The following is a 56,179-nucleotide window of genomic DNA, read 5'->3' on the forward strand; positions in this document are numbered from 1 at the left end:
CCTCTCGGCGGCGCGGATGTTTCTGTTCGGCGCCCGTGATGTCTGGTTTGTGGTGGCCTTGCCGGTGTACCTGAGTAGTGTCTTCGGCTGGAGTTTCTGGAAGGTTGGCGGGTTCCTGGCAGCCTGGGTGATTGGCTACGGCATCGTGCAGTCCTTCGCGCCGAACATCACTGGAAAGAAACGTGGGCACGTACCGGATGGTCGTACGGCATTTCTGTGGGCACTTGCACTGGCAGGCCTCCCGGCGGCAATCGCTCTCGGGCTGAACACTGGTTTGTCGCAGCAGGCGGTGCTGCTCGGCGGATTAATGCTCTTTGGGGCGCTGTTCGCGGTGAATTCGTCGTTGCACAGCTACCTGATCGTGGCCTACGCCAAGGAAGACGGTGTGTCGCTGGACGTGGGGTTTTATTACATGTCGAACGCCATGGGGCGACTGATGGGCACGGTGCTCTCGGGCTGGGTTTATCAGATGTACGGGTTGGGCGCGTGCTTGTGGATATCGAGCGCATTCGTGTCGCTGGCCGCTCTGGTTTCTATCGCCTTGCCTCGGCATGCAGAGGCGATATGAAACCGTCAGACAGGACGGACTGAACCCTTTGAGACTTTGGCACAGAATCTGTGCCCCTGACTTACCGCCTCCTACCACCACGGACGAACCTTGGATCGGTGCAAGATGATCGAGTATAGCGATTCAATTCAGCTCGCAACCCGCGTTACTCGGACAGGCGGATTCGAATCTGTTTTTCAATCTCGATGATTGCAAAGAGCGCAACGCCCACCCCGATGATCAGCAGGCCATCAACGAAGGGGATCGCTTCGGTTGCAAAAACCTTTTGCAGCGGTGGCGCATACGTGATGGCGAACTGCGCGAAGGTGACCACGGCGACTGTCATCCACACGACTTTGGTGCCACGAATGCCCTTCCAGGTAAGCGATGTGCTGTAGAGGTTGCGAATGAAGAACAGGTGGAAAATTTCCATCACGACTAACGTGTTAACCGCGATGGTTCGGGCCAACTCCACTGAGTAGCCCCGGTCGAGCGCATACGAAAAAATACCGTAAACGCCGCAGAGGAACAGAATAGAAACAAGCACCATATGCCAGACTAAAGCACCGCCTATGAGTGGCGCTTTGCGTGAACGGGGCGGTCTGAGCATAGTGTTTTCTTCGGTGGGCTCGAACGCCAGTGCGATGCCGAGCGTCACTGCGGTTATCAGATTGATCCACAGAATCTGTATCGGCGTCACCGGCAGCGTAATACCGAGCAGCAGGGCGACGATGATGGTCATTGTCTCGCCCGCGTTGGTAGGTAGCGTCCAGCTCAGCACTTTCTTGATGTTGTCGTAGACCGTCCGGCCTTCGCGCACAGCGGCCACGATGGATGCGAAGTTGTCATCGGCCAGCACCAGATCGGCGGCTTCCTTGGCGGCTTCACTGCCTTTTCCACCCATGGCGATACCGGCATCGGCACGCTTTAGCGCTGGTGCGTCGTTCACCCCATCACCGGTCATGGCCACTGTCATACCGTTCGATTGCAGCAGCATCACAAGCCTGAGCTTATGCTCAGGGCTGGTGCGAGCAAAGATATTGACGACCTTTACTGCCTCCTTGAGGGCGGCATCGCTCATGGCGTCCAGGTCAGCGCCAGACAGCACCTTGTCGGCATTTTGCAGGCCAATGTGGCGACCGATGGCGGCGGCGGTGCCTCCGTGATCGCCAGTGATCATCTTGACGACAATGCCTGCTGCCTGGCATTGCTGAATGGCCTTTTTTGTCTCGGGCCTGGGCGGGTCAATCAATCCGACCATGCCAAGCAAAGTTAAACTTCCTTGCACGTCCTCGAATTCCAACACGGTATGCTCGGGTGGAACTTGTCTAACTGCTAACGCCAATACACGCTGCCCCTTGGCGGCAATGGCGTTTGCCTGTGCGTGCCAGTAGTCCGCATTGAGCGGTTCAGTCTCGCGAGCGTTTACAAGCTGCTGCGTGCTCATGGCCAGTATTTGTTCTGGCGCGCCTTTTACGTAGATAGAGGCATGTCGATCATGGTTGTGGTGCAGTGTCGCCATGAAGCGGTGTTTGGCGTCGAACGGTATGGCGTCGGTGCGGGGCCAGGCCTGATGATCTTCATCACGATCGATTCCGGTTTTTCCGGAAAATGCCAGCAAGGCACCTTCCATCGGATCACCCTCAACCTTCCATGAATCTTCATGCAGGCGCAGCACGGCATCGTTGCACAAACCGGCTGCGCGCCCCAGCTCTTCCAGCGCAGGGTGAGACGACTTGTCGACTGGCTGATCTGCAAGGCTGATGCTGCCCATTGGCTGATAACCTGCACCATCGACCGTGAAGACGAGATCGTTCGTCACGACCGATGCCACCATCATTTCGTTGCGGGTAAGTGTGCCGGTTTTGTCAGTGCAGATGACGGATACCGAGCCGAGTGTTTCGATGGCAGGCAGGCGACGAACAATGGCGTTGCGACGAGCCATCGCCCTGACTCCGACAGCCAGCGTGATGGTCAGGACGGCGGGCAGCCCTTCAGGTATTGCAGCCACCGATATCCCGACCACGACCATGAAGATCTCGGTGAACTCGTAGTGCCCGACATAATGGCCATATACGAGTAACAACCCGCCAACCAACAAGATCAGGATCGTCAGCCTGCGTGCAAATACGTTCGTTTGTTGCACCAGCGGAGTCGTCAGCGTTTCTACTTCCGCAAGCAGCGTACTGATGCGTCCGATTTCAGCCGCTGCTGCGGTAGCAACTACAACCCCTGTCGCTTGCCCGCACGTCACAAGCGTGCCGCTGAACGCCATGCAGGTACGATCACCCAGGGCAGCGTCAAGCTCTACTGGTCTGGTATGTTTTTCTACGGGTAGGGATTCACCGGTAAGAATGGCTTCTTGAATCTGTAGTCTGTTCGCGTGCAGCAGGCGTAAATCAGCAGGGACTTTGTCGCCGGCCTCCAACAATACGATATCGCCCGGGACCAGCTTCTCGCCTGCAACGCTCAAGCGTTCGCCTGCGCGAATCACGGCGGCGTGCGGTGCCAGCATCTGCCGGATAGCGTCCATGGCTTTTTCCGCTTTGCCTTCCTGAACGTAGCCAATGATTGCATTGGTAATGACCACCGCCAGAATCACCACCGTATCCCACAGGTGTTGCAACATCGCGGTAATCGCGGCGGATCCTAGAAGCACGTAAATCAGAATGTTGTGAAATTGCAGGAGGAATCGCAGCCAGGCAGGTCGCCGTACTGCTTCTGGCAAGCGATTGAAACCCGTTCGGTCAAGCCGGGCTTGAACTTCATCGGCCGCCAGCCCGACATGCTCATTGACTTCAAGCAGGTTCGTCACCTGCTCTGCAGGCAGGGTATGCCAGGCCATGGAATGTGACGGAATGGGTATGGGCTCTTTTGCAGCTTCACCGACCGGCTTCTTCAATGAGTTTCTCCTGTGCACGCTCAACGGGAACGGGCTGAGGGGGCATGAGCGGGCGTGGATCGTTCAGGTCGGACATTCAAATTTCCTTGTTCAAACAAGTTTTGAAACTGCTCCGCTCAGAATAGTTTTAAACAATAGCAATCCACTTGTACGTTTATAGATTCAGCAGCCGGGGTTTGCAGTGCATGGCCTTGGCAGGCAGTTGAATCACGAACGGAAGCGTTCAGCTACCCTTGGGAGGCTGCGATGACATTGGTAGACGCTGAAGGTTTAAGTGAGTCAATTAACGTCAGCCACTCAGAGCACATTAAGAGGAATTTTCAGGTAGCAAGTGCCATTGCCTTCAGCTGGAGGCAAATTACCTGCTCGCATGTTCACTTGCACGGATGGCAGGATAAGTGTCGGCATGCCCAACGTAGCGTCCCGCGCTTGGCGCATAGCAACGAAATCTGCTTCGCCAGTGCCCTCATGCACATGAACGTTATGGGCTCTTTGCTCGGCAATGGTGGTTTCATTGCGGTAGTCATCTCGACCCGGGGCCTTGTAGTCGTGGCACATAAACAAACGGGTATCGTCGGGCAACTCGAACAACTTTTGAATGGACTGGAAGAGTTTTCGCGCATCGCCACCGGGAAAATCGCATCGGGCAGTGCCGTAATCAGGCATGAACAGCGTATCGCCGACAAAACCGGCATCACCGATTAAATAGGTCATGCAGGCCGGCGTATGACCTGGTGTGTGGATGGCGTGCGCTTCGATCCCTCCGACCAAAAAGCGCTCACCGTCTTTCAGCAGCCGGTCGAATTGACGACCATCAGTGGCAAACTCGCTGCCAACGTTGAACAACTTACCAAAAGTATTCTGAACCACGGTGATCTGCTCGCCGATGGCCAGTTGGCCGCCCAACTCGCGCTTTAGATACTGCGCTGCGGAAAGATGATCGGCATGTACATGGGTTTCCAGTAACCACTCCACCGTAAGGGCTTGCTCCCGCACGTAGGCAATTAGACGTTCCGCGCTTTTGCAAGACGTGCGACCCGATGCGGGATCGTAATCGAGCACTGAGTCGATAACGGCGCAGTGCCCTGTATTCGGGTCGCTGACAACATAGCTGTAGGTATACGTAGCGGAGTCAAAAAAAGCTTCTACATGGGGTTTCATGATGGAATTCTCTTTTCGATATACGAAGTGGAGTGCTGATCTACCAATGGGCTTTTGGTCAGGAGCCGTGATCAGCGCTGCAGACCTGAACCACCACGGGCGCCTTCAGGCGCCCGCCAGTGTGCAACGGCCGTCGTTCAGCGACGGTTACAGGTCTTGATGCCCAGCAAGGTGTAGACAGGGCAGAAACGGAAAATGCCAGTGGCCAGCGGCACCAAACCGATCCAACCCCATGCGCCGATCACACCGGACAAACTGAGCCCAATGAGAAGCAGGCCGGCGACAATGCGCAGGCTACGGTCTATGGTTCCAATGTTTGCTTTCATGGCGATCTCCCGATCAATGGCTGCGCCGGCTCTCCAGCGCAGTAAACAACAACATGCCGGCCAGCATGGCCAACATGAACACGATCACTTGCCAGTGTCCTGTCAGCAGAATGGCCACTGCGGGGCCAGGACAGATGCCCGCTATTCCCCAGCCGATGCCGAACAACAGGCTCCCGCCAATCAAGCGCGGGTCCAACTCACGTTTGACCGGTAGCTGCATTGGCCTCCCCAGCAGCGAGCTGGATTGTCGGCGGGCCCAGGTCAGCGGGCCAAAAGCCACGCCAATGGCTCCCACCATGACCAACCCCAAGGAAGGGTCCCAGGCACCGGTTAAATCCAGGAAAGCGAGTACTTTGCTGGGGTTGGCCATGCCTGCCAGAAGCAGGCCCAGGCCGAACAGCAGGCCAGCAATGAATGCGGTCAGTTTGATCATGTCCAGCCCTCCAGCAGATGACGCAAGACAAACACTGTGGCGAAACCACTGAACATGAAACACCCAGTGGCGACCATCGATCGCGGCGAAAGGCGCGACAGGCCGCATACCCCATGACCACTGGTGCAGCCTGATCCGTATCGTGTGCCGATGCCCACCAATACACCGGCGGCGATCAGTCCGAGCCAGCCACTTTGGAACTCAATCTGCGGCAGCGCAGCGAACAAGCCCCATAGAAGTGGCGCGATGAGCAGACCCAGGAGAAAAAGTGCTTTCTCACTTACCCCCTCGCTCCCGCGCTGTAAAAGACTGCCGATCAGGCCGCTGATGCCTGCGATACGCCCGTTGGCGACGACGAATAGACTGGCCGCCAGGCCAATCAATGCGCCACCGGCAAGGGATGACCAGGGAGTGAAGTTGAGCCAGTCGACATTCATGACATTTCTCCGGCGCAAAAATGTTGATACAAGGTTTGGATGACTGCCAATGCTGCGGGACTGCTGATGCGATAGAACACCTGCTTTCCGTCGCGGCGGGTCTCCACCAGCCCTTCGCGACGAAGCACTGCCAGCTGTTGAGAGAGAGTCGGTTGCTGTATCCCCAGCAGTGACTCGAGATCACTGACATTGCGCTCGCCTTGGGATAGCTGGCACAGGAGGATCAAGCGATCCGGATTGGCCAGGGCTTTAAGGAATTGGCTGGCAGCATCGGCATTGGCGTGTAGCTGCTGGATATCTGATTCGGGCATACGATTGGTCACTAATTAATCAGTTTGCTAAATTATAGTATATAAAAAAATAAAGTGTTTGGTGGCATTGATTTGCGCTGGTCACTGGCAGGCGAGATCGGGGAGGGCAAGTCACGGGCTCTGGGCGAGGCTTGGGTGTTGGCGCCGACGTCGCATTGACCTGATTCCTCGCACCAACGCCTGTTTGTTCGAATCGCGCCGTCCCGAGCATATTTTTCAATGACTAAGGCCAATGTTCACAGCATTGGTCTTTTCCATGTACGTGACATGTGCGGAGAAGGCTGACGGCGGGTATCAGGGAAAAGCTGATATACGGGAAAGCCGCACTCGAATAAGGTGCAGCAGTTCGCCCTGCCAGCTGTTTCAGAGAAATGCTGAGTGGCCGCAACTGGTCAGGGTGGGCTTACTTTCTTGACTGCCCGGCCACTGTGCCGGGTTGTTGGTTTTCGCCATTCGTCCAATGCCGGGCACTTGAGCGCGGTGTGGCTCTCTCACGTTTAAGCACGGATTCACCCGGGCGTGAGAGCGGAGAGTCACCATGGAAATTGACGAGAATGCACCTGGCAACAGATCCCAACAGAACGTGACGCGCACGGCGGACAACGAAACCGGCCATGACCCTGAAAGGGATGAGCCAGGGATTCCGTTGCAGCCGGACGACGGAGCCCCTGTTGATGAAGATATGACCGACGTGGAGGCCAACAACTCGGTATCGAGTGAGCATCCCGACGCTGGAACGAGCGGTCGCGTCGATAATCCGGATCAGGATGAAGATCATAAGGAGGCTCGCGGCATGCCGGCGAGCGATCCGGAATCTGGCGCCTGACCATGTTCGGCTCATTTCAATAGCCCGCACAGCGCGGGCTTTTTTACGCCTCGAATTCACCTGTGGCCAGGGCAGCCCTCGGGAAGGCCTGGACGTCGATAACCGGACAGTGCGAGACAGGGCGTCGTCGCAGCCCTCTGTCATGAAATGAAAAGCCATTGTCGTCTGATGAGAAGCGACTCGCCAGACGGCGTCCTACAGTCCAATCAGCGCAATTCGACGCAGCACGCCCCAACTTGAGACTGGAGAATAAGAAAAAATGGCCAACGCCGTACGCTTCTACGAAACCGGTGGTCCCGAAGTCCTTCGTTATGAAGAGGTCGAGGTCGGCGACCGGGCCAAAGGGATTCAGGTGCACAGCGGGTGCGGCATGTCGGAAACCTGCCCGGCCTTGCCAAGTCGTTGCACATAAACCTTCGGTGAACACCCGGTCCTCTGCTTGAAGCACCGATAAAAAGTCGACAGCGAGTTAAACCCCGCAGCACCGGCAATATCGTCAACCCGCGACGCATGCCGTTGCGCATTCAAGCGTTCAAGCGCCTCATCAAGCCGCAACTGATTGAGCAACGCATAAAACGTTTGCCCCCGAACCTGATTGAGAAAAAACGAAATCTGGTTACGCGTGTAACCCGTCGATGCCGCTACATGAGACAGGTCCAGCCGAGGATCCAGATAGGGCTTCGACTGCTCAAAGTACTGCTGCAAATCATTGGACAGCGCCCCGACCTGACGGGCAGACAATCCCAGCCGACTCACGGCATCGGCACTGTATGCCGGACGAATCACAGTGGTCGCCTGGCTGACCAATACCGCATGTTCGTTGACTTTAACAATCAATCCATCCTTCACCGAGAGCGCCTCGACAGTGCGAAATGAAACCAGGCCGTCGCTGCCATTGAGTGTCACCCGGTACTGCAGGAACGCGGTGTCGCCGTCGATGCGCAAGCGATCGGTGTAAGTCTGCAACTCTTCTGATCCTACCGGCATGCTCGCCGCGAGATAGTCGCGCAGCTGCGAGTGCTCGATGGTCCGGTTCTGGAAAAAATCGTTGTACTCGATAGCCGGATGATAGAGCGCCATCACGCTGTCCAGGTCGCGTCTTTTCCAGGCCTGGTGGTAACGCACGGCAACTTCATGAGTCTGCGCGCTCGAAGGGTCCGCCAGGAAGGTGGGGGTGGTGTGTAAATCGAGTGCTTCCACAACGAGCTCCATGGCACAGATCAGGGCGAAGCCACGAGTATTCCAGATGCTGTGGTTTTCCGCCCGTGTCCGCTGCGAGGTTTACCGCATCGTTGTGCCTGTGAAAGCGCCGGCGATTGCTTTAGCGTCAGCCCATGATTTTTTCGGAGCATGAGTGCATGACGCTTCACACCGCGAACCGATCCCTGGCAGATGCCAGGCCTTATCCTGTCTGGCAGGAGACGCGAGTTTCTGCGTCTGCTGCACCGAGGCTCACCGGCGAAGTGCTGTGTGATATTGCGATAGTGGGCGGCGGATTCGTCGGGTTGTGGACGGCGCTGATGGCGCGTCAGCGTTGGCCAGATGCAACGATCGTTGTGCTTGAGGCCGGGCAATGCGGCGGTGAAGCCAGTGGGCGCAATGGCGGGTTCTGCGCGCCGAGCATCTCTCACGGCGTTTCCAATGCGCTGAAACGTTGGCCCGGGGAAGCGGAGCAACTGGTTCGACTGGGCAGGGAAAACCTCGTGGCGTTTGAAGAGGATCTTCAGCGCTATGGCATGGATGTAGCGTTCGAGCGCTCCGGAAAGTTGAACGTCGCGAGCCAGCCGTGGCAGGTTGAAGGGCTGAAGTCGATGCAGCGCAACTACCAGCGCTTTGGTATCGCCTGCGATTATCTGGAAGGCGACGCGCTGAAGTCCCACCTGGATTCACCGGCCTATGTCGCGGGTGTTTTCGAGCCCAATTATGCGTTGCTGAACCCGGTCAAGATGGTCGCTGAATTGCGCCGTGTGTGTCTTGCGCAAGGTGTGCAGCTGTTTGAGCATTCTCCGGTAACCAGCCTGCGCCAGGACGGAATCCATCAAGTGCTGGAGACCGGGTTGGGCTCCGTCAAAGCGGCGAAAGTCGCCCTCGGCACCAACATCGCGCCGCCGTTGCTGGGGGCGCTGAAGTCCAAGGTCATTCCCATATATGACTATGCCCTGGCGACCCGGCCCCTCGACGATTCGCAGCTGCGCGCCATCGGGTGGGTCGGTCGCTACGGTATCGCCGACAGTGGCAACCAGTTTCATTACCTGCGCAAGACCGAGGACAACCGCATTCTCTGGGGTGGTTATGACGCTATCTATCATTTTGGCAGCCGACGCGATGAGGCGTTGACCCAGCGTCCCGACAGCTTCGTGACGCTGGCCCGGCAATTTCAATCAACCTTCCCGGCATTGGCGGACGTCACGTTCAGCCATGCCTGGGGCGGCATCATCGATACCTCTGCGCGCACCACCATGTTCTGTGGCACTTCGTCTGATGGTCGCGTTGCCTATGCCCAGGGGTTCACGGGGCAGGGCGTGTCTGCCAGTCGTTTCGCGGCGTTGACCATGCTCGATTTGCTCGAAGGTCAATCGACCGAGCGCACGCAGTTGGCGATGACCTCGACGGCGCCTTTCCCGTTTCCACCCGAGCCCTTGCGATACGCGGGCGTCTCCCTGGCGCAGCGCTCGCTGGCCCGCGAAGACCTTACCGGGCGCCGCGACTGGTTGCTCAAGGGGTTTGATGCGTTAGGGATTGGCTTTGATTCTTGAACTGAAGTGAGCATGACCATGAACAACCCCGATCACATCATCGATTTCGCCAACCCCAAGTTGCCCGTCGTCGAGCTGGAAACCAGCGATCCTGCGCTGGTCGACGCCCCGTATCGCAGTCGCAGTTGGCGGCACTTTATGGCGCCGGAGAAAAATGCTGTCGCAGGCATCTGGGAGGCCCCCGAGCACCTTGAGCGCTGTGAATGTGATTACGACGAGCTTTGTCATTTGCTCGAAGGGCATGTCCGGTTGACCGACAGCAAGGGCGTCAGCCAGGAGTTCAAGACGGGCGCCACGTTCGTGGTCGCCGCCGGATTCAAAGGGACCTGGGAGAACCTGACGCCGGTGCGCAAGGTGTTCATGATTCTCAGGGGGTGATGCCTGTAGGCGCGAAGCTTAAGTGTTGGGCAGCGCCATGATCGCCTTTGCGGCAATGTCAGTGCCGCGAGTCGCCTGCATGTTTTTGCTTAACGATTCGAGACGTTGCTTCATCGCCTGGTCCGCCAGCAGTTGTTCGAGAGCCGCAGGTAACGCGGACAGCGGATCGGCAAACCGTGGCAAGTAGCGGCCGACGCCGACTTCCTCGGCGCGTGCGGCGTTGTCGTGACCGTCCCAGCAGTAAGGAATGATCAATGACGGCAAGCCGAAGTACAGCGCTTCGCAGAAGCTGTTGTTGCCGCCGTGGTGGATGAACAGCTGGCATTCCTTGAGTACGGCCGGCTGTGGAAACCAGCTGTCCAGGTACACGTTGTCCGGGACGGTGGTGTACATGTCCCGATAGGCGCCAACGTTGATGAGGAAGCGATAGGGCAGATGTTCGATGGTGCCGATCAGGCGCTTCATCATGTCGGTGTCGGCAGCCCCGAGACTGCCGAAGCTGATGTAAATCAGCGGCGCGTCGTTGTGCCTTGGGAAGTCGGGAACGATGTAGGGCGCTTCGCGACGTACGCAGCCGTCGAGGTACACATAGCGTTTCGGGTCCAGCGGCGGTTGGCGTTCATAACGCACCGGCGTGGGCGACAGCAACAGGTTGAGCCACGGTGAATCGACAAGAAACTGGCCGGGCGGGCAGGGCGCGGTGCCGTTGTTCGCGAGAAACTGCGAAAAGCGTTCATGGGCCGGTGCGACGGCTTTGCGGTAATGCTCGGCAAAACGTTCGCGGGCCTCTTTGTCGCCAGCCAGGCAGCCTGACAAGTACGGCGGTACGGCGGCATCCGGCAATTCGGTTTCGGCACATGAAACCATCCGCACCCACGGGCATCCGGCGTTGGCGATGGCGGGGAACATCACCACGTTGTCGAGGACGATGACGTCCGGTTTAAGGCGGCCGAGCAACTGTTGCAGTGGCTTTTCCGCTTCGATCGCGGTGTCGATGATCGCTTCCCAGGCCGGCGCCACATAGCTGTCGATCTGTGCCAGCGGGGTCTGGTCGAAGTAGGGGATGTTGCGCTCGATAAAGCGCTCCCAGTAATGCTGGTGCTCCGCTGCCGACAAAGGACTGGCTTGCGGAATCGGATACTCGTCAAAGCCGTATTCGGCGAAGAGTCCCTGGAAATGTTCGTGGCAGATAAAGACCGGTTTTGCTCCCAGCTCACGCAGTGACTGGGCGATACCAATGCAGTTCAAGGCCGCGCCGAAACTGGCTTCCGGAAACAAGGCGATCAGTTTGTGTGGGTGCATGGCGAAGAAAGTCCGTGGCGGGTAAAGCCCACCGTGCCTGAGATGATTGGATGCTGTCTTATTTTATAAAAAAAATCATCCTGTTTTTTAAAGTGTTCAGCGACGCCCGAACAAATGGCCCTGCGGAATCCCGCGATTGGCGGTTTGCGGACGCTGGGCAGCGCTCAGGCGCAGGTGCAGGCGCAGCAGGTCGGCAGCGATCTCCAGTTGTCCGCGCTCGATGTGCGCAATGATTTGCAGGTGCTCGCGCAGGGCTTCCTGCAGGCGGTGCACGCTGACGGTCGGCAACAGATTCGGCAGGCGTCGCAGGCTCTGATGCTGGAGCAGGGCGTCGCCGATAAAGCGGTTGCCGCAGCTCTGGCCGATCAGTTCATGGAAGCTGATGTCCAGCTCGCGAAATTGCTGGATGTCGAAGTGTTCAACCGGGCTTGAAAGCAGGGTTTGCATTGCGTTGCGCAGCAGTGCCAGGCGTTGCGGATCGGCGTTGAAGTGGGGGCTGAGCAGCGCTTCCGGCTCCAGGATCAGGCGGAATTTGAGGCTTTCTTCGAGGGCCGCGAGGCTGTTCAGCGACGGGCGAAACAGCCAGGACTGGCCGGGGCCGCGTTCTATCGCCTGGCTTTCGCTGAGTTGCTGCAGGGCCTTCTGCGCTGCCGGCCGGCCGATGTCGTAACGACGCATCAGCTCGCTGATGCTGATGCTGTCCCCGAGGCGCCCGGCCATGCGGTCGCGCAACACCGAGGTCGCCAGTTCTTCTTCCTCGGCTTGAGGCAAGGCCGAGTTGAAGGCTTGGCCACCTAGTGCGGCGAGCAGTCGATAGCCTTTGCCGGCTTCATGGCTCACCAGGTTTTCTTCCAGCAGTACTTTCAGTGCGCCACGAATCAGGGTGCGAGACACCTGGAAGGTACGCGACAGCGCTTGCTCGGCAACCGGGTCGCCGGCCACCAGCCCGGTTTCCTGGGTGTGTTCCAGAATCCGTCGGGCGAGTTCCAGGTGATTGGTGCGGGGTTTTTTCTCGGGTGTTGTGCTCAAGCGTCTTATCTCTTTTGGTCGCTTTGGACTCAGGTGCTCATCTTATGCCATGCACCGTTGAGCCGTCAGGCACGAAAAAAGCGTTGACATCTTTTCTCGCTGGTCCTAATTTCTAAAAAAAAACACGTCAAACCGTTTATCTTTTCGCCGTACTGCCTTCGAACACAACAATAATCAATCGTCGGGTGAGTATTATGAGAAAGCTGAAAGGCCTTATGTGTCTGGGATTGAGCGTTTCCCTGGCGATCGCTTCACAGGCCGCAAGTGCAAAAGACATGGTGATTTCGATCTGGGACGGCTACATGGCCCCGGATGCGCTGGACAAGTTCAAAGCAGCCAGCGGCGTTGACGTCGACAAGGCTTTGCACGCGACCAATGAGGAAATCATGGGCAAGCTCATGGCGTCTGGCGGTGAAGGCTATGACGTTGTGTTTGTCTCCTCTCCCTTCGCCGAGGTCCTGCACAAGCAAGGTCTGCTGGCCGATATCGACCCCGTCAAAGTCCCCAACCTGAAAAACCTTTATCCCGAAGCCAACCAGCTGGAATACGACCCGGGCAACCATTTCTCGGTGCCATACACCTGGGGCACGACCGGGATTTGCTACCGCTCCGACAAGGTCACGCCGGCGCCGGTGAGCTGGAACGATCTGCTCAACCCGAGCGATGCGCTCAAAGGCAAAGTGACGATGCTCGCCACCGACCGCTGGATGCTCGGCGCCGGGTTCCTGGCCAAGGGCTGGTCGGTCAACGACAACGATCCCAAGCAGATCGCCGCCGTCCGCGATCAGTTGATCGCCACCAAGAAACGCATCCTCGCCTTCGACGACACCACCTTCTACTCCAAGCTCGCGTCCGGCGAGTCGCTGATGGCCCACGCGTGGGATGGCTGGTGCAACTACGGCACGCAAGCCAATGCGGCTATCAAGTTTGTCATACCCAAGGAAGGTTCCGACCTCTGGGTGGACACCATGGTCGTGCTGAAAAGCTCGAAGCATCAGGAGGAGGCGTTCAAGTTCGTCAACTTCATGCTCGCCAAAGAAAACCACGCCTGGGTGGCGGAAAACATCCTCTACAAAGTCCCGAACCAGGCCGCAATGGCCGGTTTGTCGGCTGACCTGCTCAAGCAATATCCCAACCTGACGATCGCCCCGAGCGAGCTGTTAAAGATGGAGCAATTGCGTGATCTGGGCGGCACCACGCAAAAGGCCTACACCCGGGCTGTCACCGAAATCATGGCGGCACAGAACTAAGCCTTGAAAACGTAAGCCGCACCGAACCGAGGCATGCCCGTCATGCCTCGCCACGCTCGCAAGCCGCCTTCGTTCCGGGGCGGGAGGATATGGGTAATGAGTGCTTTGCATGCTGACAGGCGTCTGTCGGCCTGGCTTCTTGCGCCCGGCTTTGGCTGGCTGCTGATATTTCTAGTGGTGCCGTGCGTGCTGGTGCTGGTCTACAGCTTCGTCGAACGCGGTGCATACGGCGGCATCGACTGGCTGTTCACCTGGGAAAACTATCAGCGCGCGTTCGATCCGCTGTACCTCGGCATCCTGCTCAAGTCGGCGAAAATCGCCGGGCTGGCGACGCTGTTTGCGGTGCTGATCGGCTACCCGGCGGCGTATGCGATTGCCCGTGCACCACGGCGCCATCAAGCGGTGTTCCTGTTTCTGGTGATGCTGCCGTTCTGGAGCAACTACCTGATCCGCACCTATGCCTGGATCGTCCTGCTTAATCGCGAAGGCCTGATCAACCGGATGCTGCAGATGTTCGGCTACAGCGGCGAACCGATCAGCCTGCTGTACACCGAGGCGTCGGTGGTGCTGGGGCTGGTCTACAACTACATCCCGTTTGTGATCCTGGCGATTTTCTCTTCGCTGTCACGCATCAACAACGAACTCTGGGACGCCTCGAAAGACCTTGGCGCCTCGGGCTGGATGACCTTTCGCCGGATCATCCTGCCGCTGAGCGTGCCCGGTGTCGCCGCCGGTGCTGTGTTTGTCTTCGTCCTGAGCATCGGCAACTTCATCACCGCCGACCTGTTGGGCGGCAAGCAGGTGCAGATGGTCGGCAACCTGATCTACTCGCAATTCCTCACGGCGCGGGACTGGCCGTTCGGTGCGGCACTCAGCTTTTTCCTGATCGCGATCATGCTGATCCTGTTGTTCGTACAGGCCCTGGTGGCCCGTCGTGCAGAAGGGGGACGCGCATGAGTCAGTCTCGTTCGCTGGGCGGCACCGCACTCAATACGCACCTGTGGCTGGTGTATGCCTTCCTGTATGTGCCGATCCTGGTGTTGATCCTGCTGTCGTTCAACAAGTCAGGGTTGCCGACGGCCTGGGGCGGCGTATCGCTGAAATGGTACGTGTCGCTGGCGCATAACTCGGCGATTTTGTCGGCGGCACTCAATACCTTGATCGTTGCACTGTCGGCAACCTTCATTGCCTGCGTGCTGGGGACGTTCCTTGCGCTGGGCATCGAACTGCGCCGCAAGGGTAACGACAAGGGGCAAGTGGTGGACACGTTGCTGATGGCGCCGATGATCATTCCCGACATCGTCCTGGCGATTGCGCTGCTGAGCTTTTTCAACTTGCTCAAGGTCGGGCTGGGCCTGCACTCGATCATCATCAGCCACGCCGTGTTCAACATCGCGTTCGTCTGCGCGGTGGTGCGCACGCGGCTCAAACACTTTGACTATTCGATCCTCGAAGCCTCGATCGACCTGGGCGCGAGCTGGTTCACCACCTTTCGCCGGGTGCTGTTGCCGGCGATTTTTCCCGGTGTGCTGGCGGGTGGTTTGCTCTCCTTCACGCTGTCGGTGGACGAATTCATCATTGCGTTTTTCAACTCCGGTTCCGGCCAGGCTTCCACCACGTTGCCGATGCAGATCTACGCCATGATCCGTTTTGGCGTCACCCCGGAAATCAATGCCCTGGCGACGCTGGTGATGCTGGTCAGCATCACCGCGCTGCTGGCTTCGCAGCGTCTCAACAAGGCTCCTCGCACCCATGAATAACTCCTCGGCGGTACTGATCCTGGACAAGGTTAGCAAGTCTTATGGCAACGGTCTGGCGGTTGACGAGGTGTCGCTGAACATCCGCGAAAACGAGTTCTTTGCGCTGCTGGGGCCGTCCGGCTGCGGCAAGACCACGCTGTTGCGCATGCTCGCCGGCTTCGAAACACCCAGCGCCGGCTGCATTTACCTGGATGGCAAAGACATCTCGCCGCTGCCGGCCAACAAGCGTCCGTTGAACCTGATGTTCCAGTCCTATGCGCTGTTTCCCAACATGACCGTGCGCAAGAACATCGCCTACGGGCTGGAAATGGAGCGCTTGCCCGAGGCGGAAATCCGTCGCCGGGTGGATGAAGTGCTGAGTACCGCGCAGCTGGGTGAACTGGCCGAGCGCAAGCCGGATCAGCTCTCGGGTGGTCAGCGCCAACGCGTCGCACTGGCACGGGCGCTGGTCAAGCGTCCGCGGGTGTTGTTGCTCGATGAGCCGTTGGGTGCACTCGACAAAAAGCTCCGGGAAAAAATGCAGCTCGAACTCAAGCGCCTGCAACTGGAGAGCGGCATCACCTTCATCATCGTCACCCACGACCAGGAAGAAGCGCTGGTGATGTCGGACCGCATGGCGGTGCTCGATGGCGGCAAGGTTTGCCAGTGCGGCAGCCCCACCGAACTCTACGAAAACCCCAACAGCCGTTTTGTCGCCAACTTCATTGGCGTCAGCAATCTGTTTGAAGGCGTGCGTTCGGGCCAGCACACGGTGCGCGTCAACGGCCAGGAACTGGCTGTCGAAACCGACGTGCCGCTGGTCCCTGGGCAAAAGGTTGCCGTCGTCGTGCGCCCGGAGCGTCTGCAGGTGCTCGCGCAGGAGGGCGAGATGTGTGCCAATCAGGTCACCGGAAACATCGTCGAAATCGCCTATCACGGTCTCGACACCAACCTGCATGTGCAGACGGCGCTTAGCGACAAGGCGTTGATCGTCCGGGTGCCGTCCTCGCAATTCGAATTTGCGCATTTTGCTATCGGTATGAGCGTCCGTCTCGGCTGGCAGGCTCGCCACGCCCGTGTATTGACGCGCTGAACAATAAAAAAGACCAGGCAGGAGTACCGCTCGATGAAACAGAAAGTGATCGCCTTCTTTCCGGAAGCCGCTTATGGCCCGGCACTGAACTCGGTTGGTATCGCCCAGGCGTGCGAAGCCCTCGGCCACAAGGCGGTTTTCCTCACCGACCCCGGCATGAGCGGCGTGTATGCCGGCTACGGTTTTGAAGAACACATGGTCAACATGTCGGCGCCGATGCCCGCCGAGGAGATGGCCCGCTACTGGGTCGATTTCATCAACGGCCACATTCCCAATTTCCGCAAATCCCCAATCGATCAAATCGACAACTACGTGAAGGAATGCTGGGCCGCCATCGTCGACACCGCGAAGTGGGCGCAGAAGGATTTGCCGGCGGTGCTGGACAAGGTCAAACCCGACCTGATCTGCGTCGACAACGTGATCCTGTTTCCTGCGATCAAACAATACGGCAAGCCTTGGGTGCGCATCATTTCCTGCTCGGAAAACGAGATCGAAGACCCGGATATCCCGCCGCACCTGTCGGGCATGAGCATTCACGACAAGGCGGGCCACGCGCAGTTTCGCCAGCGCTTCGAAGACGTGGTCGGGCCGATTCATGAAGACTTCAACCAGTTCCTGCAAGCCCATGGCGAGCAACCGTATCCGCTTGGCACCTTCTTCGAAGCCTCGCCGTACATGAACCTGCTGCTGTACCCGGACGCGGTCAAGTTCGAGCGTCGTCACCCATTGCCGGCCGAGCGTTTCCACTACCTGCAAGGTTGTGTTCGTCATGATACGGCCTACGACATTCCCGAGTTTCGCGCCAACAACGACAAGCCGTTGCTCTACGTCAGTTTCGGTAGCCTCGGTTCGGGCGACGTCGATCTGCTCCAGCGACTGATCACCGCCGTTGGCAAGTTGCCTTACCGCGCATTGTTCAATGTCGGTGAGCACCTTGATGAATACCCGGACCTGCCCGACAACGTGCTGATCTCCAACTGGTTCCCGCAGCCATCGGTGATTGCCCAGGTCGATGCGGTGATCCATCACGGCGGCAACAACAGCTTCACCGAGTGCCTGTTTTTCGGTAAGCCGGCAATCGTCATGTCCTACGTCTGGGACGGTCATGACAACGCCATGCGCGCCGAAGAAAGCGGTCACGGGTTCAAGCTCGACCGCTACGAGTGGAGCGAAGCACAGCTCGCGGAGAAGCTCGCGGCGTGCCTCAACGACGAGGCAATGCGCCAACGTCTTCAGCGCACCAGCGCGCAGATGCAATCACGCAAAGGGCCGGCGGACGCGGCCGCCATTCTCGACAAGGTGCTGAACAATGCCTGAGCAAAACACCACGGCGGGTATCACGCCGTACCTCGAAGCCGTCAGCAGTCGCACCGATCTGGTGGACTGGGGCGTGCAGAGCGACGCCGTCGAAGGCGTCTCGCATTCCAGCGGCCGGCTGCTGTTCAAAGGCCCGAATAACAGCCCAGAAACCGGGCTCTGGGTCTGCACGCCGGGTCGTTGGCGGCTGTCGATTCCCCGTGACGAGCTTTGCCACTTCATCGCCGGCGTCGCCACTTATCGCAATGACAACGGCGAAGTGATCGAGATTCGCCCGAACACCCTGGTGCTGTTCCCGGCCGGCTGGACCGGTGAATGCCACGTCCGGGAAACCCTGCGCAACGTTTACATGCTGGCCTGAATGCCAGCCCCTGTGGCGAGGGAGCTTGCTCCCGCTGGCCTGCACAGCAGGCCCCTTCTTTTCAGATAGAGAGGGTGGGGCCGCCTCGCTGCCCAGCGGGAGCAAGCTCCCTCGCCACACGTTACTCGACGTTTGTTCTATCTGTCTGAACCTGACTTTTCTGGAGAGCAACACATGACTACCCCGTTTCTGTACGACCCGCTGAGCATCACTGACGTCAAGGATTGGGGCGTGATCCCGACCATGCTTGAAGGTGAATCCCGTGTTTCCGGCGTGGTGCTGCACAAAGGCCCCGAAGGTCAGTCCGAGTGTGGCGTGTGGATCTGCACGCCGGGCAAATGGTTTTGCCACGTCACCAGTGATGAGTTCTGCCATTTCCTCGAAGGCCGCTGCACCTACGTCCACGAATCCGGCGAAGTGATCGAGATCAAGCCCGACACTGCAGCCTTTTTCCGCAAGGACTGGAAAGGCGTGTGCACCGTCCATGAGACGGTGAAAAAGGTCTACATGATCCGGTGATTGCCATGACTGAGACACGTACATCATCGCCAACCCGCGAGGACCAGCGCGCAGCCTTCCTGGCGCGTGCCGGCTTCGCCGAGGCGCAGTTGATTGCGCTGCCGGCGGATGCCTCGAGCCGGCGTTATTTCCGCTTGAGCGGTGCAGGCCTGCTGTTGATGGATTCGCCACCGCACAGCGAGCCGATCGGTCCGTTTGTCCAGGTTGCCCGGCACCTGCACCGACTGGGGCTTTCCGCGCCGGCCTTGCTGCAGGTCGACGAAGCGGCGGGGCTGGCGTTGATCGAGGATTTCGGTCACGACACCTACACCCGATTGTTGGCAGCCGGGCATCCGGAAGCGGCGCTGTATCGCTTGGCGGTCGACGCGCTGGTGGCGTTGCACCGCGCGCCACCGACGGCGGAAGTGGCGCCCTACGATGCTCGACAACTGAGTGACGAGTGTGCGCTGTTTATCGATTGGTACGTGCCGTTGCTGATTGGCAAGGAAGCGGCGCTGGGCCTTCGTGAGTCGTATCTGGCGCTGTTCGCCGAGGCCTGCAGCGATGTCGCGCTACGTCGCGAAGCGCTGGTGTTGCGCGACTTCCACGTCGATAACCTGATGCTGCTCGAAGGCCGCGATGGCGTTGCGGCGTGCGGTCTGCTGGATTTTCAGGACGCACTGATCGGTGCGGCGGCGTACGACTTGATGTCATTGCTCGAAGACGCGCGCCGCGACGTGTCCGAAGCGTTGCGCGTGGCGCTGCTGACGCACTACCTGATGCAACGCCCGGAGCTCGATGCGCCGCGATTTCTCGAGGATTACCGGCGGCTGGCCGCCCAGCGTCACGCCAAGGTGCTGGGGATTTTTGTGCGACTGGCGGGCCGCGACGGCAAGCACGGTTACCTGGCTCACCTGCCGCGCACCCTGGGTTTGTTTGTTCGCGCGCTGGAGGCCGAGGCGTTCGCGCCGCTGCGCGCCTGGCTCAACGGGCATGTGCCGGGCTGGCGCGACGATCTGTCGCCCGCAACCCTCGCGGTTTTGCGCGAAACCCCTTATCGATTGGTTCAAGGATTACCCCATGGCCACGTTCAACACTGACATCGCACTGCGTTTCATCAACTCTGAATACCTGCCGCTGACGAATGCCCGCGCGCGCGAAGTGCTCGACCCGGCAACGCTGCAACCTGTCGGGCAGGTCGGGCTGTGTGGCGAAGCTGACGTGCAAGCCGCCGTCGATGCCGCCACCGCCGCGCAAAAACAGTGGCGGCTGATCGACGCGAAAAGCCGCGCCGCGCTTTTGCACACGCTGGCCAATGCCATCGAACAAGACGTCGCCTGCAACCGTGAAGTCGCACGGTTGATGACCCTGGAAATGGGCAAGCCGTTTCCCGAAGCCATGGGTGAACTGGCCAACTGCGCGCCGATCTTTCGCTACTATGCGGAAATGGCCCGGGACGATGCCGGGAAGGTTGCCGGCACCACGCAGATTGGCTCGTTCCAGCATGTGCGCTATGAACCGTATGGCGTCAGCGTGCACATCATGCCGTTCAACTTTCCGATCCTGTTGATGTGCTGGACGGTCGCTGCCTCGTTGGCCGCGGGCAATGCCTGCATCATCAAACCGGCGGAAGCCACGACCCTGTGCACGCTCAAGTTCATGGAACATTTCACCTCGTTGCTGCCGGGGCTGGTGTCTTGTGTGCCGGGCGATGCGGTGACGGCGCAGTTTCTGGTGAAGTCGACCGGCACTCACGCAGTTGCCTTTACCGGCAGCGTGGCGGCGGGCAAAGCGGTGGCAGTGGCGTGTGCCGAACAGATGAAACCGTGCGTGATCGAGGCAGGTGGCAGCGACCCGCTGATCATCTCAAAACACGCGCCGCTGGACGTCGCCGCGGCAGGTGCGGTGACCGCCGCGTTCCACCTGAGCGGGCAGATTTGCACCTCGGCAGAGCGCTTCTACGTGGTTGATGAAGTCCACGATGAGTTCGTCGCGAAGTTCGCTGAACGCACCCGCGCCTTGCGCATCGGCCATGGCCTGGAACATACGGAGATCGGGCCGATGGTCAGCGAGGCTGCGCGCAAAAAAGTCATGCGCCTGGTCGACGACGCCCTGGCCAAGGGCGCGACGCTGGTTTGCGGTGGGCGGATTCCGCCGCAGCACAGCGTGGGCTGGTTCTATGAGCCGACCATCCTAACCGGCGTGACCGCTGACATGGCGATTCTTCAGGAAGAGTGTTTCGGCCCCGTCGCGGCGATCTGTCGTGTCAGCGATTTCGATGAAGCGGTGCGGCTGGCCAATGATTCGCCGTTCGGTCTGGGCGCATCACTGTTTTCAACCGACCTTGCCGAAGCCATGGAGGCTGCCGAGCGCCTCGAAGCCGGAATGGTCTGGGTCAACAACCCGCTGATCGACAACGACGCGCTGCCGTTTGGCGGCTGGAAGATGTCCGGCCTGGGGCGCGAACTCGGGCGTCAGGGCCTCGAAGCGTTCCGACGCTCGAAAATGGTCATCATCGATCACCAGCCAAAGATTCAGGACTGGTGGTATCCGTATGCCGACGACGTGTTCTATCGCGATCAGGCTTGACTCAGTGGGAGGGTCGCAATGAGCGACAATATTTCCTGGCGGACCCTGGCGGTGATTCTTGCCGCCGGGCAGGGCACCCGCATGCGTTCGCAGCTGCCGAAAGTCATGCACCCGGTGGGTAACCGGCCGTTGCTCGGCCATGTACTGGCCGCGGTCGAGGCGGCGAATATCGATCAATGCGCGGTGGTGTTGGGCGCAGGCAGTGGGACGGTTGCCGATTACTTGAAACAGGCAGCGCCGACTGCGCGAACGTTTACCCAGCAAGAGCAGTTGGGCACGGCCCATGCGTTGCTTGCCGCCCGGCCCGCATTGCAGGCTCATGAACAGGGTTGCGTGCTGGTGCTGTTTGGCGACTCGCCATTGATCAGCGCACAGACCTTGGCGCAATTGCGTCAGGCACTGATCGACGGTGCCGCCGTGGCGGTCGCGGGATTTCACACCACACAGCCGGGGCCTTACGGACGATTGCTGGTGGAGGAGGGCCGCTTGCTGGCCATTCGCGAAGCCAGGGACGCCAGCCCGAAAGAGCTTGAAGTCAACTTCTGCAATGGTGGTGTCATGGGTTTACGTGCCGATACCTGTCTGTGGCTGCTGGACCGGATCGGCAACCAGAATGCGCAGGGCGAGTATTACCTCACTGATGCAGTGGCAGTGGCCAACTGCGCCGGCCTGCCGGTCACAGCGGTGGAGGTGGATGAGGACGACGTGCTCGGGGTCAATGATCGCGAGCAATTGCATGCGGCCGAACAACTTTTCCAGCAGCGCCGACGCCGTTCGGTCATGCAGTCTGGTGTCAGCCTGGTGGCGGCGGACACGGTGTTTTTCAGCGCTGATACGCAACTGGCCACGGACGTGCGCATCGAGCCTTGCGTGGTGTTCGGGCCGGGGGTGAGCGTGGGCAGCGGGGTGCGGGTGGATGCGTTCAGTCGCCTGGAGAATATTCGGCTGGAGCAACCGGTCAGCGAGGGAATTTGTCATGCGTGACTATCAACGGCTGTACATCGGCGGCGAGTGGATTGCGCCGGTGCAGCGTGGCGTTTTCGAGACGTTAGACCCGAGTGATGAATCGGTGCTGGCACAGGTTGCTGCCGCCACGGCGGAAGACATCGACCTGGCCGTCGCCGCCGCGCGCAAGGCGTTCGACGAAGGTGACTGGCCGCGCTGGACGGGTGTGCAGCGAGCGCAGGTTCTGCGGCGAATCGCTGACGGCATTCGTGCGCGTCAGGACGAACTGGCCGCGATCGAAGTGCGCGACAACGGCAAGCCGCTGCCGGAAGCGCTGTGGGACATCGCCGACACTGCGGGTTGTTTCGATTTCTATGCCGGGCTCGCCGAAGGCGCGGACCAACACAGCGAACAGTCGATCAGCGTGTCCGATGAGCGCTTCAGTTCCTCGGTGATCAAGGAACCGGTGGGCGTGGTCGCCGCGATCATTCCCTGGAATTTCCCGATGCTGATGGCGTCGTGGAAAGTCGCTCCGGCGCTGGCAGCGGGCTGCACGGTGGTGCTCAAACCGTCGGAACTGACGCCGCTGACCGCCCTTGAATTGGCAACTATTGCCGACCAGGCCGGCTTGCCAGCGGGGGTGTTGAACGTCGTCAGCGGGCTGGGGCGTGAGGCCGGCGCGCCGCTGGCCGAACACCCGGACGTCGACAAGATCGCCTTCACCGGCAGCGTGCCGACCGGGCGCAAGATCATGCAAGCGGCGGCGGCCGAGATCAAAAGCATCAGCCTGGAGCTGGGCGGCAAATCGCCGTTCGTGATCTTCGCCGACAGTGACCTCGACGCTGCGGTGGAGTGGATCCTGTTCGGGATTTTCTGGAACCAGGGCCAGGTCTGTTCGGCCACGTCGCGAGTGTTGGTGGAGCGCGCCTTGTATCCGGCGCTGCTGGAGCGTTTGATCAAAGCCACAGAGCAGATCCGCATTGGCCAAGGTTTTACCGAGGGTGTGAAACTCGGGCCGTTGGTCAGTCAGGGGCAACTGGACAAGGTGCTCGACGCCATTGCGGCCGGTCAGCAAGAGGGTGCGCGACTGGTGTCAGGCGGCACACGCCCGGCCCATCTGCAGAAAGGTTATTACGTGACCCCGGCAATATTCGCCGATGTGCCGGAGCACAGTTCGGTATGGCGCGATGAGATCTTCGGCCCGGTGGTCTGCCTGCGGGCCTTCGACAGCGAAGCCGAAGCAATTCGCCTGGCCAACGACTCGCCATTCGGTCTGGCGGCCGCGGTCATGTCCCGCGATATCCCGCGTTGCGAACGAGTGGCCCGACGCTTTCGCGCCGGTATCGTGTGGGTCAACTGCTCGCAACCGACTTTTGTCGAGGCCCCTTGGGGCGGTTACAAGCAGAGCGGTATCGGACGCGAGCTGGGTGAGTGGGGCTACAACAATTACCTCGAGACCAAGCAAATCACCCGATACGACGGCGGACCCTGGGGGTGGTATTTGAACTGAGGCGGCTCAGGGCAAGTAGCCAGCAACCTGCACGAGATGGTTGTCCTGCGCCGCAACGATAAGATGCATGGGTACATGGGGTTGCTCATCCACTGACGTGACCTCGAACCCACCCACCACCAGCGGCTGTCGTTCACACATTTCGGTCGACTCTCCCGCCAGTTTTTTCGCCATTTTCGCGTGGTTCGCTGCGATTTCATTGAGAGTTGACACGTTACATCTCCGGGTGGCGGACCCAGCGTAGCGCTGGTGCCCATAAATATTGATTGATTGGCCGCCACGTCAGAATTCCGTCGTTCCGGGGCGGTTACGGCCAGCGTTTGCAAAGCCTGAGCCAAAGGTGGTTACAGTTTCTTGACGGGAGTTTTCAGGCGACGAATGGTGGTCGGTTGCGGGTTATGAATCGGGCGTAAACTGGCAGGGCTACTTCATCAAAAGGAGCCGCACTATGACTGCCGACCCAACCACCGCACAGACGTCCGCGGACAAAGCCGTGTGGGATCAATATTTCTGCGCTGCGCTGATTGCGGAAAGCCATCTGACGGCGCCAGTTGTGGGAGGGGCCACTCATGAGGACAGGCAGAATCTGTTGATTGAAAGAGCCAAGGCCCTCGCTGACAAAATGATGGATACCCGCCCATAAATGAGAAAGCCCGACCTTATTGAGGTTGGGCTTTTTCGTGTTTGTCTTAACCTGAAGTGAACAGCTGACGGATCAGGTTCGGTGTACTACCGGTCCAGCGCTTGAACGAACGCCGGAAATTCGCCGCATCGTTAAAGCTCAAATACTCCGCGACTTCCTCGTTGCTGAACCCCTTGATCTGATACAGGTACAGCGCCACATGCTTGCGCACTCGATCCACCTGTTGCTGAAAACCGGTGTCGTGCTTTTGCAGTTTGCGTTTGAGCGTGGCGGGGCTCATGGCGAAGGCCTGAGCGGCTTGTTCCAGGCTCGGGGCTTGTCGTATATGGGTTTGCAGGTAGCGATAGAGGCAGTCGACGAAGCTTGAGGCAAAGCCCAGTTGTTCGATTTGTCCTTGGGCTTCCTGACGGGCGACCTGGCTGGCGGTGGCCGACGCGGCGGGCCAGGCGAGCGTGAGGTATTCCCGTGGGATGCGCATCAGGTCCAGTGGGCGGTTGAACTGGGTGTGCTCGCCCAGATGCACCCAGTATTGCTCGACGTAACGTGGCTCGGCATGGCTGAAGCTGCATTCCCACGGCAGGCGTTGGCCGCTCTGTGAGCGGCTCATGGCGACGATGGAGGTCATGCTCGCTTCCAGCAGAAAACGCCATTGTTCGCCCGCGCCGCAACTGTCCAGCCAATAGAACCAGGCGTGCTTTTCATCCAGCACCAACCGCGGCGTTGCGAGCGGGCTGAGCAGCGCCTGTTGCTGCACCAGTGTGTCGAGTGCCTGGTGCAGGTTTTGTGCGTGGCGCAAGGCATGGCTGGCCGGTCCGTAATGCCCCGGCAGCAAGCGTTGGCCGAACAGGAAACTGCTGTCGTCGGCGTCCAGCAACCGGCGGCTGTTGTTGATCAGCCCGAAAAATTGCTGGGGACTGAGGCGGGTCTGGCCGGCGAGGATGTCTTCATGAAACAGGCCGGTGCCACGCAGCAGGCGATGGCTATCGATATCCCGGGACAAGGCCAGATCAATCAAGGTCGCCGGTTGGTAATGCCCGGGAATGAAGCGGCTGTCGGTTTCATACCATGTGGTTTTCAGGGTCATGACCGCGCCTCAGGCCGTTTTTGCCAACGGCTGCCTGGCCCGTGCCAGCGCCAGGTTAAGGCGTTTGAGCAGGGGATCCGGAGCCTCGTTGACCGCCATGACCACGGCGGTACTGGCCGACAACTGCAGGCGCTCGCCGTGTTGCCGGGTTTTGTGTGCCAAGCCCTGAACCGCCTGTTCCAGCTCCAGCGCCAGCAGCCGTGCCTGGCTCTCGCCGGTGTTGGGGAGCAGCACCACGAAGCGGTCGCCGGCCAGTCGGCAGAGCAAGTCCTGCCGCCGCAGATTGAGCAGCAACAAATGGCTGAGCGCCTGCAATACGGCGTCGCCTTCGGCATGGCCGAACGTCTGGTTGATGGCCGTGAAGTTATCGACATCCAGCGCCAGCAGTGACAGCGGCTGCTGTTGCCGCTGACTCTCTTCAAGGCTTTCGGTCAGTTGTCGCTTGAGGTAGTCGGCGCCGCCCAGTGGCGTGAGTTTGTCGAACAACCGGTGCTCGCGGAACAGCTTTTCACGCTTCTCCATTTGCGCGCTGATCGCCAGTTGCTCGCGGTGCCAGTGATAGATGCCGAGGGTCAGCAGAATCATGCCCACCGGCATCGGTCCGGATTCCAGCCAGTGGTCCCAGGTGATGCTGTCGGGCAGGCGGATGAACTCGTCGAGGCTGTCGATCCACCAGGAGAAAAAGATGCCGCTCAAGCCGAGCGCCAGGTAATTGGTGACGCGACCGGCCGGGCGACTCTTGAGTACCAGCCCCAACCAGACCAGCGCCAGCAGCGCCGAGCCACCTTCGCCGACGATGTCCAGCCAGACCCATTCGCTGATGCTTTTCAACTCGCCGCACGCCAGGTGCAACAGCAATCCCGCGTTCGCCGCCAACAGCAGCAGTGCAAGTTTCCAACGATGGGGTTTGAGCACTGAGAACATGGCCGTGATCCTTTGGCAAAGAGGCGATGCGCGTCAGCACAGCAGATGTTTGTGACAGTGGGGTGACTGGGGTGAAAGGTCGAATCAGCTCATGGTGCAGCGGTTTTTTTCTGCCTGGCGATGACCTGTGGCGAGGGCGCTTGCTCCCGTTCGGTCGCGCAGCGGCCGCCGTTAGATTCACTGCGTGTTTGATAGGGGAGCGCTTCGCACTCCAACGGGGGTAACCCCCCTCGCCACAGGATTAGCGCCAGACTCAGGTCATTTGAGCTCATTAACCAGCCTGAAGCCTGGCAAAACCCCGGTTTACAGCGTCTCCCGCCAACCCCTGTCACAGAACCGTCATCCCCCGACCCTAGCTTGCCCTCCCAGTTGCCGGGCCACTTGCCTGGCGTTATCGGACTCTTGGGGGAGGACACCATGTACCAGCGCAGCAGCACTGCCGGGCTCGTCAGCTTCACGCTCACCGCATTGGCCATGGCAATGGCCAGCGAACGCTTGAGCGCTGCCGAAACCACCGCGAACACGGAACACGTCGAAGTGGTGGGGCAAGCGGCAAGCATCGACCAGGCGCTCAAGGAACAACGCAACGCCGACAGCATCAAGAGCGTGGTGCATGCGGACGGCGTGGCGCAGCTGCCGGACGAAAACGTCGCCGAAGCCGTGCAGCGGTTGCCGGGAGTCAGCGTCGAGCGCGATCAGGGCGAAGGGCGGTTTGTCAGCGTGCGCGGCCTCGGTCCGGACCTCAACAGCGTGACCATCAACGGCACGCTCGTACCGTCGCCGGAAAGCGAGCGCCGCGCTGTAGCCCTCGATGTGTTGCCCTCGGAACTGGTGCAGTCGTTATCGGTGATCAAGACCCTGACCCCGGACATGGACGCTAACTCCCTGGGCGGCACCGTCGACGTCAAAAGCCTTTCGGCGTTCGATCACAAAGGTCTGTTCTACACCGGCAGCAGCGAAGCCAGTTATGACAAAAACACCCACCAGACCAGCCCGAAATTTTCCGGCGCCATCAGTGACCGTTTCAGCCTCGGCGACGGCATCGACAATTTCGGTGTGGCCGCCGCGCTGAGCTGGCAGAAGCGCGATTTCGGTTCGGACAACGTCGAAACCGGCGGTGCCTGGGATTTCGAGCAAGGCGCCCGTCTCGAAGAGTTCGAGCAACGCGACTACGACATCAGCCGCGAACGCGCCGGCGGTGGTCTGAACTTCGACTACAAGCCCGATGACCTCAGCAGCTATTACCTGCGCACCCTCTACAGCCGTTACAAGGACAGCGAAACACGCAACGCCGCGGCCTTCGAATTTGCCGACCCGCAAGCTGCGGGCGAGTTGGGCGACGCCGAAGGCTCGCGCAAACTCAAACAACGCGAAGAGACCCAGGAAATTCAATCCTACGTCCTGGGCGGCGAACGCATGTTCGGCCTCTGGACCCTCAGCGGCCAGGCTGGCTACAGCCGCTCCGGCGAAGACAGCCCGGGTCACATTGCCAATGCTGCGTTCACCGGCATTGATGACTTTGCCGACAGCGGTTACTACGACAAGGACAAACCACGGCCGATCATTGGCCAAGCCTTCTACGATCCGGCCAATTTCAGCCTCGACAAGGTCGAGTGGGAAAAGCAGAAAACCACCGACACCGAGAAAAACCTGCGCCTGGACCTGGCCCGGGATTACGACTTCAAAGGCTACGCGTCCCAGGTCAAATTCGGCGGCAAGGTCAGTCGGCGCAACAAGGACAACGACCTCGACGCCTGGGTCTATGAGGATTTCGACGGCCTGGGTTTCAGCGACGATCAGCTCAACCTGTCGCATTTCACCAAAGGCAACGTCGACTATCGCCTCGGCCAGTTCGGCCCGGGGATCAGCGGCAGTGCGATCAAGCAGTTGATCGGCGGCCTCAATCAGGCGGACTTCTATGACGAAGTCGAATCGCGGGTCAACGACTTCAAGATCAGCGAAGACATCAACGCCGGCTACCTGATGAACACGATCGATATCGACGACTGGCGGTTCATCGCCGGCCTGCGCTACGAAGGCACCGAGTTCGAAGCCAAGGGCACCGGCGTGACCGATGGCGCGTTCACTTCCACCGACACCAAGCGCAAATATCACCACTGGCTGCCGGGCCTGCATGCGCGCTATCAACTGGACAAAAACACCCAGGTTCGCGCCGCGTGGACCAAATCCGTGGTGCGCCCGACTTTCGGTCAACTGGCGCCAGGGTTTGTCATCGACGATGACGAAGCCACGTTCGGCAACCCGGAACTCAAACCGCTGGAGTCGAGCAATCTTGACTTGGGCATCGAGCATTACATGGGCCGCGCCGGCACCGTCTCGGCGTTCGTGTTCTACAAGGACATCAAGAATTTCGTCTACAACACCGACCTGGCCGGCACGGGTGCCTGGGTCGATTTCTCCGAAGCCCACACCTTTGCCAACGGCGACAGCGCCAAGCTCTATGGCCTGGAACTGGCTTATTCGCAGAAATTCGATTGGTTGCCGGCGCCCTGGAACGGCCTGCTGATTGGCGCCAACAGCACCTTCAGCCGTTCGGATGCCGAGATCAAGGGCTTCGACGCCGCCAGTGGCATCAACCGCAAGCGCAGCATCGATTTACCCAACCAGTCCGACACGGTCGGCAACCTGATGCTCGGTTGGGAAGACGACAAGCTGAGCCTGCGCCTGTCGGCCAACTACAAGTCGGATTACCTCTTTGAACTGGCGTCCATCAACGACAAGGCCCACGACCTGCACGTCGATGCCCAGACCTTTATCGACTTCAGCGCCCGTTACTCGCTGACCAAAAACCTGCAAGTCAGCTTCGAGGCGCAGAACCTCACCGACGAGCCGTATTTCGTCTACACCGGCCACCGCGCCTACAACGGCCAGTACGAAGAATACGGCCCGACCTACAAGCTCGGCCTGACCTTCACCCACTTTTGAGCCCCGATGCGGCCTCCGTAGGAGCGTAATGCTGTTTGCTTGGCGAACACTGACAACTGTGGCGAGGGGATTTATCCCCGTTCGACTGCGAAGCGGTCGTCGATCCGGACAATGCAGTCTGTTTGGCCGGACGCTGGTGGCCACTTCGCGACCCAACGGGGATAAATCCCCTCGCCACAATTGTCGGTGCCCGCACTTAAGTGAACAGCATTGCCGTAGGAGCGAGGCTCGCCCGCGATGGCCGTTACACGATTCCACGACAAGGACTTTGCCTGTTCATGAGTATTTCGTTTCTATCCAAGCGCCATCTTCTGGCCGCATTGATCAGCCTGACCGCCGGCCAGGTGCTGGCGGCGGTACCCAGCCTGACACTCAAGCCATGGGGCGCCAATCTGTCGGTTGATGCGGTGGCGTTCCTGCCCGCCAATGTTGGCGCCGAACGCCTGGCGGCCAGCGAGCAAGACGGTTTGCTGCTGCTCGATGCACAGGGCCGGGAACTGGCGCGTTTACCAGGATCGTTCAGTGGCGTGGACAGCCGCGCAGCCGGCCGGCAAGTGTTGGTCGCAAGCCTGGACAACAGCCGTCAGCAGGCATTTTTGGTCAGTCTCGATCCGGACAAACGCAGTTGGGGCCCGCCGGTGTATCTGCCGACGCGGGATTACCCGGTGAACGGCCTGTGCCTGTATCGCGACGAGGCCAGCAACCTGTTCCTGTTTCTGGTGGGCGAGGAGGGCAAGGGCGAGCAATGGCTGGTGGGTAACGATGCGGCGCTCAACCCGCGACCACAACGGGTGCGCGGTTTGCCGCTGCCACCGTCGGCCACGGATTGTCAGGTCGACGACGGCGCCAATCAGTTGGTGGTCAACGAAGAGAATGTGGGGTGGTGGGTGTATCCGGCGCATCCCGAAGCCGAGGTCAGCCGCACGCCGGTGGCTATACGCGAACCGTTCGGCACGATCAAAAAAACCGCTGGCGCCATGGCTTTGGTGCCCGGTGGCCTCGTCGCGCTGGACCCGAAAGCCGCGCAATTGCATGTCTACCAGCAGCAGGGCGAACACTGGTCGGCCCAGGCGACCTTGGCGCTGCCAGGTTTGATAGAACCGGAAAACCTCGCCCTGCGCCCGACCGACAAAGGCCTGCAGGTTCTTCTGCGTGACGATGACGACGGCCGTCTGTATGAAGGCGAACTGAACTGGCAGCCGACACCGGTGCCCTTGGCGCCGGTGCTGCCGAACGTTAAAGCGCTCAGCCAGAGTGATCCGGTCGGCCGTCAGGGCGATGCGGCGGACGATCCGGCGATCTGGATTCACCCGCAGCAACCGTCGCTGAGCCGGGTGCTGGGCACCAATAAAAAGCAGGGGTTGCTGGCGTATGACCTGCAAGGCAAGTTGCTGCAGGAGTTACCGGTCGGGCGCCTGAACAACGTCGACCTGAGGTCGAATTTCAAACTCGGCCCACAGACTGTCGACCTCGCCGTCGCCAGCAATCGCGATCACAACAGCCTCAGTCTGTTCAGCATCGACCGTCTTAGCGGCGAGCTGCGTGAAGCCGGCGAGATCCCCACGCCGCTCAAGGAAATCTACGGCATCTGCCTGTTCCAGCCTGCCAGTGGCGAGCTTTACGCCATCGCCAACGGCAAGGACGGCACGTTCCTGCAATACCGCCTGAGTGCGCCGAACGGCACGGTAAAAGGTGAGTTGGTGCGCCAGTTCAAGGTCGACAGCCAACCCGAAGGCTGCGTGGCCGACGACCAACGTCAACGGCTGTTTCTCGGTGAAGAAGATGTCGGCGTCTGGGCGGTGGATGCCCGCGCCGATCAGCCGGCGACACTGACCAGCGTGATCAAGGTCGGCCCACAACTGCAGGCCGACGTTGAAGGTCTGGCGCTGTATCAAAGCGAGGCTCGCGATTATCTGGTGATCTCCAGCCAGGGTAACGACAGCTACCTGGTGCTGGACGCCGAGCCGCCGTTCGCCTCGCGGGGCGCTTTTCGCGTCGGCCTGAACGCCGCGCTCGGCATCGATGGCGCTTCGGAAACCGATGGCCTTGAAGTCACTTCGGTGAACCTCGGCGGGCCTTGGAGCCAAGGCCTGCTGGTGGTGCAGGACGGCCGCAAGCGCATGCCCGAGCAGACGCAAAACTTCAAATTCGTGCCTTGGACCGAGGTCACTCAAGCCCTGAAGCTGCCTTGATCCGGGCCGGTCATCAACCTGTCATCCCACTTTCATCCAATAGCTCAACGGCCGTCGCGCATCGACGGCCCGAGCGCTTCAGACAAGGAGTTTCACCATGCAGGCCACGCTCGAACACATGACGATCTGGGGGCTGATCAGCGACGCCAGTCTGTTGGTCAAGGCGGTCATGCTCACCCTGTTGCTGGCGTCGTTGCTCAGTTGGTACCTGATCATCCAGCGCGGTCGCGTGTTGCAGCAGCGCGAGCGGCAGATAAATGCCTTCGTGCAGCAGTTTCGCGGCGCTTCGGATCTGCAGCCGCTGTACCGGGAAACGGCAGGTAGCGAGAGCGGTGTGGAGCCGATTTTTCATGCAGGGCTTCGCGAATTCAGTCATCTCAATCAGCGTTCGGGCAACCCCGCCGACGTGGTGCTCGAAGGTGTGGAGCGCGCGTTGTATGTGGCGATCAGCGAACAGGAAGTGCAGCTGGAGAAAGGCTTGCAGTTTCTCGCCACCGTCGGCTCGGTCAGCCCTTACATCGGTCTGTTCGGCACAGTGTGGGGGATCATGAATTCCTTCCTAGGCTTGTCTCAGGTCCAGCAAGCGACGCTGTCGACCGTGGCGCCCGGCATCGCCGAAGCGCTGATCGCCACGGCCATCGGTTTGTTTGCGGCGATTCCGGCGGTGATTGCCTACAACCGGTTTTCCTCCCGCAGCCAGACCTTGCTCACCCGTTACTACGCCTTCGGCAATGAACTTCAGGTGCGTCTGCATCGCACATTGCACGGTGCGCCGTTGAACCTGGCCGCCGCAGCCTGAGAGGAGCGTGAAGATGCTGATCAAACCGCAACGCAAACACGGACCCAAGGCCGAAATGAACGTGGTGCCGTACATCGACGTGATGTTGGTGCTGCTGGTGATTTTCATGGTCACGGCGCCGATGCTGACCCAAGGTGTAAAGATCGAACTGCCCAAGGTCGCCAGTGAAGCCCTGGCCACTGACACACGTCAGCAAATCCTCACGTTGTCGGTGAAGGCCGAGGGTGGTTACTACTGGAATGTCGGCGGTGAACTCGACACTCAACACCAGACCGACAGTGCGGTGAGCCTTGACGACATGCGGGCGAAAGTGGCGCAAATCGTCGCCGAGCGCCACGACACTCAGGTCTACATTCGCGCCGACAAGGACGCCGGTTATGGCAGCGTGGTCGCGGCCATGGCGGCGTTGCAGCAGGGCGGAGTCAGCAACCTCGGGCTGGTGACCGAGGCCCCGCAATGACGGCGATGATCATGCACAGTCCTTCGATGACGTTGCTGCCCGGTGCTCGCAGCGGCTTCTGGCAGAACAGTCTGGCGGCGAGCCTGGCGGTGGCGTTGCACGCGGCCGTCCTCGCGTTGCTGGTGCACGGTTGGTCGCCGCAGAAGCCGCCCGTCGAACCGCCTTCTGTGCTGAGAACCCAACTGGTGATGTTGCCGCCGGCGCCGCAACCTGTGGCACCCGAACCGGCACCGGCGTTGGTCGAGCCGTCACCGCCCGAACCGATCGCTCCGGCCCCCGTCAAACCCGCCGTCGACCCACAGATCCAGGCGCAGAAACTCGAACAAGCTGCGTTGGCGCGCAAACGGGTCGAAGACAAAAAGCGCGAGCTTCAGGCCGAGCAACAACGCCAGCGCCTTGAGTCGGAAAAACGCACTCGCGAGGCTGAACAACAACGCCTCGCCGAGCAGCAAGTGCAACAGGCGCATCAAGCCGAACAGGCCCGGTTGAACGCCGAACGCGCTCGCCAGCAAGCGGCCCAGGTCGCCGCCAACAGTCGCCAGTACCTGCCCTTGAGCAAGGAAGCGCCGGACTACCCGCAACGGGCGCTGGACAAGAACATCGAAGGCGATTGCACCGTGGAATATACGGTCAACCCCCAAGGAAAGGTTGAGAATCCCAAGGTGCTCGACGGCTGTCATCCGCTGTTCATGCGTCCGTCGTTGGCGGCGGCCAACACCTTTCGTTATCAGCCGAAAGTCGTCGACGGCCAGGTGGTTTCGGTGCCGGCGGTGCGCAATACCTTTCATTATCGGATCAAGTGACTCGGTCAGTGGTGGTGACGAGGGCGCAGGCCCTCGCCACAGGACAGGACTACTCGATTGGATCGAGTTGATCCAGCGCCCGGTTCACGTTGAGTTCGCCCAGCATGATCACTTGGGCAATGCCCAGCAGGGTATTGCGACTCGGCCCGAGCGTACGGTCCGCCAGATCCATGGTCATGACATGGGCCGAGGCCAGTGATTCGCAAGCGTGTCCCAGCAGGTCTTCGGTGTTGATGTGTGGATCGAGGGTGTACATCGTGCTCGGTGTTCGTGGGGTGGCGTGGATGTCGGCGGCGGAGGGGGAAGCTTTCGGTGGGTTGGGTGTTGGTTTGATCATTGATGAAACTCCCGGGATGTAAATGAGGAGCCATCACCCCTCGCTACCAAACGATGGGTGGCAGCCATACGCAGGTTGGTAGACCGGTCCAGGAACCCGGCGCGTCCGAAGACGCCCCGCGCATGGCCACCATAAAGGAGCAGAGATGAAGCAGGTCTGCAAAAGGTGGCGCGATGCGCCTGGACAATCCGGGCTACCAAACCCGATCACTGATTTTCAGCGACCGACCAACGATAGAACCCGGGCCCAAGGCGCACAAGCCGGCGGATTCTGGCGTAACCGTAGGCAATGACGCAAGGCGCTGTAGCTTTCGCGAAGTAACCGGTGAGGCTTTTAAACACAGGCGTGTTTAACAGAACGAATCGATATCCAGCGTGTGCGGTGCACCGATGGTGTACCCATAGATCGAAGCCGTCAGCGCGTCCCCCTCCGGGTCTTCCGGCGCCATGGCGAACGGGTCTTTAACCTTGTTCTCAGGATGTGCCAACCAGCGCGCCACGTTAGCCTTCAGTTGTTCAGGTTGTTCCAGCAGCGACCCGTAAAGCGCGTGTGCGGTCACCCTCTCTTCACGCACGCGTTTCAAGCGATCGACTGTGATTGCAATCCTGCTTTTTTCCAGGCCAAGTGCTCGGATGTTGTTCTCCTGGGTGCGCACGTAGGCGTCGGACCGCGCCGGCAATCCACGTTCTATGTCACGTAACTGGGTGGTGACGCGTGCCAGCGAACCCGCGACCATTTCAAACTCTAGATCCGTAACCCGCGAACGTTTCTTCTCGTGCGCTGCCTGCCACCGCAGCAAAACCGCCCAACACGCCGGAACATACCCGTCGGCCATCAAATGATCCAAGACGTGGAAAATCTGCAGCAATGGCGACCGATGCGGCAACCCGTTTTTCTGCTGAAGCGCCAAACTGCACGCGGCATGTTGAGTGATGGTGTCACATCCCGGTTCCCACAGGATCGCGGACTTTTTCCCATCGCTAAATTCCACCGGCATGAAGTGCTGTAACTTGCCGTGGTGATCGTACGGCTGGCCCGTCCAGTTAGTGACGCCCGTAAAAAACACCGACAAACCTGCCGGCACGTTGAAAAACGTCAAAGCCAACCCCGTCGTAAAGACACCGGCTTTGGTGTCCGTCCACCTGCCCGGCACGCTCGGCACCGGGTCGTTGTGGTTGACGACGCGGTGATGCACCAAGTCCTCGGCGCCTTTGACGAAATTGGCATCGCCCGCTCGGGGGGCGCCGTAGGTGTAGAGCTGGAGGTTGAAGCCAAAACTTTGTTCTCGTCTCAGCATTTCCGAGAGCAGCAACGCCACTGCGCCTCCGAGACTGTGGCCACAGATAATGAGCTTTTGTCCTGTATAGAATTTATTCACGTACTTCACGACGAAGCTCTTTGCTTTTTGCGCGGCTTCGTAGAAGCCGCGATGCACTTTGCTGTCGGTGTCTTCGAACGGCACTTGAAATGCATCGGCATCGCGAATTCCATCCGCCATGAGTTCATAGGTGCCACGTACCGCAATCAGGATCAGTTCGTCATTGTGGGTAATGAAGGCCTGGGTGTCGGTCGATTCTGCGCCTTGCGTTCGGTCATCCAGAAAGTGAATGTTGGCAGGGTGTTCCTGTTCGACATCCTCATTAAGTCGGATGACCTCATAAAGGTCCGGATCGAAGGGCACGATCTCCAGACGCTTGGAGTACGGCACGTCCTCATACAGTGGATAGAAAGCGCTTTTTTGACCCGCATCGACACGCCACAACTCGTCAGCCTTGGCCAGCGCATCGCCGAACCAATTGCCCACGCTGGGTTGTATGGGAAAGGATACGGTCGTCGTTTTGACCGGGTGACCGTCGGGCTGCTGCCCGAAAGGGCAATAACTCAAAGTTGCCATCAGCGCGAGCTGGTAGAGATTCAGCGCACAAAACTCCGGGTCGGTCGACAGCATTGGGCGTAACGCACGCAGAGGCCGCACTTCAAGAACCGTGTGTTTAAGGGGCATCAGCGCAACACCAAGCCTCCCATGTTCACCCATGGTTCTCGCTCGGTTCGGGCTATGGGGATAATGACGATAGACCTCGGGCGGCAGGTGTGAAACATGCTTTACCAAGTGACGTACTTCTACCTGAAGGAACTCATCCGCGCAGGCTTGTGCCGGGTTTGTCCGGGTGCGGGTGGAATTTTGATTCAGATAGCGGGTTTGTTCGGCTCGGACTTGAAGTTCAGTGATTTTGAGTGGGTAGTTCGGTCTTGTTTGGGCTCGCACATAAACGATTTCCTCCCCTTCATATTTTTGGTCGAGAACCAACGCAATGGGTCCCGCGAAGTGGTTATTGATTTTACCCGTCCCTGTGATATCTAGATGCCCAGTATATTTCCGGCCTTCAGAATCCATTACTGAATAAGACAGCCCCGCGTACGGCTCGCCTGAACCGAATTCGTCGACCAGTTGGAAGCTGCTCCATTTACCTTGTACGGGGCATGTCAGTACGCTGCTGCTCAATGGAGATACCAGTTCTTTTTCCATAGACGTCATGTCCAAATCTCCTTATTCCGTGCAGCCGGGGTAAATAGTGCAGATACGGCCATCTGGCATTTTGAAAGTGCTGAAATCAGAATAATTTCCAAAACAGAAAGCATCCTGATCTTCAAAACTTTTCCCCATACAGCGCTTCCATCCGCCGGGCACTTGGACCCAGGTGTCACCCCAACCAGGCCTTTCCTCCGCAGCCAAGGTGATCTTCATTTTCACAGTTGTTCCCTGCAGCTGATCAAGGGTGTAAGCCGAAAATGGGTGACCTCGATCCCGTTTGCCGAGAGCATCAGTTGCTTTGCAATCGAGAAGTTTTACGATGCGTCGTTTCGGTCCCATTGTGCGGAACAGCCACTCGCATTGACCGTAAAAGCTGCTTTCACCTGCTTCGTTAAAGGTGTTTTTGTACTTTTCCTCCAGTTCACTGCGGATGACGACCGTGGCGAAATCTTCGCCGAAGTCCCAGCTTGAGTTGCCATATTTGGAATGTATGTCCAGCTTGATGCGGTGGATCACCAACTTGCATCCACTGACCATTCTGTAAATAGCGATCTCGGAGTTTCGGACATAACTTTTACGCAATATCGGGTTGTGAACGACGGCTGTGTTTCTTCCCCCCGGCACGGTGCAGGTTTCGCCATCGACCGGTACGTATTCCGCAATTGCCTGATATACAAAATTATTGGGTAAATCAGCGGTGAAGGTAAAAGTGTCCGGCTGGCTCTTGGCACAGCCGTTGGTTAATGCGATGCCGCAACTTAATGCGGAGAGTTTCAGCAGGAACTTGAGTCGCGAGGAAATAATTGCCATGTGATTAATGCCCTTGTTCCGTGCAGTCGGGGTAAATAGTACAGATGCGCCCATCTACCATTTTGAAGGTGCTGAAATTTTTGTGATTTCCAAAACAGAAGGCGTACTGATCTTCAAAGTTATCGCCCATACAGCGCTTCCAGCCGTCAGGAACCTTGACCCAGGTGTCCCCAATGGCAGGTCGCTCTACGTCGGCCAACGTGATCTTCATTTTCACGGTCTTGCCCGGAAGTTGATCGAGGGTGTAAGCCGAAAATGGACGGCCACGTTTAAGCTCTCCCTGTTCATCAGTTGCTTTACAGTCGAGGATTTTAACGATGCGTCGCTGAGCTCCCGCTGTGCGAAACAGCCACTGGCACTGACCGTAAAAGACACTTTCACCCGCTTCACTAAAAGTGCCTTTCGATTGCTCCTTCAATTCCTGGCGAATGACGACCATGGCGCTTTCCCTGCCAAAATCCCCTCGGTCTTTTCCATACGCCGAGTTGATCTCCAGCTCAATGCGTCTGGCGATTAACGGGCAACCCTTGCGTGTTATCCGAATCTCTATTTCGGAATCTGGTTTGTATTCTTTTCGCCATTGGTCATTGAAAACCGGCGCCAAGTTGTCCTTTGTTGCAACAGTGCAGGCCTCACCTTCGGCGGGTACGTAGTAAACCGCTGCGACGTATGCAAAATCGGGTGGTAAATCGGCGGTGAACGTAAATGTATTGGGCTGGTTCTTGGCGCAGCCTGTGAATAATGCGATGCAGCAAAACAAAGAAGAAAATTTCAGCAGTTGTTTCTGCCGAGGAGAAATGATTGGCATGTGATTAATGTCCTTGTTGCGTGCACTCGGGGTAAATAGTGCAGACGCGCCCATCCACTGTTTGAAGGTGCTGAAGTCGGTGTAGTTGCTATCGTAATAACCACCCGTTCTTCGGTCCTACCAAGACAACGCGCGTGCAATCTGATCCGCCTCTATTTCGGATTGATCCCCGTGCACGATGGGAGCTCGCAATATTGATCGTCGGTCCTTGCGATCCACGATCCAGAACGTCATTTTTGTGGGGGTTGGCAGCAGAGAGTCGGTTACTGGCGCCTTGTCGGCAGCCACTTTCTCGTCATCCAGCTTCGTTACATCGAACTCCCATTTGCGGCCGATTCCCCGTTGTTTTCCTTTCTTGGCTGATTTGGGTGAAAACGCTGTCTTGCGCACGTCTCCCGCTCGCAGTCGTAACTTTTTTTCCATGAAGGCTCGCATGACGGACTCCATCTCAACATCCGTTGAAGGATCCAATCCCACTGTCAGCCCGAGTCTCGCTCGCGTTGACAAGTTTTCGTAGGAGAAACGACCCGCGCCGGTCACTCTCAGGCGGTGGTTGCCCACTCGCCAAGGCAATTGGACGTCATCCAACCAACTGATCAATGCGTTCTCGTTATCCGTTATTCCCCAGCCCAGTCCTGCATTGTCCTCTTGCCATTCCATCAGAGTCCGGTTCAGAGCGATGGCTTCGGCATCCCTGCCTTGGCGATAGGCGATATCTGCCGCGTAATCCAGCGTCGTCTCGATGTACGCCCCAAGGATCGAGATATGGTCCCGGGCAAGCAGGGCCAACTCCAGCGAGCGGCGGGCGGCGATTAAATCACCCCGGCGATACTGTGCCACCCCAATGTAGGTGTTGAGACGGGCAATTTCCTCGGGGAAAAAGGCATCGGGCAGTGCTTTTTCTGCCAGTTCGGCGGCCTTCGACTTACCACCAGGAGCCGCCCAGTACGAATCCATCTCCCGATTCTGCTCAGCCATCGTGCGCTCGCGAAACAGCAATGGCGCACTGTTCCATTTCAGCGCCGCGAAGAGTTGACGTACCTGCTCCGCTGCCTGTTCCTTTTCTGGCGATTGCAAATTCACATTGATGTCCATCATCCAGTCGCCGTTCAGTGCTTTCCAGTGGACAGCGACACAGTGTTCGCCCTTACATCCTTCAGCCTTCTCGACCTTGATAGACGTCGCATCGGCAAAGGGTAGATCGGGCATTGCCCGAACCATCTCCGTTGCAATGGGCACTTCCCGGTAGGACTCGAGAAACTCCTTACGTTGCGCCACGTTCATGGCGCGTAGTTTTTCTTTATAAGAAAGTGATATGTCCGCGCTGAGATTGCTGCCTGCCGATACATGCGTATAAAGCACACGCATGCCGACACCCCGACTATCTACCGGTTCGAACGCCATTAGCTTCCACTGCCCCAACATCAGAGGCATCTCGAAGTCAGCCAGCTCATAACGCAGTCGCGGTTCTTCCGGCGCTAGACGCCATGACTCAGGGTAGGGGTTGGCGACTGCATAGAGCTTTTCCTGAAGACGCATGACCTTCGCTCTGTCTCCCGCCATCATGCTCGCCTCGATTGCGAGGCTGAGCATCTTCATGCTGCGGGGATCGCGACTACCTGTTTGTCCGGCAGATGCTGATTTTGCGTCCCAACGAGCAATCTGCTCTTCGGCGGCGTCCAGGGCCTCGACATATTTCCCTTGTATCTGCAGGAGAACGACGAGCAAGTACCCGGCTTCAAACTCCGGGCCATCGAGGTCTTCACTCGCGTGGGCCGCCTTCATAGCCGCTCGAGCCTTGACCGTGGCCTGTTCCCACAATGCCTCGTTGCTCAGACGTTGCGCCTCGAGCATTAGCTCCTCAGCGTTTGGTGGTAGATCCTTAGAGCTAGCCTTCGGTGCAGCCCACGCGATGGCGCTACTCGAAAGCAAGACTGCGGCACTCAAGGAAAAAATCAGTTTTCGCATCGAACTCTCCATGTTTGTTTGTCTTAAACCCACAGTTGTAGTACCTGCTATCCGCTTCATATCGGCCCATCTCCCTTCCAAAAATCGACCAACAACCTCACCCGTTCAAAGTGCTCCGCCGGATTCTCATCGCCCCGCACCTCCCACTCCGGGGGCAAAGTAAAACCCGGCGCTTGCAAACTCTGAATCAACAGAAATTCCAGTTGCTCTGGCTCCAACCAGCCCCACGTGTCTGCCAGCGCTAAACGCTCACGCAACCACGCATCAGGGTCATGCTCTTCGGCGAGATTGACGTAGGCCTCAACATGCTCGGCCAGCAAATAACGATGGGCGTTGAGCCGGCGAATTTCCGAGGCCTGCGGCTGGGGCAGGGGTGTGCGCAACCAGAGCGGCTGGTCCGGCACGGGGTACGTTCCGGGGATAGGATTGTGAGCTGTGTTCCAGGCAGCGCCGTCCCAGTAGCAGACGCTGATCGCCGGCCCAAGAAAGGCTGGATATTCTTCAGGCCGCAGGTGTTTCAGCGCGCGACTCAACACTCGGTTGTCGTGAAAGCGATACAGCGCCTGATAGGGACGCGTCCCGACAATCAATCGCTGTTGCCAGTGATTGACCAACCCGCGTAACGCACCTTTTTCAACGCTCGCGAGCCAGCCCCAGTTGCGTTCGGGATGATCCAGCAGTTCGTCGAGGCGCCGGTCGCCGGACTGTTCCAGGGTGAAGATGAACGGACCGGCATCGGCCAGGTTCGCGAGGGTCGTTGCGTTGTAGACGCTCAGGTAGTGGTCGTGTCCGCTGGACTTCAACAACAGCTGACGGGTTTCACGCTCGTTCTGCGAGTCCAGCACCAGGCACAGTTCGCGGCCCAGGCGGCGCTGTTCGTTCATCCATTGGCGGGGGAGTGTGTGGCTCATGCGGCAGCTCCTTCCGTTGGGCAGAAGCCATCACGACACGCTTCGCAAAGGGGGCAGAGGTCCGCCGCCAACGCGTTGCTTGCCGCCATCAGTGCGGGCTGGGACGACGCGAGCATGGGCGGCAATTCAGGTGGCACGGACAAGCCATCGACTGAGCGCGGCATTGCTATCGAGGCGGCTGGCGCGCGCATCGGAGCGCCACCGATCTGGAGTTCGCTGCTGCCGAAAATTCCGCCGCCGCCTACCTGTAAATGTTCTCCACCGGCTTCGATCGAGAACTGGGTCCTGGCCTTCAGAATGATCAGATCGGCTTCAATAACAACCGCCCGGCCAGCGCTGAGTGCCTGGGTTTGATCTACGTGAGTGTGGCTGTTGCCGGCAACTTGCAGGTAATCGTTGGCCTTGAGCTGTGTGTGCCGATCACCGCCGGTGGTGCGGTGTTCCGTGGCATGCAGCACGGTAACGCTGTCGCCCTTGACGGTGGTGCGCAGCTCGTTGCCGACCTCCAGGCGGCTGTCGTTTTCTATCCGTTGTTCCATGTCCCGCTGGGCGCGCAGGTAAATCAATTCCTGACCGGCGCGGTCTTCAATGTGCAGTTCGCTGAACCCCGTGCTGTCTGGCGAGCTGCGGGAGCGGAATACGCTGCGGGTTTTGTTGGCGGGTAATTCGTAGGGCACCGGGTTGGCGCTATTGTGCAGGCAGCCGCTGATCTCGGGATGGTCGGGGTCGCCGTCCTGAAAACTGACCTGGACCTCCATGCCGACTCTCGGCAAGGCGACCCCGCCAAAGGCGTTGCCGGCCAGGAGGGAGGAGACACGCAGCCAGCAACTGCTTTTATCGTCGTAGCGACCTTCGCGATCCCAGAAGAATTGCACCTTGACCCGACCGAAGTCGTCGCAGTGGATTTCCTCGCCTTTGGGGCCTGTGACCACGGCGCTTTGAACGCCGGCGATTCGTGGTTTGTCGTGGGTCAGCGGCGAGCGGTAGATCACGTCCCAAGGCGTGGCGAGGAACTGGTTGCGATAACCCTGAAAGCCGTTGTCATCGCCGGTGCCGGTGTAGGCCGCGTACTGTTGCAAGACTTGCGGTTGTGCACCTTCATGCTCGATTTCGGTCAGCAACCACAGGTCGTTCCATTCTTCGTCCGGGTGTTCGGCCAGCGGCAGGAAATGCCCGCAGAGCAGCATCGGTTGATCGCTCTTACCCCGTGCCACCCGGCACGCGGCGCCGTGACGTTCCTGTTCGCGTCGACTCAACAGCTTGCCGCGATCTCCCTGGGTAAAACGACCGGGGTACTGGTAATCCTCCAGATCCGTTTCAGTCCCGGACCTATCGGACCTGCTCTCGGCCTCCAGCAAGATGCGCGCTTTTTTGAAGTCGTAATCGCGGCGAGTGGTGCGGTGGGTGCCAACTCGCACTTGCACGTCAAAGTGCTTGATCACCGGTGTGTCGGCGACCAGGCCGTTGTCGTGTCTAAAGCGTGTCGGACGCTCGAGCCGGGGAAACACTGTCTGGTCGTCGCCGAACACCATCACATGTTTTTCGCGGCTGTGCTGGAAGTGGTAGTGCAGGCCTTCTTCCTGGCAGAGTCGCTCTATGAACGCTCTGTCGGACTCTTTGTACTGAACGCAGTACTCACGATCCGGGTAAGCGCTGCCCAGTTGAAACTGGTGGAAGTCACGATGGATGCCGTGGCCGTCGAGCACCTGCGCGATGATTTGCGGGACGGTCATCTGTTGGAAAATACGGCAATTGGTGCGGTGGTCCAGGTACGCCAGCCTGGGCGCCAGCGTCACGCTGTAGCGGGTCAGGCCATGACCGAGACTGCCTTTGACCACGCCATGAATTTGCCCGTGAATGCCGTCGCCGGAACCGTTGAAAGCGAGAAAGGCTTGTTTGTGCAGCAGCTCATTCTGGTCCAGGTCTCGCCTGCCGCTGACCAGCTCGATCTCAAAGGCGAAAGGCTGGCTGATGAGCTCTTTGCCGGTGAACCTGAGCACCTGAAGGTCATGTTGAATGTCGTTGATCGCAAGGCTGAAACGGGCACGAGGGTTTGCATTAACCATCCAGGTTTCCTTTTCCTGTGACGTGGCACAGGCTCCGGGACGTTGATGCAACGTGCGTAAATGACCTTCCCTGGTCAGATCACAATAGAACGTCCCGTAGCCGGGTTCTGTGCGAGGCTATCAAGGGGGCTTGGGAATTGATGTCAGACGGTTCCTAAACTGGCGTTACATGTCTGACAGACATGTTCGACGCCAGGGAATGTTCGCGTTCGCTGCGATACTATGAGGACTCAATGTACGGCTCAGTCATCAGAACAGGGCCGAAACATCGGCCACTGGAAAGCACCGAATCATGCAAGACCGTACCTATCAATTGCTGGAAGTCGCTAACGGCAAACCGATCAAGCTCTGGACCGAAGGCGTTCCGGTAGAAAACGAAGCCCGGCAACAGTTGATCAACACCGCGAAGATGCCGTTTATCTTCAAACACCTGGCGGTGATGCCCGACGTGCACCTGGGCAAGGGCTCGACCATCGGCAGTGTGATTCCTACCGTGGGGGCGATCATCCCGGCCGCTGTCGGGGTGGATATTGGCTGCGGCATGATCGCCGCGCGCACGTCGCTGACCGCCGCTGATCTGCCGGATAACCTGCATGGTTTGCGGTGCGCGATCGAGAAGGCGGTTCCCCATGGGCGCACCGTCGGTCGTGGCGTTCGGGACACCGGTGCCTGGGGCAGCGTTCCCAGAGAGGCCGATCAAGCCTGGGCTGCCTTGAACCCACGGTTCAAGGCGATCACCGACAAGTACCCGAAACTCGCCAGCACCAACAATCGCGGGCACCTGGGCACGTTGGGCAGCGGTAATCATTTCATTGAGGTATGCCTGGATGAAGCCAACCGGGTCTGGTTCATGCTGCACAGCGGTTCACGCGGGGTTGGCAACGCCATTGGCAACCTGTTCATTCAACTGGCTCAGAGCGACATGCGCCAGCACATCGCCAATCTGCCGGACCGTGACCTGGCCTACTTCAAAGAAGGCAGTCGGCATTTTGATGATTACGTTGAAACCGTCGGTTGGGCTCAGGATTTCGCCCGGCAGAACCGCGCGCTGATGATGCAATCGGTGATTCAGGCGACACGGAAGGTGATCAGCAAGCCGTTCGACGTCGCCCTGGAGGCGGTGAACTGCCACCACAACTACGTGCAGAAAGAGCGGCATTTTGGTCAGGATGTTCTGGTGACCCGCAAAGGTGCGGTGTCGGCGCAGAAGGGTGAGCTTGGCATCATTCCAGGATCGATGGGGGCGAAAAGTTTCATCGTTCGCGGGCTCGGCAACGAGCAATCGTTCTGCTCCTGTAGCCACGGCGCTGGCCGCACCATGAGCCGTACCAAAGCGAAAAGCCTGTTCACCGTCGAAGATCAGATCCGCGCCACCGCCCACGTCGAGTGCCGAAAGGATGCGGCGGTGATCGATGAAATACCGATGGCCTACAAAAACATCGACCACGTGATGCACGCCCAGCGCGAACTGGTGGAAGTGCTGCATACCTTGCGTCAGGTGGTATGCGTGAAGGGGTAGCCGACCGCTAGCGGTACTTGATCACGATCCCTTTGAGTTTGCGCCCCTCGATGGTTCTTACATCGCGAGCCCAGAGCGGCCCATTGACATAGGCGCCCATGGCGGACGAAAGGGGCGCGTCATGAACAGGCATGGCGGATTTCCTCCGAAGGGGGCCGCGGCGAGGCGGGGTGGCCTGTTGACGGTAGCAGACGGCCCGGGGGGTTCCAGAACGCCCGACTTTTTCAGGTTGGGCGTTTGCTTGCCTGAAAAGTCACTGATCCTTCTCGCAATTGACCATCCATGACACACCAAACCGATCGACCAGCATCCCGAAACGTGCGGCCCAGAAGGTCGCTTCCAGAGGCATTTGCACGCTGCCGTCTTCCGCCAGCGCATTGAAGACGCGCTCCGCCTCGGCAATGCTGTCGACATTCAGCGAGACCGAACAGCCGGCCATGTCATCCGTGGGGCGATCAGGGGTGGTATCCGACCCCATGATCGCCTGGTCGCCCACCGACAGACGGGTATGAATGATCAGGTTGTGCAGGTCTGCCGGAAAGTGCTCGCGCGCCGGGCTTTCGCCGAAGGTCATCATCATTTCGAGCTGGCCTTGCAGGACCTGGGCATAGAAGGTGAACGCGGCTTTACAGTCGCCGTTGAAGATGAGGTAGGGATTGATTTTCATGTTTTACTCCCGGTGATAAAGGAGACAGAGGGAGGCGCTATACACCTGCGGCTCTGCAATGGTTGGGCTCCATCAGCAAAGCGTTAGAGGTGGTAATTCGCAACATTCGTTTAGATGTTTTTCCTATTGGGCCGACGCGGCTTATGGCTTTGCGCAACTGCGCTTTCAGGCCACTGCGCGTGGCGCCGAGGGACGCAGCAAACGTTCAATGGCCCCGCCCACGAGATTTTCCAGCATCTCGACCCGCTCATGTTCCTCCAGCGCCTGGTGCGCCAGCCAGCTCGGCGCGCTGTTGAGAAGATTGGCGATAGCATGTGCGGCGGCACGTTGCGCCTGTTCGCTGAGGCGGGCGCGGGTGCCGAGCATCAGCAGTAATTTGCGTTCGTACTGTTCGCGCAACTGCTGAACGCGCGCCTGTTGCTCTTCATTCAGGCAACCGCTGTCGCGTTCTGCCAGGCGGAAATGCCAGGGCATTTCCTGATGCAGATTCAGGTGTGCGCGGATCAGGTTTTGCAGTTTGTCGCGTTTCGCTGAAGCTTTTTGATCGATACGCCCCAGCGTCGACAGCAGTTCTTCATAGAACTCCTCGATCAGGTCGAGCAGCAAGTGCTGCTTGCTGGGGTAATGGTGATACAACGAGCCCGGGGCGAGCCCCAGGCAGGTCGCGAGCTCACGCATGCCGACCTGCCCGAACCCCTTGCTGGCAAACAGCTCCAGCACCTTGTCCCGGTACTCGGCGAAACGTGAGCAACGCTCAGGCATAGGCATGGAAGCCGCGCCCCGTTTTACGTCCCAGGTAGCCGGCGGCGACCATTTCCTTGAGCAGTGGCGCGGGACGGTATTTGCTGTCGTTGAAACCGTCGTAGAAGGCTTCGAGAATCGCCAGTACGGTGTCCAGGCCGATCAGGTCCGCCAGTGCCAGCGGGCCGATCGGCTGGTTGCAACCCAGGCGCATGCCGGCGTCGATGTCCTCGGCACTGGCCAGGCCTTCCTGAAACACCAGGATCGCTTCGTTGATCATCGGCACCAGAATCCGGTTGACCACAAAACCCGGACGATTGCCTGCGGTGATCGCGGTTTTGCCCAGGGTCGTGGCCATGTCCAGCGCCAGCGCGTGGGTCGCGTCGCTGGTTTGCAGGCCACGAATCACTTCGATCAGGCCCATGACCGGCACCGGGTTGAAGAAATGCAGGCCAATGAAACGCTCAGGCTGGCTGACACTGGCGGCGAGCTGGGTGATGGACAGCGACGACGTGTTGGAGGCGATGACACACTCGGTACTGACCTGCGCGGCGATCTGTTGCAGCACACGCAGTTTCAGATCAAGGTTTTCGGTGGCGGCTTCGATCACCAGTTGCACGTTCTGCAAACTAGCGTAATCGGTGCTGGTGCGGATCTTGTCGAGGGCGGCGAGCTTTTGCTCCTGGGTCAGCGTGTCTTTGCTGACCTGCCTGTCGAGATTTTTACCGACGGTCGCGAGTGCCTTTTGCAAAGCGCTCTCGGAGATGTCGATCAAGGTCACATTGAAACCCGCCAGGGCACAGACTTGCGCGATGCCGTTGCCCATGGTGCCAGCGCCGATCACGCCGATGTTTTGCAGATTCATGTCACACGTCCTTCCGGTCAAACCCTGCGATACCTTGGCCGAGGCAACGGCCGAAGGCGTACTATTGGCCGCGAGTCTAGAACCGGCGGGGCGGTTGTCCTATGCCGAAACTGTTCAACGGTGCTGGTGTTTTTTGCCATTCGGGTAATTGGGGAGCGAAGCGTTCAGATGCGGGAAAAGGACTCGGTGGCCGCCTACTTTGTGCAGGCGATGATCCATGGGCTGGGGGACGACCCGCAGCGACGGCGGGCTGCGCTGGAGCAGGCAGGCATCGATCCGGCGTTGATCGAACAGCCCGTGGCGCGGGTGCCGGCCAGTGCGTTCGCCGCACTCTGGCTGATCCAGATCCGCGAGCTCGACGACGAGTTCTTCCGGCTCGACTCCCACGGGATGCCGCCGGGCAGCTTCGCGCTGATATGCCGCGCCTTGATTCAGGAGCCCGATCTGCACAAAGCCCTGCGCCAGTGCCTGAGCAACTTTGCGCTGTTCCTTCGCGACTTTCGCGGCACGCTGGCGGTGCGCGGCAAACGTGCGGTCATCAGCCTGGATACCTGCGCGCAAAACGATGATGTGGCGCGTTTGGGCGAAGAGACGTTTCTGGTGCTGATGATCAGCCTGCTGTGCTGGCTGGGCGGTCGGCGCATCCCCATCGATCGTGCGGATTTTCGTCATGAACGCGTGGCCCTCAGCGATGATCGTTTGCTCTGGGGCCCCAACCTGACTTTCGGCGCCGAGCGCACCGAAATCGAATTCGCCAGCCACTACCTGCGCCTGCCGGTGGTTCAGGACCTCGCCTCCCTGAAAGTGTTTCTGCGTACCGCGCCGCAATGGCTGGTGATCCGCTTCCGCAACCAGCATGGCCTGGCGTCGCAGGTTCATCAGCGTTTGCGCCACAGTCATTACAGCCAGTGGCCGACCCTGCAAGCCTTCGCCCTGGAACAACACCTCAGCCCCAGCACCTTTCGTCGCAAGCTGGAGCGTGAAGGGTGTTCGTATCAGGAGATCAAGGACGAAGTGCGACGCGGCGTGGCGTTTGAACAGTTGCGTCAGAGCAAGGCCAGCATTGGTGACATTGCCGAACAACTGGGTTTTCAGGAGCCGAGTGCGTTTCATCGGGCGTTCAAGAAGTGGACGGGGGAGAGTCCGGGGCGGTATCGGGCGCGGTTTCAGGAGCACATGACGTCGGATCTGGATTGAGTTTTTGTCCAGTTTTTCTTTGTTAAATGTAGGAGGATTTTCGGCTTGTAGTCCCGCTTGTAGTCCCGACATTTCTTGTGACGAGCCTCCATTTTCAATGGATGACACAGGCTGTTGCAGTGCTGTATTTATTTGCTCCAGTTCGAACTTTTCAATGGATTGGAAATGGCATGGATGGCTTGGTCAAGGAAGTGATTCCATTACTTCAGTATTTGCTCCCGGGTTTTTTGGCAGCCTGGATTTTTTACTCGCTGACGGCGTTCAAACGGCCGGACACCTTTGGGCAGATCGTCCAGGCGTTGATTTTTACGTTTGTGATTCAGTCGCTGGTTGTCGGTTTGGGAGCGTTGCTGCTTTTAACGGGGGAGCGTTTTTTCTCAGTCGGCGCGTGGGACAGGAAATCGGAGGCTCTGTGGTCTGCTGTGATAGCGGTGCTGTTGGGCTTTCTATCCTGTCACATCGCTAGCAGCGACAAGCTTCACGCTTTACTGCGGAAGCTGAAAATCACCACGCAATCTTCATATCCTTGCGAGTGGTACAGCGCTTTTTTATCGCGGAAAAGATATGTAGTGCTGCATTTGGTAGATGGCAAACGCCTGTTTGGCTGGCCAACAGAATGGCCGTCGCAACCTGCACGAGGACAATTCGTTCTCGAGTACCCTAGCTGGATTGATGGTGCAAACAAACCGTTTCACACCGGGATCGAAGTCATTGTTATTGATGTTTCAAAGGTACAGTGGGTCGAGTTCACAAAAACAACAGGGTGATTAAATGACAAGCAAAGCACCGCAAGAAATGCCGGCTGAACTTCGGCGGTTAATGGAGGAGTGGCACAATGGTGGCCCTCCACCCCCCGGGCTGGTTATTCCCCTCGGTCCTCCACCTTCAAGAAGACCCTTCGAGAAACCACGCAAGCGCAGCAGATAAACATGCCTGCGAGCCTCTCCCGCATCACCTCCTTGCTCGACCAGGCCAGACGCGCCTTGCTCCTTGTCTGGGGAACCTCTCGCGGGTTGTTTCTGGGCCTGGTACTGGCCACCCTGATCGCTGGCATGCTCCCCGCGCTGGCCGCCTGGCTGGGCCAGCGCATCGTCGATGCCGTGGTGTTCGCCATGCAGTTGCATGCGCAGCAGGGCAGCGCGCCATTATGGCCGGTCGTGCGTTACGTGCTGTTTGAAGCCGGTGTGCTTGCTTTGCTGTCCGGGGCGCAACGGGCGCTGTCAGTGCAGCAGTCGTTGTTGCGGGTGCAGTTGGGGCAAAAGGTCAACACAATGATTCTGGAGAAAGCCCAGACGTTGTCGTTGGTGCAGTTCGAAAATTCGGAGTTCTACGACAAGCTGGTTCGGGTGCGGCGCGAGGCGTCGACCCGGCCGCTGGCGCTGGTGATGAAGTCGCTGGGGCTGATCCAGAACCTGATCGTGCTGATCAGCTTCGGCGTGTTGCTGGTGCATTTTTCGCCGTGGGCGCTGGTGCTGTTGGTGGTCGGCGCACTGCCGGTATTTTTTGCCGAAGCGCATTTCTCCGGTGACGCTTTCAGGCTGTTCACCCGCCGTGCGCCGGAGAGTCGGCAGCAGAACTACATCGAGACGCTGCTCTCCCACGAGGCGTACATCAAGGAGGTCAAGCTGTTCGGTTTCGCGCCGCTGCTGTTGAAGCGGTATCGCGAGACGTTCGCGCGACTCTACGCCGAGGACCGCCGGTTGACCTTGCGCCGGGATGGCTGGGGTTTTGTGCTGGGGTTGCTGGGCACGGGGGCGTTTTACCTGGCTTACGCGTGGGTGGTGGTCGACACCGTTCACGGCAGTATCAGCCTCGGCCAGATGACCATGTACCTGGTGCTGTTCAAGCAAGGGCAGACCGCGGTGAGCAGCAGCTTGAGCGCCATCAGCGGTCTTTACGAAGATGGCCTGTACCTGTCGAGTCTTTATGAATACCTGGCTGAACCCGTCGTCGTGGATACCGGGCATCTCACCGAGGGTGCACTGCCCGGCGATGGTTTGCGGTTCGAGAACGTCGGGTTCTGTTATCCGGGCGCGAGCCGCCCTGCGCTGGAGGGCATCGATCTGCACCTCGTGCCGGGGCACAGTGTGGCGCTGGTGGGGGAGAACGGTTCAGGCAAGACCACGCTGATCAAGTTGCTGACCCGTCTGTACCGTCCCGATAAGGGCCGAATTCTACTGGACGGCAGCGATTTGCAGGCGTGGGAAGAAGGTGCACTGCGTCGGCGTATTGGTGTGATTTTTCAGGATTACATCCGTTACCAGTTCTCCGTGGGCGAGAACATTGGCGTCGGTGATACGTTGGCGTTCAACGATGAACAACGTTGGCAGGCGGCCGCCGCCGAGGGCATGGCTGCGCCTTTCATCGAGCGTCTGGATCGCGGCTATGCCACGCAATTGGGCCGCTGGTTTGCGGGGGGCCAGGAATTGTCCGGCGGGCAATGGCAGAAGATCGCCTTGTCCCGCGCTTACATGCGCCGTGATGCCGACATACTGATTCTGGATGAGCCGACTTCAGCCCTCGATCCGGCGGCGGAGGCGGCGGTGTTCGAACATTTCAGCGAGCACACCGAAGGTCGCATGACGCTGCTGATTTCCCACCGGTTTTCCAGCGTGCGCAACGCCGACCACATCATCGTGCTGGATCAGGGTGCGATCCTCGAGCGCGGCGACCATGACAGTCTGGTGGCGGCGGGCGGGCGTTATGCGCAGTTGTTCAAGCTGCAGGCGCAAGGTTATCGATAGTCTTCAGGAATCCTGAGTACCGCGAGTCAGCGCCGGCCCGGCCATCTGCGGCGGCTTTGCCTTCATCAAGCCTTCAAGTGCCTGGCGATACTGGGTGCCGCCCAGGCTCATGCTGTTGTTGTGCGTACCGCCCGGCACCAGCAGCAGGCGTTTGGGTTCGCTGGCAGCATTGAACAACTGCTGGCTGAATCGCGAGGGCATGAACGCGTCGGCCAGGCCATGGACCACCAGCAGCGGCATATCGATGTCGACGATCTTGTCGATGGAATCGAATTTCTGCGAAAGCAACCAGCGCACGGGCAGCCATTTCACCGGCAGGTTGCTTTCGGCCACCTGCGCCACGGCATCGCCCAGCGACGTGAAGGTGGACTCGATGACCAGACCGCGCACCGGAACGGCGGCGTGGTCTTTTTTCGCCTGTGCGGCAAGGTCAGCCGCCAGGTCGATGGCCACGGCACCGCCGAGGGAGTGGCCGTAGATCAGGCGCTTGCCGGCGTCGGGTTGCATCGTCTTGAAGCGCTCCCAGGCGGCTCGGGCGTCTTCATACACGCTGGCCTCCGATGGCAGGTCCCCCTTGCTCTGACCAAACCCACGGTAATCGATGGCCAGCACTGAATAGCCCATGGCGCGCAATTGCTCGATACGGAACGCCTGCCCCGTCAGATTCCAGCGCACGCCATGCAGATAGAGGATCGACGGTGCATCCCGCCGCGCGGCGGGCCACCACCAGGCATGCAGGTTTTGCCCGCCTTTGAAGCTTGCGGACTTGATGTCGAACTCCTGAACGTCCTTTGGCAAGCCGCGATACCAGCCAGCGGTGCCCGGTTCGATACGAAACAGCAGCTCGCGTTCGGTGTGCTCAAGCACCCCGCAACTCACGGGCAGACCGACAATCAGCCCGGCCATGCACAGCAAGGGCAGCCAGCGTCGGCGAAGACGAGTGAGCACGGAGGAGGCCATTGGGTGGTCCATCGGTAAAAAACTGAAGTTCGTTTTTTAACAGAAGCGCAGCGGGGGCGGGAATAATTTCGACAGTCGTTCACGGCCCCCTGTGGCAGATCAATCCACCCGCAACACAATCTTGCCAATGTGATCGCCACCTTCCATCCGCGCATGAGCCTGTGCTGCATCAGCCAGTGGATAGACCTTGTCGATCATCGGCAGACAACGCCCGGCAGCCAATACCGGCCAGACGTACTCGCGCAGTTGCTCGGCGATCGAGGCTTTTTCTTCGCGGGTCCGCGAGCGCATCAGTGAGCCGGTGATCGTCGCGCGTTTGCTCATGATCGCCATCAGGTCGACGTCTTTGGCGTGGGCGCCGCCGAGAAAGCCCAGCATCACCAGTCGACCCTCCATGCCCAGCGCCGCGATGTTCGAGTTCAGGTACGAGCCGCCCATGATGTCGAGAATCACATTGACGCCCTTGCCGGCGGTTTTTTCCTGAATCACCTGGACGAAATCCTGGTCGCGGTAGTTGATCGCCTCCGCGCCCAGCTTGCGGATCGCCGCGCACTTTTCCTCACTGCCTGCCGTGGCGAATGCCTTGACGCCGAACTCGCGACACAACATCAAGGCCGTCGTGCCGATGCCGCTGGTGCCGCCGTGAATCAATGCTCGCTGGCCTTTGCTGGCGCCACCCATGTCGAACAGATTCGCCCACACCGTGAAGAACGTTTCCGGGACCGCCGCCGCTTGCACCCAATCCATGCCTTGAGGGATCGGCAATGTCTGGCTGGCCGGTGCGACGCAGTATTGTGCGTAGCCGCCGCCATTGGTCAGCGCGCAGACGTTGTCGCCGACGATGAATTCGCTCACGTCTTTACCGACTGCAACCACTTCGCCGGCCACTTCCAGGCCAGGGATCGGGCTCATGCCGGGTTTCATCGGGTACTTGCCGGCCCGTTGGATCACGTCGGGGCGATTGACCCCGGCGGCATGCACGCGAATCAGCACTTCGCCCACACCGGCGGTGGGGACCGCTTCCTGGCGCGGCTTCAACACCTCGGGCCCGCCGGGTTCGGTGATTTCAATCAGGGTCATGGTTTGGGGCAGATTCATGGGCGCGTCCTGTCTGGAGGTGTTCAGTAAATGGGACCACTTCGAGGTGGCAGTGACTCAGTTCAATGCCGATTGCAGCCGATCGTGGCGGTTCAGCAGGCGCATGCCCGGTTCCAGCAGCAGCGCCACGACAATGGCTCCCGCCGCGATGATGAACAACAACCCGTGATGCCCGCCGCTGGCGTTGAACAATGCTGAATAGGCAAACCCGGCAATTGCCTGGAATGTAGCAAACGACACGGTGGCGCGACTCCAGGCAATTTGCTGCGGGTGATGGTGCGGGATCAGTTCGTGAACCCGGGCCAGTGCCAGCGGAACGATGCCCGGCGGGAACGAGCCGAGGATCACTGCCAGCAAGGCCAGGGCGGTGAATGAGCTGGAAATCGACAGCAGACCCACGGCAAGCGCCTGTACCACCAGCACCAGGCGAATGCTCAACCGTGCGCCCAGTTTGTCGGCCAGGAAACCGTAGCTCACCGGACCGATAATCGCGCCGATACCGTACATCACCCAAATCAGCGCACCCACATGCGACCCGGCACCGAGCCCGCGAGCGACATAATCCACCAGAAACACCATGGCGGGTACGAGGCCGGCCGCCATGAATGCGTACTGGGCAAACAACAGATAAACCCGTGGATCGGTCGGCGCACTGAATTCTTCGTCAGACGGCATGACAGTTGCCGGATGCGCAGCTGACGGCCAACCGAACCAGCTTGCGGCGGTCAGCACCAGCGCAATCAAACCGAGACCGAACCAGGTGTTCTGCAAACCCAGGCTCAGCAGCGGCGGAACAATCGTCCCCGATCCGGCAATGCCCAAACCGATACCCAGAAAAATCGCGCCGCTGGCCAATCCTCGGCGGGTGACCGGCACATGCGGCAGCACGGTCGCGGCGACCAGTACCATGATCGCGCCACCGGCGATGCCCGACAGCAGGCGCCAGCCGAAGAACCAGCTCACCGACAGCGGAAAGCCACAGGCGAAAAACGACAGCGTCACCGCCAGCATCATCAGGCGCAGCGCGGTTTTGTTGGAGGTGCGGCGGGCCAGCGGATGGCCGATCAGTGCGCCGATCAGGTAGCCAACCAGGTTGGCGGCACCGAGGTAGACCACGTCGCTGGTGGAAAACCAGTGCGCCTGGATCAACGAAGGAATCAACGGCGTGTAGGCAAACCGCGCCAGCCCGATGCTGACCAGGCTGGCGCAAAGACCGGCGAATATAGGCAGCCATATCGCGCTGCGCGGAGTGGATGATGTGCTGAGCATGGGGGCTGTCCTGCAGGTTTATTTCAGGTGCCCAGCTTATCCAGGTTTACTGATTCATTAGCGCAGCGAGTTTGCGCTATCGTGATGCATATATGCATCAGTGGAGGTCCGTATGAATTGGGATGACGCGCGAGTCTTTCTGGCGGTTTGCCGGGAATCGACGCTACGCGGCGCAGCGCGGGTGCTGGGTGTTGATCAGGCCACCGTCGGGCGGCGAATCACGGCACTGGAAAAGTCCTTGAGTGCGACGCTGTTTCTGCGCACGTCCGAGGGGTACGCGCTGACGGCGGTGGGCGAGGCGGCGTTGAAAGCTGTGGAAAAAATGGAGCATTCCGCTCTGGAGCTCGAACGACGGATTCAAGGGCTTGATGATCGACTGACGGGCACCGTTCGGGTCAGCACCACGGACTCCATGGCCATCGACTTCCTGATCCCGGCCATTGCCCGCTTGCATGAGCAGCACCCCGACGTGCGAGTGCAACTGGACGCTTCGACGCAAATTATCAGCCTGTCGAAACGCGAAGCCGACATCGCCGTTCGCAACACCCGACCGGATAACCCGGACCTGATCGCCCGGCGCATTGCGCGTTGGCCGGTGGGACTGTTTGCTTCCAGAGACTATGTGGACGCCCACGGCGTGCCGGCACCGGGCTCCGCGTTCGAGGGGCATGATCTGGTGGTGTATCAGCCGTATTTGCAGGGCCACAAGGACATGACGCTGGTCTCGGAACCGCTGGGGCGCGGCCGCATCGTGTCGAGCTTGAGTTCCGGCCTGCTGGTGCGCCGAGCCATTGCCGCCGGAATCGGACTGGGGGAAATTCCGGTGTACATGGGGGAGAGGGACGGGCTGGTCCGGCTGTGGCCAGAGCGCACGCGACCGGTACCGTATGACGTGTGGCTGGTGACCCACGAGGATTTGCGGCATACCGCCAGGGTTCGTGTGGTCATTGATGAGATTGTGGCGGTGTTTTCGGGGACGGGTGAGTAAAGCTTGAAAGATCGCAGCCTCGCTCCTGATGCCGGGCGCGAAAAGCTCGGGGGCTTCGGCTAGATAAATGGCGCTTGGATTTTTTGCATGTGGTGCAAAGGAATTTCGAAACGGCGGAGACGATGCTCTCCGCCGTTTTCGCTCTAGTCCGTTTTGATTCGCTTTTCGGCAGCATAACGCCTTTGCAAGGTTGGCCAAATACCCTTGGCCAAACCTTGGTGTCATATCGATAAGGAAACATCCTACATACTGTTCGGGAGCATTTTTGTTAAAAAATGCCTCCCTAAGGCGCGGTGCCTTAGGGAGGAGAAAAGGAGTTTGGAATGCGGTTCGTCCTATCGATCAAAACTCACGGAGTTTACGACCTGGGTTTTGACAGTGTGAGCGATGTGATTTCTGCCTATAGCGACGCCCAACGATTGATTGGTGCCTGGCAAAAAAAATATAACGCTGTTGTTAATCTTCGATGCTCCCAAAAAGGGACTTTTGTCGAGCTGTACCCGGGAATAACCGTTAAGGAAGCAGCCCAGGAGCTGGAAAGCACGTGGGAATGGCGTGTCCATGATTGCCTATCCGTCCGACAGGTACTGAAAGAGCGGTACAGGACCGCGGCGTAACTGTTTGTCCCGATAACAATGCGCGTTGCGGCATGGCTCACAACGCGCATGGTTTTTGATGTCACCTCACTTGAATCAACTTCCGCGCAATCCACTCCGCGATTTGCGAAACGACGGCATTTCCGGCAGAGAAAGCCTCTGCAAGGTTGGCCGCATCCAGTCCGAGGCAAATCCCATCATTTTCAGACGCTCGCTGCCGCTCAACCATCTGATCCCATCGGTGCGGTTCAGCGACGAAAGTGTTACAGCCCATAGCGATTTGTGATCCTGCTTTGTTCGCCAGGAGAGTATTGGCAGCCCATGCATCCGCGGGGCGTGGCCATTGGATCGCGCTAGACGCTGGAGGTATTGCGTCCACTGGCGCGGCGTCAGCCAGCAGCTCCATGGGGGGCATTGTTCGATAACCGGCGACCAGGAATAGGCGACGACGTTGCTGGGGGACTCCGAAATACTGAGCATTAAGCACTCGCCAGAATCCCACATACCCGCACTGCGCAAGGGCCCGGATGACTGTTTCAAA

53 protein-coding genes (2 of these 53 cut by a window edge) are annotated in these 56,179 nt (G+C 59.2%); 26 read left to right on the forward strand and 27 right to left on the reverse strand.

Translation table 11 applies throughout. The features are described 5' to 3' along the window. A protein-coding gene (gene arsJ / locus ACM1ZW_RS20400) for an organoarsenical effux MFS transporter ArsJ (protein ID WP_017337869.1) crosses the window boundary here: on the forward strand, positions 1 to 568 show its 3' portion. Its footprint begins 653 nt before the window's first position; the window shows 568 of its 1,221 coding nt (coding positions 654-1,221); its start codon lies beyond the left edge, outside the window; its stop codon occupies positions 566 to 568. Between the two features lie 145 nt (positions 569 to 713). Here the strand turns inward: arsJ and ACM1ZW_RS20405 are convergent, their stop codons facing one another. From ACM1ZW_RS20405 to ACM1ZW_RS20430, 6 genes are all read right to left on the reverse strand, one after another. Continuing rightward, positions 714 to 3,392, reverse strand: coding sequence for a cation-transporting P-type ATPase (locus ACM1ZW_RS20405; protein ID WP_416740828.1), 2,679 nt, complete (start codon positions 3,390 to 3,392; stop codon positions 714 to 716). 354 nt (positions 3,393 to 3,746) lie between these two features. Then, positions 3,747 to 4,610 carry an MBL fold metallo-hydrolase gene (locus tag ACM1ZW_RS20410; RefSeq protein WP_416739180.1) on the reverse strand — a complete coding sequence of 288 codons (864 nt, stop codon included), beginning with the start codon at positions 4,608 to 4,610 and terminating at the stop codon, positions 3,747 to 3,749. Between the two features lie 137 nt (positions 4,611 to 4,747). Then, entirely contained in the window at positions 4,748 to 4,936 is a 189-nt protein-coding gene (locus tag ACM1ZW_RS20415) for a DUF2892 domain-containing protein (protein WP_017337873.1), read from the reverse strand. 13 nt (positions 4,937 to 4,949) lie between these two features. After that, positions 4,950 to 5,369, reverse strand: a complete 420-nt coding sequence (locus ACM1ZW_RS20420) for a DUF6691 family protein (RefSeq protein WP_017337874.1) — start codon at positions 5,367 to 5,369, stop codon at positions 4,950 to 4,952. Further along, positions 5,366 to 5,806 carry a YeeE/YedE family protein gene (locus tag ACM1ZW_RS20425; RefSeq protein WP_414878819.1) on the reverse strand — a complete coding sequence of 147 codons (441 nt, stop codon included), beginning with the start codon at positions 5,804 to 5,806 and terminating at the stop codon, positions 5,366 to 5,368. Before ACM1ZW_RS20425 ends, ACM1ZW_RS20420 begins: the two co-directional genes overlap by 4 nt. Next, entirely contained in the window at positions 5,803 to 6,117 is a 315-nt protein-coding gene (locus ACM1ZW_RS20430) for an ArsR/SmtB family transcription factor (protein ID WP_017337876.1), read from the reverse strand. Before ACM1ZW_RS20430 ends, ACM1ZW_RS20425 begins: the two co-directional genes overlap by 4 nt. A gap of 538 nt (positions 6,118 to 6,655) precedes the next feature. Between ACM1ZW_RS20430 and ACM1ZW_RS20435 the strand changes: the two genes are divergently transcribed. Next, on the forward strand, positions 6,656 to 6,943 hold the full coding sequence (locus ACM1ZW_RS20435; protein ID WP_414878820.1) for a hypothetical protein: 288 nt from the start codon (positions 6,656 to 6,658) through the stop codon (positions 6,941 to 6,943). A gap of 348 nt (positions 6,944 to 7,291) precedes the next feature. On the opposite strand, the gene ACM1ZW_RS20440 is transcribed toward ACM1ZW_RS20435, so the two are convergent. Continuing rightward, positions 7,292 to 8,143 (reverse strand): helix-turn-helix domain-containing protein, encoded by an 852-nt coding sequence (locus tag ACM1ZW_RS20440; RefSeq protein ID WP_416739181.1) that lies wholly within the window; start codon positions 8,141 to 8,143, stop codon positions 7,292 to 7,294. Between the two features lie 158 nt (positions 8,144 to 8,301). Here ACM1ZW_RS20440 and ACM1ZW_RS20445 point away from each other — a divergent pair, with 158 nt between their 5' ends. After that, positions 8,302 to 9,699, forward strand: coding sequence for an NAD(P)/FAD-dependent oxidoreductase (locus tag ACM1ZW_RS20445; protein WP_416739182.1), 1,398 nt, complete (start codon positions 8,302 to 8,304; stop codon positions 9,697 to 9,699). Positions 9,700 to 9,711: 12 nt separating this feature from the next. Then, entirely contained in the window at positions 9,712 to 10,077 is a 366-nt protein-coding gene (locus tag ACM1ZW_RS20450; protein WP_416739183.1) for a cupin domain-containing protein, read from the forward strand. 18 nt (positions 10,078 to 10,095) lie between these two features. On the opposite strand, the gene ACM1ZW_RS20455 is transcribed toward ACM1ZW_RS20450, so the two are convergent. Then, positions 10,096 to 11,379, reverse strand: a complete 1,284-nt coding sequence (locus ACM1ZW_RS20455; RefSeq protein ID WP_414878824.1) for a nucleotide disphospho-sugar-binding domain-containing protein — start codon at positions 11,377 to 11,379, stop codon at positions 10,096 to 10,098. Positions 11,380 to 11,475: 96 nt separating this feature from the next. After that, positions 11,476 to 12,408 carry an FCD domain-containing protein gene (locus tag ACM1ZW_RS20460; protein WP_416739184.1) on the reverse strand — a complete coding sequence of 311 codons (933 nt, stop codon included), beginning with the start codon at positions 12,406 to 12,408 and terminating at the stop codon, positions 11,476 to 11,478. Between the two features lie 194 nt (positions 12,409 to 12,602). On the opposite strand from ACM1ZW_RS20460, the gene ACM1ZW_RS20465 reads away from it, so the two are divergent. From ACM1ZW_RS20465 to ACM1ZW_RS20515, 11 genes are all read left to right on the forward strand, one after another. After that, a complete protein-coding gene (locus tag ACM1ZW_RS20465) occupies positions 12,603 to 13,658 on the forward strand; it encodes a polyamine ABC transporter substrate-binding protein (RefSeq protein ID WP_416739185.1) in 1,056 nt (351 codons plus the stop codon). 96 nt (positions 13,659 to 13,754) lie between these two features. Beyond that, complete coding sequence (locus ACM1ZW_RS20470) at positions 13,755 to 14,615, forward strand: ABC transporter permease (protein ID WP_084317827.1); 861 nt, start codon at positions 13,755 to 13,757, stop codon at positions 14,613 to 14,615. Continuing rightward, positions 14,612 to 15,418 (forward strand): ABC transporter permease, encoded by an 807-nt coding sequence (locus ACM1ZW_RS20475; RefSeq protein WP_414878827.1) that lies wholly within the window; start codon positions 14,612 to 14,614, stop codon positions 15,416 to 15,418. The genes ACM1ZW_RS20470 and ACM1ZW_RS20475 overlap by 4 nt, the downstream gene beginning before the upstream one ends. Then, entirely contained in the window at positions 15,411 to 16,490 is a 1,080-nt protein-coding gene (locus ACM1ZW_RS20480) for an ABC transporter ATP-binding protein (protein ID WP_416739186.1), read from the forward strand. Before ACM1ZW_RS20475 ends, ACM1ZW_RS20480 begins: the two co-directional genes overlap by 8 nt. Positions 16,491 to 16,523: 33 nt before the next feature. Continuing rightward, entirely contained in the window at positions 16,524 to 17,807 is a 1,284-nt protein-coding gene (locus tag ACM1ZW_RS20485; protein ID WP_414878829.1) for a nucleotide disphospho-sugar-binding domain-containing protein, read from the forward strand. Next, positions 17,800 to 18,168, forward strand: coding sequence for a cupin domain-containing protein (locus ACM1ZW_RS20490; protein WP_414878830.1), 369 nt, complete (start codon positions 17,800 to 17,802; stop codon positions 18,166 to 18,168). Before ACM1ZW_RS20485 ends, ACM1ZW_RS20490 begins: the two co-directional genes overlap by 8 nt. Before the next feature lie 174 nt (positions 18,169 to 18,342). Next, positions 18,343 to 18,687 (forward strand): cupin domain-containing protein, encoded by a 345-nt coding sequence (locus tag ACM1ZW_RS20495; protein WP_084317822.1) that lies wholly within the window; start codon positions 18,343 to 18,345, stop codon positions 18,685 to 18,687. Positions 18,688 to 18,692: 5 nt separating this feature from the next. Continuing rightward, complete coding sequence (locus ACM1ZW_RS20500; RefSeq protein ID WP_416739187.1) at positions 18,693 to 19,766, forward strand: aminoglycoside phosphotransferase family protein; 1,074 nt, start codon at positions 18,693 to 18,695, stop codon at positions 19,764 to 19,766. Further along, on the forward strand, positions 19,747 to 21,255 hold the full coding sequence (locus ACM1ZW_RS20505; protein ID WP_416739188.1) for an aldehyde dehydrogenase family protein: 1,509 nt from the start codon (positions 19,747 to 19,749) through the stop codon (positions 21,253 to 21,255). The genes ACM1ZW_RS20500 and ACM1ZW_RS20505 overlap by 20 nt, the downstream gene beginning before the upstream one ends. Positions 21,256 to 21,273: 18 nt before the next feature. After that, on the forward strand, positions 21,274 to 22,239 hold the full coding sequence (locus ACM1ZW_RS20510) for an NTP transferase domain-containing protein (protein WP_416739189.1): 966 nt from the start codon (positions 21,274 to 21,276) through the stop codon (positions 22,237 to 22,239). Continuing rightward, positions 22,232 to 23,710: an aldehyde dehydrogenase family protein gene (locus ACM1ZW_RS20515; RefSeq protein WP_416739190.1), complete on the forward strand. Its 1,479-nt coding sequence runs from the start codon at positions 22,232 to 22,234 to the stop codon at positions 23,708 to 23,710. Before ACM1ZW_RS20510 ends, ACM1ZW_RS20515 begins: the two co-directional genes overlap by 8 nt. A 6-nt stretch (positions 23,711 to 23,716) precedes the next feature. Here ACM1ZW_RS20515 and ACM1ZW_RS20520 read toward each other — a convergent pair whose 3' ends face one another. Beyond that, on the reverse strand, positions 23,717 to 23,923 hold the full coding sequence (locus ACM1ZW_RS20520) for a hypothetical protein (protein WP_017337893.1): 207 nt from the start codon (positions 23,921 to 23,923) through the stop codon (positions 23,717 to 23,719). A 235-nt stretch (positions 23,924 to 24,158) separates the two neighbouring features. On the opposite strand from ACM1ZW_RS20520, the gene ACM1ZW_RS20525 reads away from it, so the two are divergent. After that, entirely contained in the window at positions 24,159 to 24,353 is a 195-nt protein-coding gene (locus ACM1ZW_RS20525; RefSeq protein ID WP_017337894.1) for a hypothetical protein, read from the forward strand. A 46-nt stretch (positions 24,354 to 24,399) separates the two neighbouring features. Here ACM1ZW_RS20525 and ACM1ZW_RS20530 read toward each other — a convergent pair whose 3' ends face one another. Then, on the reverse strand, positions 24,400 to 25,437 hold the full coding sequence (locus ACM1ZW_RS20530) for an AraC family transcriptional regulator (protein ID WP_017337895.1): 1,038 nt from the start codon (positions 25,435 to 25,437) through the stop codon (positions 24,400 to 24,402). Positions 25,438 to 25,446: 9 nt separating this feature from the next. After that, the gene (locus ACM1ZW_RS20535; RefSeq protein WP_017337896.1) at positions 25,447 to 26,361 is read right to left on the reverse strand and encodes a GGDEF domain-containing protein; all 915 of its coding nucleotides are present in this window, start codon (positions 26,359 to 26,361) and stop codon (positions 25,447 to 25,449) included. 417 nt (positions 26,362 to 26,778) lie between these two features. On the opposite strand from ACM1ZW_RS20535, the gene ACM1ZW_RS20540 reads away from it, so the two are divergent. From ACM1ZW_RS20540 to ACM1ZW_RS20560, 5 genes are all read left to right on the forward strand, one after another. Further along, positions 26,779 to 29,307, forward strand: coding sequence for a TonB-dependent receptor (locus tag ACM1ZW_RS20540; protein WP_416739191.1), 2,529 nt, complete (start codon positions 26,779 to 26,781; stop codon positions 29,305 to 29,307). A 278-nt stretch (positions 29,308 to 29,585) separates the two neighbouring features. Then, positions 29,586 to 31,499, forward strand: a complete 1,914-nt coding sequence (locus ACM1ZW_RS20545; protein WP_416739192.1) for a phytase — start codon at positions 29,586 to 29,588, stop codon at positions 31,497 to 31,499. 97 nt (positions 31,500 to 31,596) lie between these two features. Further along, complete coding sequence (gene tolQ / locus ACM1ZW_RS20550; protein WP_416739193.1) at positions 31,597 to 32,298, forward strand: protein TolQ; 702 nt, start codon at positions 31,597 to 31,599, stop codon at positions 32,296 to 32,298. Between the two features lie 13 nt (positions 32,299 to 32,311). After that, a complete protein-coding gene (gene tolR, locus ACM1ZW_RS20555; RefSeq protein ID WP_017337900.1) occupies positions 32,312 to 32,758 on the forward strand; it encodes a protein TolR in 447 nt (148 codons plus the stop codon). Then, positions 32,755 to 33,561 carry a TonB family protein gene (locus ACM1ZW_RS20560; protein WP_416739194.1) on the forward strand — a complete coding sequence of 269 codons (807 nt, stop codon included), beginning with the start codon at positions 32,755 to 32,757 and terminating at the stop codon, positions 33,559 to 33,561. The genes tolR and ACM1ZW_RS20560 overlap by 4 nt, the downstream gene beginning before the upstream one ends. A gap of 49 nt (positions 33,562 to 33,610) precedes the next feature. On the opposite strand, the gene ACM1ZW_RS20565 is transcribed toward ACM1ZW_RS20560, so the two are convergent. The 7 genes from ACM1ZW_RS20565 to ACM1ZW_RS20595 form a co-directional block, all read right to left on the reverse strand. Next, positions 33,611 to 33,898: a DUF6124 family protein gene (locus tag ACM1ZW_RS20565; protein ID WP_414884538.1), complete on the reverse strand. Its 288-nt coding sequence runs from the start codon at positions 33,896 to 33,898 to the stop codon at positions 33,611 to 33,613. Between the two features lie 349 nt (positions 33,899 to 34,247). Then, on the reverse strand, positions 34,248 to 36,434 hold the full coding sequence (locus ACM1ZW_RS20570) for a lipase family protein (RefSeq protein WP_416739195.1): 2,187 nt from the start codon (positions 36,432 to 36,434) through the stop codon (positions 34,248 to 34,250). Positions 36,435 to 36,446: 12 nt separating this feature from the next. Continuing rightward, on the reverse strand, positions 36,447 to 37,241 hold the full coding sequence (locus ACM1ZW_RS20575) for a hypothetical protein (protein ID WP_416739196.1): 795 nt from the start codon (positions 37,239 to 37,241) through the stop codon (positions 36,447 to 36,449). 4 nt (positions 37,242 to 37,245) lie between these two features. Next, positions 37,246 to 38,049 carry a hypothetical protein gene (locus ACM1ZW_RS20580; protein ID WP_416739197.1) on the reverse strand — a complete coding sequence of 268 codons (804 nt, stop codon included), beginning with the start codon at positions 38,047 to 38,049 and terminating at the stop codon, positions 37,246 to 37,248. Between the two features lie 117 nt (positions 38,050 to 38,166). Continuing rightward, entirely contained in the window at positions 38,167 to 40,017 is a 1,851-nt protein-coding gene (locus ACM1ZW_RS20585) for a hypothetical protein (RefSeq protein ID WP_416739198.1), read from the reverse strand. Between the two features lie 56 nt (positions 40,018 to 40,073). Beyond that, positions 40,074 to 40,928, reverse strand: a complete 855-nt coding sequence (locus ACM1ZW_RS20590; RefSeq protein ID WP_416739199.1) for a DUF4123 domain-containing protein — start codon at positions 40,926 to 40,928, stop codon at positions 40,074 to 40,076. Continuing rightward, a complete protein-coding gene (locus ACM1ZW_RS20595) occupies positions 40,925 to 42,994 on the reverse strand; it encodes a type VI secretion system tip protein VgrG (protein ID WP_416739200.1) in 2,070 nt (689 codons plus the stop codon). Before ACM1ZW_RS20595 ends, ACM1ZW_RS20590 begins: the two co-directional genes overlap by 4 nt. A 292-nt stretch (positions 42,995 to 43,286) precedes the next feature. Here ACM1ZW_RS20595 and ACM1ZW_RS20600 point away from each other — a divergent pair, with 292 nt between their 5' ends. Beyond that, positions 43,287 to 44,513: an RtcB family protein gene (locus ACM1ZW_RS20600; protein WP_414878844.1), complete on the forward strand. Its 1,227-nt coding sequence runs from the start codon at positions 43,287 to 43,289 to the stop codon at positions 44,511 to 44,513. Positions 44,514 to 44,520: 7 nt separating this feature from the next. Here ACM1ZW_RS20600 and ACM1ZW_RS20605 read toward each other — a convergent pair whose 3' ends face one another. The 4 genes from ACM1ZW_RS20605 to ACM1ZW_RS20620 form a co-directional block, all read right to left on the reverse strand. Beyond that, the gene (locus ACM1ZW_RS20605; RefSeq protein WP_416740865.1) at positions 44,521 to 44,646 is read right to left on the reverse strand and encodes a hypothetical protein; all 126 of its coding nucleotides are present in this window, start codon (positions 44,644 to 44,646) and stop codon (positions 44,521 to 44,523) included. Between the two features lie 120 nt (positions 44,647 to 44,766). Further along, positions 44,767 to 45,180 carry a VOC family protein gene (locus tag ACM1ZW_RS20610; RefSeq protein ID WP_416739201.1) on the reverse strand — a complete coding sequence of 138 codons (414 nt, stop codon included), beginning with the start codon at positions 45,178 to 45,180 and terminating at the stop codon, positions 44,767 to 44,769. A gap of 165 nt (positions 45,181 to 45,345) precedes the next feature. Further along, the gene (locus ACM1ZW_RS20615) at positions 45,346 to 45,948 is read right to left on the reverse strand and encodes a TetR/AcrR family transcriptional regulator (RefSeq protein WP_033037264.1); all 603 of its coding nucleotides are present in this window, start codon (positions 45,946 to 45,948) and stop codon (positions 45,346 to 45,348) included. Then, positions 45,935 to 46,786, reverse strand: a complete 852-nt coding sequence (locus ACM1ZW_RS20620; RefSeq protein ID WP_017337914.1) for a 3-hydroxybutyryl-CoA dehydrogenase — start codon at positions 46,784 to 46,786, stop codon at positions 45,935 to 45,937. Before ACM1ZW_RS20620 ends, ACM1ZW_RS20615 begins: the two co-directional genes overlap by 14 nt. A gap of 168 nt (positions 46,787 to 46,954) precedes the next feature. Here ACM1ZW_RS20620 and ACM1ZW_RS20625 point away from each other — a divergent pair, with 168 nt between their 5' ends. From ACM1ZW_RS20625 to ACM1ZW_RS20635, 3 genes are all read left to right on the forward strand, one after another. Further along, on the forward strand, positions 46,955 to 47,983 hold the full coding sequence (locus ACM1ZW_RS20625; protein ID WP_414878847.1) for an AraC family transcriptional regulator: 1,029 nt from the start codon (positions 46,955 to 46,957) through the stop codon (positions 47,981 to 47,983). Between the two features lie 170 nt (positions 47,984 to 48,153). Then, on the forward strand, positions 48,154 to 48,750 hold the full coding sequence (locus ACM1ZW_RS20630) for a DUF6338 family protein (RefSeq protein ID WP_416739202.1): 597 nt from the start codon (positions 48,154 to 48,156) through the stop codon (positions 48,748 to 48,750). A gap of 162 nt (positions 48,751 to 48,912) precedes the next feature. Next, a complete protein-coding gene (locus tag ACM1ZW_RS20635) occupies positions 48,913 to 50,727 on the forward strand; it encodes an ABC transporter ATP-binding protein (RefSeq protein ID WP_414878849.1) in 1,815 nt (604 codons plus the stop codon). Between the two features lie 3 nt (positions 50,728 to 50,730). Here the strand turns inward: ACM1ZW_RS20635 and ACM1ZW_RS20640 are convergent, their stop codons facing one another. From ACM1ZW_RS20640 to ACM1ZW_RS20650, 3 genes are all read right to left on the reverse strand, one after another. Further along, a complete protein-coding gene (locus tag ACM1ZW_RS20640) occupies positions 50,731 to 51,687 on the reverse strand; it encodes an alpha/beta hydrolase (RefSeq protein WP_416739203.1) in 957 nt (318 codons plus the stop codon). Between the two features lie 99 nt (positions 51,688 to 51,786). After that, positions 51,787 to 52,785 (reverse strand): NAD(P)H-quinone oxidoreductase, encoded by a 999-nt coding sequence (locus tag ACM1ZW_RS20645; RefSeq protein WP_017337919.1) that lies wholly within the window; start codon positions 52,783 to 52,785, stop codon positions 51,787 to 51,789. A 57-nt stretch (positions 52,786 to 52,842) separates the two neighbouring features. Then, positions 52,843 to 54,054, reverse strand: coding sequence for a YbfB/YjiJ family MFS transporter (locus ACM1ZW_RS20650; protein WP_414884526.1), 1,212 nt, complete (start codon positions 54,052 to 54,054; stop codon positions 52,843 to 52,845). A gap of 112 nt (positions 54,055 to 54,166) precedes the next feature. On the opposite strand from ACM1ZW_RS20650, the gene ACM1ZW_RS20655 reads away from it, so the two are divergent. Beyond that, positions 54,167 to 55,042, forward strand: coding sequence for a LysR family transcriptional regulator (locus ACM1ZW_RS20655; protein WP_414884525.1), 876 nt, complete (start codon positions 54,167 to 54,169; stop codon positions 55,040 to 55,042). Between the two features lie 678 nt (positions 55,043 to 55,720). On the opposite strand, the gene ACM1ZW_RS20660 is transcribed toward ACM1ZW_RS20655, so the two are convergent. Beyond that, positions 55,721 to 56,179 carry the 3' portion of a DNA cytosine methyltransferase gene (locus ACM1ZW_RS20660; protein WP_416739204.1) on the reverse strand. The gene runs 393 nt beyond the window's last position, so 459 of the gene's 852 nt are visible here — the last part of the coding sequence; the start codon falls outside the window, past its right edge; it ends in the stop codon at positions 55,721 to 55,723.

It is taken from the genome of Pseudomonas sp. NFX71 (assembly GCF_048079215.1).
In the GTDB taxonomy this organism is placed as follows: domain Bacteria; phylum Pseudomonadota; class Gammaproteobacteria; order Pseudomonadales; family Pseudomonadaceae; genus Aquipseudomonas; species Aquipseudomonas fluorescens_B.

Bases quoted from the DNA above. Each gene is read 5' to 3' on its own strand.
- ACM1ZW_RS20405 (WP_416740828.1), bottom strand. From the start codon at position 3,392: ATGGCCTGGCATACCCTGCCTGCAGAGCAGGTGACGAACCTGCTTGAA.
- ACM1ZW_RS20410 (WP_416739180.1), bottom strand. From the start codon at position 4,610: ATGAAACCCCATGTAGAAGCTTTTTTTGACTCCGCTACGTATACCTAC.
- ACM1ZW_RS20415 (WP_017337873.1), bottom strand. From the start codon at position 4,936: ATGAAAGCAAACATTGGAACCATAGACCGTAGCCTGCGCATTGTCGCC.
- ACM1ZW_RS20420 (WP_017337874.1), bottom strand. From the start codon at position 5,369: ATGATCAAACTGACCGCATTCATTGCTGGCCTGCTGTTCGGCCTGGGC.
- ACM1ZW_RS20425 (WP_414878819.1), bottom strand. From the start codon at position 5,806: ATGAATGTCGACTGGCTCAACTTCACTCCCTGGTCATCCCTTGCCGGT.
- ACM1ZW_RS20430 (WP_017337876.1), bottom strand. From the start codon at position 6,117: ATGCCCGAATCAGATATCCAGCAGCTACACGCCAATGCCGATGCTGCC.
- ACM1ZW_RS20435 (WP_414878820.1), top strand. From the start codon at position 6,656: ATGGAAATTGACGAGAATGCACCTGGCAACAGATCCCAACAGAACGTG.
- ACM1ZW_RS20445 (WP_416739182.1), top strand. From the start codon at position 8,302: ATGACGCTTCACACCGCGAACCGATCCCTGGCAGATGCCAGGCCTTAT.
- ACM1ZW_RS20450 (WP_416739183.1), top strand. From the start codon at position 9,712: ATGACCATGAACAACCCCGATCACATCATCGATTTCGCCAACCCCAAG.
- ACM1ZW_RS20455 (WP_414878824.1), bottom strand. From the start codon at position 11,379: ATGCACCCACACAAACTGATCGCCTTGTTTCCGGAAGCCAGTTTCGGC.
- ACM1ZW_RS20465 (WP_416739185.1), top strand. From the start codon at position 12,603: ATGAGAAAGCTGAAAGGCCTTATGTGTCTGGGATTGAGCGTTTCCCTG.
- ACM1ZW_RS20470 (WP_084317827.1), top strand. From the start codon at position 13,755: ATGAGTGCTTTGCATGCTGACAGGCGTCTGTCGGCCTGGCTTCTTGCG.
- ACM1ZW_RS20475 (WP_414878827.1), top strand. From the start codon at position 14,612: ATGAGTCAGTCTCGTTCGCTGGGCGGCACCGCACTCAATACGCACCTG.
- ACM1ZW_RS20480 (WP_416739186.1), top strand. From the start codon at position 15,411: ATGAATAACTCCTCGGCGGTACTGATCCTGGACAAGGTTAGCAAGTCT.
- ACM1ZW_RS20485 (WP_414878829.1), top strand. From the start codon at position 16,524: ATGAAACAGAAAGTGATCGCCTTCTTTCCGGAAGCCGCTTATGGCCCG.
- ACM1ZW_RS20490 (WP_414878830.1), top strand. From the start codon at position 17,800: ATGCCTGAGCAAAACACCACGGCGGGTATCACGCCGTACCTCGAAGCC.
- ACM1ZW_RS20495 (WP_084317822.1), top strand. From the start codon at position 18,343: ATGACTACCCCGTTTCTGTACGACCCGCTGAGCATCACTGACGTCAAG.
- ACM1ZW_RS20500 (WP_416739187.1), top strand. From the start codon at position 18,693: ATGACTGAGACACGTACATCATCGCCAACCCGCGAGGACCAGCGCGCA.
- ACM1ZW_RS20505 (WP_416739188.1), top strand. From the start codon at position 19,747: ATGGCCACGTTCAACACTGACATCGCACTGCGTTTCATCAACTCTGAA.
- ACM1ZW_RS20510 (WP_416739189.1), top strand. From the start codon at position 21,274: ATGAGCGACAATATTTCCTGGCGGACCCTGGCGGTGATTCTTGCCGCC.
- ACM1ZW_RS20515 (WP_416739190.1), top strand. From the start codon at position 22,232: ATGCGTGACTATCAACGGCTGTACATCGGCGGCGAGTGGATTGCGCCG.
- ACM1ZW_RS20525 (WP_017337894.1), top strand. From the start codon at position 24,159: ATGACTGCCGACCCAACCACCGCACAGACGTCCGCGGACAAAGCCGTG.
- ACM1ZW_RS20530 (WP_017337895.1), bottom strand. From the start codon at position 25,437: ATGACCCTGAAAACCACATGGTATGAAACCGACAGCCGCTTCATTCCC.
- ACM1ZW_RS20535 (WP_017337896.1), bottom strand. From the start codon at position 26,361: ATGTTCTCAGTGCTCAAACCCCATCGTTGGAAACTTGCACTGCTGCTG.
- ACM1ZW_RS20540 (WP_416739191.1), top strand. From the start codon at position 26,779: ATGTACCAGCGCAGCAGCACTGCCGGGCTCGTCAGCTTCACGCTCACC.
- ACM1ZW_RS20545 (WP_416739192.1), top strand. From the start codon at position 29,586: ATGAGTATTTCGTTTCTATCCAAGCGCCATCTTCTGGCCGCATTGATC.
- tolQ (WP_416739193.1), top strand. From the start codon at position 31,597: ATGCAGGCCACGCTCGAACACATGACGATCTGGGGGCTGATCAGCGAC.
- tolR (WP_017337900.1), top strand. From the start codon at position 32,312: ATGCTGATCAAACCGCAACGCAAACACGGACCCAAGGCCGAAATGAAC.
- ACM1ZW_RS20560 (WP_416739194.1), top strand. From the start codon at position 32,755: ATGACGGCGATGATCATGCACAGTCCTTCGATGACGTTGCTGCCCGGT.
- ACM1ZW_RS20565 (WP_414884538.1), bottom strand. From the start codon at position 33,898: ATGATCAAACCAACACCCAACCCACCGAAAGCTTCCCCCTCCGCCGCC.
- ACM1ZW_RS20570 (WP_416739195.1), bottom strand. From the start codon at position 36,434: ATGACGTCTATGGAAAAAGAACTGGTATCTCCATTGAGCAGCAGCGTA.
- ACM1ZW_RS20575 (WP_416739196.1), bottom strand. From the start codon at position 37,241: ATGGCAATTATTTCCTCGCGACTCAAGTTCCTGCTGAAACTCTCCGCA.
- ACM1ZW_RS20580 (WP_416739197.1), bottom strand. From the start codon at position 38,049: ATGCCAATCATTTCTCCTCGGCAGAAACAACTGCTGAAATTTTCTTCT.
- ACM1ZW_RS20585 (WP_416739198.1), bottom strand. From the start codon at position 40,017: ATGCGAAAACTGATTTTTTCCTTGAGTGCCGCAGTCTTGCTTTCGAGT.
- ACM1ZW_RS20590 (WP_416739199.1), bottom strand. From the start codon at position 40,928: ATGAGCCACACACTCCCCCGCCAATGGATGAACGAACAGCGCCGCCTG.
- ACM1ZW_RS20595 (WP_416739200.1), bottom strand. From the start codon at position 42,994: ATGGTTAATGCAAACCCTCGTGCCCGTTTCAGCCTTGCGATCAACGAC.
- ACM1ZW_RS20600 (WP_414878844.1), top strand. From the start codon at position 43,287: ATGCAAGACCGTACCTATCAATTGCTGGAAGTCGCTAACGGCAAACCG.
- ACM1ZW_RS20605 (WP_416740865.1), bottom strand. From the start codon at position 44,646: ATGCCTGTTCATGACGCGCCCCTTTCGTCCGCCATGGGCGCCTATGTC.
- ACM1ZW_RS20610 (WP_416739201.1), bottom strand. From the start codon at position 45,180: ATGAAAATCAATCCCTACCTCATCTTCAACGGCGACTGTAAAGCCGCG.
- ACM1ZW_RS20615 (WP_033037264.1), bottom strand. From the start codon at position 45,948: ATGCCTATGCCTGAGCGTTGCTCACGTTTCGCCGAGTACCGGGACAAG.
- ACM1ZW_RS20620 (WP_017337914.1), bottom strand. From the start codon at position 46,786: ATGAATCTGCAAAACATCGGCGTGATCGGCGCTGGCACCATGGGCAAC.
- ACM1ZW_RS20625 (WP_414878847.1), top strand. From the start codon at position 46,955: ATGCGGGAAAAGGACTCGGTGGCCGCCTACTTTGTGCAGGCGATGATC.
- ACM1ZW_RS20630 (WP_416739202.1), top strand. From the start codon at position 48,154: ATGGATGGCTTGGTCAAGGAAGTGATTCCATTACTTCAGTATTTGCTC.
- ACM1ZW_RS20635 (WP_414878849.1), top strand. From the start codon at position 48,913: ATGCCTGCGAGCCTCTCCCGCATCACCTCCTTGCTCGACCAGGCCAGA.
- ACM1ZW_RS20640 (WP_416739203.1), bottom strand. From the start codon at position 51,687: ATGGCCTCCTCCGTGCTCACTCGTCTTCGCCGACGCTGGCTGCCCTTG.
- ACM1ZW_RS20645 (WP_017337919.1), bottom strand. From the start codon at position 52,785: ATGAATCTGCCCCAAACCATGACCCTGATTGAAATCACCGAACCCGGC.
- ACM1ZW_RS20650 (WP_414884526.1), bottom strand. From the start codon at position 54,054: ATGCTCAGCACATCATCCACTCCGCGCAGCGCGATATGGCTGCCTATA.
- ACM1ZW_RS20655 (WP_414884525.1), top strand. From the start codon at position 54,167: ATGAATTGGGATGACGCGCGAGTCTTTCTGGCGGTTTGCCGGGAATCG.